This window comes from Azospirillum sp. NS33, from assembly GCF_059703765.1.
Genome location: NZ_BAAKJB010000045.1, coordinates 1 through 48408, shown reverse-complemented (window position 1 = coordinate 48408; position 48408 = coordinate 1). Strand labels below are relative to the sequence as shown.

At 71.6% G+C, this 48408-nt stretch carries 44 protein-coding genes, 3 tRNA genes, 1 pseudogene and 1 riboswitch; of the genes and pseudogenes, 30 read left to right on the top strand and 18 right to left on the bottom strand.

Features of this window, described 5'->3' with window-relative positions:
* From AC6H2I_RS27270 to kduI, 4 genes and pseudogenes are all read right to left on the bottom strand, one after another.
* Window positions 1-297: pseudogene (locus AC6H2I_RS27270) on the bottom strand (formate acetyltransferase); the annotation flags it as partial.
* 95 nt (window positions 298-392) lie between these two features.
* Window positions 393-1889, bottom strand: coding sequence for a pyruvate kinase (pyk, locus tag AC6H2I_RS27265; RefSeq protein WP_497503925.1), 1497 nt, complete (start codon window positions 1887-1889; stop codon window positions 393-395).
* A 131-nt stretch (window positions 1890-2020) separates the two neighbouring features.
* Window positions 2021-2779: a 2-dehydro-3-deoxy-D-gluconate 5-dehydrogenase KduD gene (gene kduD / locus AC6H2I_RS27260; protein WP_497503924.1), complete on the bottom strand. Its 759-nt coding sequence runs from the start codon at window positions 2777-2779 to the stop codon at window positions 2021-2023.
* Window positions 2780-2793: 14 nt separating this feature from the next.
* Window positions 2794-3630 carry a 5-dehydro-4-deoxy-D-glucuronate isomerase gene (kduI, locus tag AC6H2I_RS27255; protein WP_497503923.1) on the bottom strand — a complete coding sequence of 279 codons (837 nt, stop codon included), beginning with the start codon at window positions 3628-3630 and terminating at the stop codon, window positions 2794-2796.
* Between the two features lie 200 nt (window positions 3631-3830).
* On the opposite strand from kduI, the gene AC6H2I_RS27250 reads away from it, so the two are divergent.
* Window positions 3831-4622, top strand: a complete 792-nt coding sequence (locus tag AC6H2I_RS27250; protein WP_497503922.1) for a DNA polymerase — start codon at window positions 3831-3833, stop codon at window positions 4620-4622.
* Window positions 4623-4701: 79 nt separating this feature from the next.
* Entirely contained in the window at window positions 4702-5139 is a 438-nt protein-coding gene (locus AC6H2I_RS27245) for a hypothetical protein (RefSeq protein WP_497503921.1), read from the top strand.
* Between the two features lie 48 nt (window positions 5140-5187).
* On the opposite strand, the gene AC6H2I_RS27240 is transcribed toward AC6H2I_RS27245, so the two are convergent.
* The 3 genes from AC6H2I_RS27240 to AC6H2I_RS27230 form a co-directional block, all read right to left on the bottom strand.
* Window positions 5188-5261, bottom strand: a tRNA-Gln gene (locus AC6H2I_RS27240).
* Between the two features lie 5 nt (window positions 5262-5266).
* A tRNA-Gly gene (locus AC6H2I_RS27235) sits at window positions 5267-5341 on the bottom strand.
* Between the two features lie 4 nt (window positions 5342-5345).
* Window positions 5346-5422, bottom strand: a tRNA-Asp gene (locus tag AC6H2I_RS27230).
* Between the two features lie 90 nt (window positions 5423-5512).
* On the opposite strand from AC6H2I_RS27230, the gene AC6H2I_RS27225 reads away from it, so the two are divergent.
* On the top strand, window positions 5513-6247 hold the full coding sequence (locus AC6H2I_RS27225) for a class I SAM-dependent methyltransferase (protein ID WP_497503920.1): 735 nt from the start codon (window positions 5513-5515) through the stop codon (window positions 6245-6247).
* Here the strand turns inward: AC6H2I_RS27225 and AC6H2I_RS27220 are convergent.
* Together AC6H2I_RS27220 and AC6H2I_RS27215 are read right to left on the bottom strand one after the other, a co-directional pair.
* Window positions 6208-6738: a gamma carbonic anhydrase family protein gene (locus AC6H2I_RS27220; RefSeq protein WP_497503919.1), complete on the bottom strand. Its 531-nt coding sequence runs from the start codon at window positions 6736-6738 to the stop codon at window positions 6208-6210. The genes AC6H2I_RS27225 and AC6H2I_RS27220 overlap by 40 nt on opposite strands.
* Before the next feature lie 416 nt (window positions 6739-7154).
* On the bottom strand, window positions 7155-7571 hold the full coding sequence (locus AC6H2I_RS27215) for a universal stress protein (RefSeq protein WP_497503918.1): 417 nt from the start codon (window positions 7569-7571) through the stop codon (window positions 7155-7157).
* Between the two features lie 343 nt (window positions 7572-7914).
* Between AC6H2I_RS27215 and AC6H2I_RS27210 the strand changes: the two genes are divergently transcribed.
* From AC6H2I_RS27210 to AC6H2I_RS27135, 16 genes are all read left to right on the top strand, one after another.
* Window positions 7915-8940, top strand: a complete 1026-nt coding sequence (locus AC6H2I_RS27210) for a Bug family tripartite tricarboxylate transporter substrate binding protein (RefSeq protein WP_497503917.1) — start codon at window positions 7915-7917, stop codon at window positions 8938-8940.
* 112 nt (window positions 8941-9052) lie between these two features.
* Window positions 9053-9514, top strand: a complete 462-nt coding sequence (locus tag AC6H2I_RS27205; RefSeq protein WP_497503916.1) for a tripartite tricarboxylate transporter TctB family protein — start codon at window positions 9053-9055, stop codon at window positions 9512-9514.
* A 108-nt stretch (window positions 9515-9622) separates the two neighbouring features.
* Window positions 9623-11146, top strand: a complete 1524-nt coding sequence (locus AC6H2I_RS27200; protein ID WP_497503915.1) for a tripartite tricarboxylate transporter permease — start codon at window positions 9623-9625, stop codon at window positions 11144-11146.
* Window positions 11147-11404: 258 nt separating this feature from the next.
* Entirely contained in the window at window positions 11405-12097 is a 693-nt protein-coding gene (locus tag AC6H2I_RS27195) for a CBS domain-containing protein (protein WP_497503914.1), read from the top strand.
* Between the two features lie 86 nt (window positions 12098-12183).
* On the top strand, window positions 12184-12945 hold the full coding sequence (locus AC6H2I_RS27190) for a GntR family transcriptional regulator (protein WP_497503913.1): 762 nt from the start codon (window positions 12184-12186) through the stop codon (window positions 12943-12945).
* A gap of 125 nt (window positions 12946-13070) precedes the next feature.
* On the top strand, window positions 13071-13538 hold the full coding sequence (locus AC6H2I_RS27185) for a CBS domain-containing protein (protein ID WP_497503912.1): 468 nt from the start codon (window positions 13071-13073) through the stop codon (window positions 13536-13538).
* A gap of 223 nt (window positions 13539-13761) precedes the next feature.
* Entirely contained in the window at window positions 13762-14691 is a 930-nt protein-coding gene (locus tag AC6H2I_RS27180) for a histone deacetylase family protein (RefSeq protein ID WP_497503911.1), read from the top strand.
* A gap of 28 nt (window positions 14692-14719) precedes the next feature.
* Window positions 14720-15094: a cyclophilin-like fold protein gene (locus AC6H2I_RS27175; protein WP_497503910.1), complete on the top strand. Its 375-nt coding sequence runs from the start codon at window positions 14720-14722 to the stop codon at window positions 15092-15094.
* A gap of 682 nt (window positions 15095-15776) precedes the next feature.
* Window positions 15777-16466: a GntR family transcriptional regulator gene (locus AC6H2I_RS27170; protein WP_497503909.1), complete on the top strand. Its 690-nt coding sequence runs from the start codon at window positions 15777-15779 to the stop codon at window positions 16464-16466.
* Window positions 16467-16528: 62 nt separating this feature from the next.
* On the top strand, window positions 16529-18271 hold the full coding sequence (gene oxc, locus AC6H2I_RS27165) for an oxalyl-CoA decarboxylase (protein ID WP_497503908.1): 1743 nt from the start codon (window positions 16529-16531) through the stop codon (window positions 18269-18271).
* Window positions 18272-18365: 94 nt separating this feature from the next.
* A complete protein-coding gene (gene frc / locus AC6H2I_RS27160) occupies window positions 18366-19640 on the top strand; it encodes a formyl-CoA transferase (RefSeq protein ID WP_497503907.1) in 1275 nt (424 codons plus the stop codon).
* A gap of 183 nt (window positions 19641-19823) precedes the next feature.
* A complete protein-coding gene (locus tag AC6H2I_RS27155; RefSeq protein WP_497503906.1) occupies window positions 19824-21554 on the top strand; it encodes an NAD(P)H-dependent oxidoreductase subunit E in 1731 nt (576 codons plus the stop codon).
* Complete coding sequence (gene fdhF, locus AC6H2I_RS27150; RefSeq protein WP_497503905.1) at window positions 21554-24301, top strand: formate dehydrogenase subunit alpha; 2748 nt, start codon at window positions 21554-21556, stop codon at window positions 24299-24301. The genes AC6H2I_RS27155 and fdhF overlap by 1 nt, the downstream gene beginning before the upstream one ends.
* A 93-nt stretch (window positions 24302-24394) precedes the next feature.
* A complete protein-coding gene (locus tag AC6H2I_RS27145; protein WP_497503904.1) occupies window positions 24395-25219 on the top strand; it encodes an IclR family transcriptional regulator in 825 nt (274 codons plus the stop codon).
* Window positions 25216-25713 carry a pantetheine-phosphate adenylyltransferase gene (gene coaD / locus AC6H2I_RS27140; RefSeq protein ID WP_497503903.1) on the top strand — a complete coding sequence of 166 codons (498 nt, stop codon included), beginning with the start codon at window positions 25216-25218 and terminating at the stop codon, window positions 25711-25713. Before AC6H2I_RS27145 ends, coaD begins: the two co-directional genes overlap by 4 nt.
* Window positions 25714-26213: 500 nt before the next feature.
* The gene (locus tag AC6H2I_RS27135; RefSeq protein WP_497503902.1) at window positions 26214-27737 is read left to right on the top strand and encodes a methyl-accepting chemotaxis protein; all 1524 of its coding nucleotides are present in this window, start codon (window positions 26214-26216) and stop codon (window positions 27735-27737) included.
* A gap of 13 nt (window positions 27738-27750) precedes the next feature.
* Here AC6H2I_RS27135 and AC6H2I_RS27130 read toward each other — a convergent pair whose 3' ends face one another.
* On the bottom strand, window positions 27751-30000 hold the full coding sequence (locus AC6H2I_RS27130) for a S8 family peptidase (RefSeq protein WP_497503901.1): 2250 nt from the start codon (window positions 29998-30000) through the stop codon (window positions 27751-27753).
* A gap of 222 nt (window positions 30001-30222) precedes the next feature.
* Here AC6H2I_RS27130 and AC6H2I_RS27125 point away from each other — a divergent pair, with 222 nt between their 5' ends.
* The 9 genes from AC6H2I_RS27125 to AC6H2I_RS27085 all read left to right on the top strand — a co-directional run bounded on the left by AC6H2I_RS27125 (window position 30223) and on the right by AC6H2I_RS27085 (window position 40643).
* Window positions 30223-30465: a FitA-like ribbon-helix-helix domain-containing protein gene (locus tag AC6H2I_RS27125; RefSeq protein WP_497503900.1), complete on the top strand. Its 243-nt coding sequence runs from the start codon at window positions 30223-30225 to the stop codon at window positions 30463-30465.
* A 9-nt stretch (window positions 30466-30474) separates the two neighbouring features.
* Window positions 30475-30906, top strand: a complete 432-nt coding sequence (locus AC6H2I_RS27120; protein WP_497503899.1) for a type II toxin-antitoxin system VapC family toxin — start codon at window positions 30475-30477, stop codon at window positions 30904-30906.
* A 111-nt stretch (window positions 30907-31017) separates the two neighbouring features.
* Window positions 31018-31641: a DedA family protein gene (locus tag AC6H2I_RS27115; protein WP_497503898.1), complete on the top strand. Its 624-nt coding sequence runs from the start codon at window positions 31018-31020 to the stop codon at window positions 31639-31641.
* A 189-nt stretch (window positions 31642-31830) separates the two neighbouring features.
* Window positions 31831-32154, top strand: a complete 324-nt coding sequence (locus tag AC6H2I_RS27110; RefSeq protein WP_497503897.1) for a CU044_2847 family protein — start codon at window positions 31831-31833, stop codon at window positions 32152-32154.
* Window positions 32072-36235, top strand: a complete 4164-nt coding sequence (locus tag AC6H2I_RS27105; RefSeq protein WP_497503896.1) for an nSTAND1 domain-containing NTPase — start codon at window positions 32072-32074, stop codon at window positions 36233-36235. The genes AC6H2I_RS27110 and AC6H2I_RS27105 overlap by 83 nt, the downstream gene beginning before the upstream one ends.
* A gap of 142 nt (window positions 36236-36377) precedes the next feature.
* Window positions 36378-36490: riboswitch (TPP riboswitch) on the top strand.
* A gap of 102 nt (window positions 36491-36592) precedes the next feature.
* The gene (gene thiC / locus AC6H2I_RS27100) at window positions 36593-38443 is read left to right on the top strand and encodes a phosphomethylpyrimidine synthase ThiC (RefSeq protein WP_497503895.1); all 1851 of its coding nucleotides are present in this window, start codon (window positions 36593-36595) and stop codon (window positions 38441-38443) included.
* Between the two features lie 12 nt (window positions 38444-38455).
* Window positions 38456-39646 (top strand): glycine oxidase ThiO, encoded by a 1191-nt coding sequence (gene thiO, locus AC6H2I_RS27095; RefSeq protein ID WP_497503894.1) that lies wholly within the window; start codon window positions 38456-38458, stop codon window positions 39644-39646.
* Window positions 39643-39858, top strand: a complete 216-nt coding sequence (gene thiS / locus AC6H2I_RS27090; protein ID WP_497503893.1) for a sulfur carrier protein ThiS — start codon at window positions 39643-39645, stop codon at window positions 39856-39858. Before thiO ends, thiS begins: the two co-directional genes overlap by 4 nt.
* 11 nt (window positions 39859-39869) lie before the next feature.
* Entirely contained in the window at window positions 39870-40643 is a 774-nt protein-coding gene (locus AC6H2I_RS27085; RefSeq protein WP_497503892.1) for a thiazole synthase, read from the top strand.
* 75 nt (window positions 40644-40718) lie between these two features.
* On the opposite strand, the gene AC6H2I_RS27080 is transcribed toward AC6H2I_RS27085, so the two are convergent.
* Window positions 40719-40925, bottom strand: coding sequence for a hypothetical protein (locus AC6H2I_RS27080; protein WP_497503891.1), 207 nt, complete (start codon window positions 40923-40925; stop codon window positions 40719-40721).
* 120 nt (window positions 40926-41045) lie between these two features.
* Entirely contained in the window at window positions 41046-41486 is a 441-nt protein-coding gene (locus AC6H2I_RS27075; RefSeq protein ID WP_497503890.1) for a hypothetical protein, read from the bottom strand.
* 182 nt (window positions 41487-41668) lie between these two features.
* Between AC6H2I_RS27075 and AC6H2I_RS27070 the strand changes: the two genes are divergently transcribed.
* The gene (locus AC6H2I_RS27070; RefSeq protein WP_497503889.1) at window positions 41669-42361 is read left to right on the top strand and encodes a thiamine phosphate synthase; all 693 of its coding nucleotides are present in this window, start codon (window positions 41669-41671) and stop codon (window positions 42359-42361) included.
* A 64-nt stretch (window positions 42362-42425) separates the two neighbouring features.
* Here the strand turns inward: AC6H2I_RS27070 and AC6H2I_RS27065 are convergent, their stop codons facing one another.
* Window positions 42426-42566: a hypothetical protein gene (locus AC6H2I_RS27065; RefSeq protein ID WP_497503888.1), complete on the bottom strand. Its 141-nt coding sequence runs from the start codon at window positions 42564-42566 to the stop codon at window positions 42426-42428.
* A gap of 207 nt (window positions 42567-42773) precedes the next feature.
* Here AC6H2I_RS27065 and pyk (AC6H2I_RS27060) point away from each other — a divergent pair, with 207 nt between their 5' ends.
* Window positions 42774-44243, top strand: coding sequence for a pyruvate kinase (gene pyk / locus AC6H2I_RS27060; protein WP_497503887.1), 1470 nt, complete (start codon window positions 42774-42776; stop codon window positions 44241-44243).
* A 70-nt stretch (window positions 44244-44313) separates the two neighbouring features.
* On the opposite strand, the gene AC6H2I_RS27055 is transcribed toward pyk (AC6H2I_RS27060), so the two are convergent.
* The 5 genes from AC6H2I_RS27055 to AC6H2I_RS27035 all read right to left on the bottom strand — a co-directional run.
* Window positions 44314-45000: a GntR family transcriptional regulator gene (locus AC6H2I_RS27055; RefSeq protein ID WP_497503886.1), complete on the bottom strand. Its 687-nt coding sequence runs from the start codon at window positions 44998-45000 to the stop codon at window positions 44314-44316.
* A gap of 223 nt (window positions 45001-45223) precedes the next feature.
* Window positions 45224-46597 (bottom strand): PepSY-associated TM helix domain-containing protein, encoded by a 1374-nt coding sequence (locus tag AC6H2I_RS27050; protein WP_497503885.1) that lies wholly within the window; start codon window positions 46595-46597, stop codon window positions 45224-45226.
* Window positions 46598-46701: 104 nt separating this feature from the next.
* Window positions 46702-47106, bottom strand: a complete 405-nt coding sequence (locus AC6H2I_RS27045; protein ID WP_497503884.1) for a hypothetical protein — start codon at window positions 47104-47106, stop codon at window positions 46702-46704.
* Window positions 47107-47193: 87 nt separating this feature from the next.
* Window positions 47194-48192, bottom strand: coding sequence for an NAD(P)H-quinone oxidoreductase (locus AC6H2I_RS27040; protein WP_497503883.1), 999 nt, complete (start codon window positions 48190-48192; stop codon window positions 47194-47196).
* Between the two features lie 105 nt (window positions 48193-48297).
* A partial coding sequence (locus AC6H2I_RS27035; protein ID WP_497503291.1) for an NAD(P)(+) transhydrogenase (Re/Si-specific) subunit beta occupies window positions 48298-48408 on the bottom strand: 111 nt, incomplete at its 5' end.

Here is a 48408-nt window from a genome sequence, read left to right as displayed (position 1 = left end):
GAAGCCGGGGGCGTGGGCGGTGATGGAGGAGATGGTCTCGGTGTCGGCGTCCAGCACGCCGCCCTTGGCGGCGCGCTCGCGCTTCAGCAGCTCGGCCACCGTGTCCCACAGCGCCTTGGTGCGTCCGGTGGCGCCCGCCAGGAAGGCGGCGTCGCCGTCGTAGGGCGTGACGTTGCGGACGATGAAGTCGCGCACGTCGACCTCGTGCTGCCACTGACCCGGGGCGAAGCCGCGCCAGGGCTGGGCGTCGGCCGCGGTGTCGCTGCCCGGAAGCGGTTCTCTCAACAACGTGTCCATGATGACCTCGTGTTCGAAGGCGTGCCCCTCGGCACGCCGTGTTCGAGGGCGTGCCCCTCGGCACGCCGTGTTCGAGGGCGTGCCCCTCGGCACGCTCAGTCGTCGCCCGCCGGGACCAGGTCGGCGTCCGCGTGGGCGGCGACCGGCGTCTGGGTGGGGCGTTCGACCCAGGCGATGCGCAGGATGTTGGTGTTGCCGGGCATGCCGAAGGGCACGCCGGCGGTGATGACGACGCGTTCGCCCTCGCGGGCCAGCCGGTGGGCGCTGGCGAGGCGGACCGCCTTGTGGACCATCTCGGAGAAGGTGCCGACGTCCTCGGTGTGGACGCTGTGGACGCCGTAGACCATCTGCAGGCGGCGCGCCGTCTCGATGTTGGCGGTCAGGCCGAGGATCGGCACGCCCGGCCGCTCCCGCGCGGCGCGCAGGGTGGTCGAGCCGGAGGTGGTGTAGGTGATGATCGCCGCGGCGTGGATGGTGCGCGCCGCCTGGCTGGCGGCCGCGGTGATGGCGTCGGCCGAGGTCTCCTGCAGGTCGGGATGCTGGGCGTCCATCACGGTGCGGTAGAGCGGGTCGCACTCGACCCGCCGGGCGATGCGGTCCATGATCGACACCGCCTCCAGGGGGTAGGCGCCCGACGCCGTCTCCGCCGACAGCATGACCGCGTCGACCCCGTCGTAGACCGCGGTGGCGACGTCCGAGGCCTCGGCCCGGGTCGGTGCCGGCGCCGAGATCATCGACTCCAGCATCTGGGTGGCGACGATGACCGGCTTGCCGGCCTGGCGCGCCTGGCGGACGATGCGCTTCTGGATGGCCGGCACGTCCTCGGGCGGCATCTCGACGCCGAGGTCGCCGCGCGCCACCATGACGCCGTCGGACAGCTCGACGATCCGCTCGAGGTGCTCGATCGCCTGCGGCTTCTCCAGCTTGGACAGCAGGGACGCCCGCCCGGCGATCAGCCGGCGCGCCTCGGCCACGTCCTCGGGGCGCTGCACGAAGGAGAGCGCCACCCAGTCGACCCCCTGGTCCAGGGCGAAGACGAGGTCGGCGCGGTCCTTGGTCGTGAGGGGGGACAGCGGGAGGACGACGCCCGGCACGTTGACGCCCTTGCGGTCGGACAGGCGCCCGGCCGTCACCACCTCGGTGTCGGCGAAGTCGGCACCGCAGTCGATGACCCGCAGGCGCACCTTGCCGTCGTCGAGCAGCAGCTCGGCGCCGGGCTCCAGGGCGGCGAAGATCTCGGGGTGGGGCATGCCGGCGCGGCTGGCGTCGCCGGGCGCCTCGGACAGGTCGAGGCGGAAGCGCTGGCCGGCGGCGAGCAGGGCGGCGCCGTCGGCGAAGCGGCCGAGGCGCAGCTTGGGGCCCTGCAGGTCGGCCATGATGGCGATCGGGCGGCCGGTGTCGCGCTCGGCGGCGCGGATGGCGCGCACCCGCGCGCCGTGGTCGTCGTGGCTGCCGTGGCTGAAGTTGAGGCGGAAGACGTCCACCCCCGTCTCCAGCAGGGTGCGGATCATCTCGGGGGAGGAGGAGGAGGGACCAAGGGTCGCGACGATCCTGGTCTGCCGGAACCGGCGGATCGGGGTGCCTGTGCTCATGGGACTGCGAACTCCGCTCGGGAAGGAAGAGAAAGGCGGCGCCGGCGGCCGGGTGGGGCGTGGCCGGCGCCGCAGGTGCCCCGACGGGCCCGGACGGGAGAGAGGGTGGCCGGACCCGGAGCCGGGAGGGGTCAGCGCGCCAGCCAGCCGCCGTCGACGGGCAGGATGGTGCCGTGGATGTAGTCGGACGCCTCGGAGGCGAGGAACACCGCCGGGCCGCCGAGGTCGGCGGGCTCGCTCCACCGCCCGGCGGGGATGCGGCCGAGGATCTCGGCGCTGCGCTGCTCGTCGGCGCGCAGGGCGGCGGTGTTGTTGGTGGCGACGTAGCCCGGGGCGATGGCGTTGACGTTGATGCCCTTGCCCGCCCACTCGCAGGCCAGCAGCTTGGTGATGCCGGCCACGCCGCTCTTGGAGGCGGTGTAGGAGGGGACGCGGATGCCGCCCTGGAAGGACAGCATGGAGGCGATGTTGATGATCTTGCCCTTGCGGCCCTGGCCGATGGCGGTGCGGCCGAAGGCCTGGCAGAGGAAGAACAGGGTCTTGAGGTTGATGTTCATCACCAGGTCCCAGTCGGCTTCCGAGAAGTCGACGGAATCGGCGCGCCGGATCATCCCGGCGTTGTTGACCAGGATGTCCACCTGGGCGAACTGGGCGAGCGCGCCCTCGACCAGCCCGGCGACCGGGGCGATGGAGGTGAGGTCGGCCTTCATCGGGTGGAAGCGGCGGCCGGTGGCCTTCACCAGGGCCTCGGTCTCGTCGAGCGGGGCGATGTCGACGGCGGCGATGTCGGCGCCGGCGGTGGCCAGGGCCACGGCGATGGCCTGGCCGATGCCGGTGTTGGCGCCGGTGACCAGAGCCACCTTGCCGGACAGATCGAAGGACGCGTTCATGTCGATGTCTCCCGTCAGCGCAGGGTCGCCGGGGGCACGGCGTCCATGTCGTCGAAATCCTGGTTGTCGCCGCCCATGCCCCAGATGAAGGTGTAGTTGTGGGTGCCGACGCCGCAGTGGAGCGACCAGCTCGGGCTGATCACCGCCTGCTCGTTGGCCATGACGATGTGACGGGTCTCGGTCGGCTGACCCATGAAGTGGAAGACCCGGGCGCTCTCCGGCAGGTCGAAGTAGAAATAGACCTCGCAGCGCCGCTCATGGGTGTGGCAGGGCATGCTGTTCCACATGTTGTTGGGCTTCAGCATGGTCAGGCCCATGACCAGCTGGGCGGTGCGGCAGACGTCGGGGTGGATCATCTGGAAGATGGTCCGCTCGTTCGACGTCGCGGGGTCGCCCAGGTGGCGCTGCTTGGCGTCGGCGATGGAGATCTTGCGGGTCTCGAAGCGGGCGTGGGCCGGTGTGCTGTTCAGGTAGAACTTGGCCGGGGTGCGGCGGTCGAGGCTCTCGAAGCGCACCGTCTCCGTGCCCTGCGCCACGTAGAGGCCGTCGCGGGTGTCCAGCTCGAGGACCGCGCCGTCGACCGTCACGCGGCCCGGGCCGCCGACGTTGATGACGCCGAGCTCGCGGCGCGCCAGGAAGGTCTTGGTGCCGATCTCCTTGCAGCCCTCCAGCTCCAGCGCGCCGGCCACCGGCATGGCGCCGCCGACCACGTAGCGGTCGACATGGCTGTAGGTAAGCGCGATCTCGTCGGCCTGGAACAGCGACGGGACCAGGAAATGGTCGCGCAGGGTCTGCGTGTCGAAGCCGCGCACGGCGTCCGGATGGGACGCGTACCGCGTGGTGATCTTCATGGCGTTGGGCCTTTCCTTGCGGGGCTGTCGGCACCCGGACCGGACGGGGCAGCCCGGCGGGCCGCGTCGGCCCGGCGGTCTGCGGCGTTCCCGTCCACGGGCTCGTCGGCTCTGATTTGAATATACTAGTATATTAGATCAAAGCAAGGACGATCTGGCCGGTGGCCGGCGCGGGGGCATGGTCACGATGTCGCAGCCCGATGGAGGTGCTGCACTGCCTGTCGGCACCGGCCTCCATCGAGCAGCGGTCGAAGCTCCACATCGAACCCTACCTGATGCTGTGCGACCCGGAGACGGGTCGCGTCTGCCCGACCATCTCGTCGACGCTGGCGACCCGCCGCATGGCGATGGAGACCCCGAACGGGCAGCAGCTCGCCAAGCGCGGCGACTCGGTGTTCGTCCGCGGCTTCTTCCTTGCCGACAGCGACGAGGAGGTCCAGGTGTCGAGCGACTGGTCGAGCATCGAGCTGGTCACCATCGGCGAGATGCCCCAGGACCCGGAGTTCAAGCGGGTCTTCGGCCAGGTCCCGTACGAGGACCTGCACCTGGGTGCTGCCGCCGACGCCCTGGCCGTGGTCATTCCCGCGATGACCGAGGAGCTGCTGATGGCGCTCGACGCCATGTCGCAGGAGCAGATCCAGGCGATCAACCCGCGCATCCTCATGAACCGGGCCGGCGAGGTGATGGAGCCCGGCAAGGCCAAGACGTACTGGCGGATCGAGGTGGGGAAGGGGAGCAACGTCAACTGCTGGCACTCGGGCGCCCTGTCGACGGTGGGCGAGCGTCTGGGCTGGTCGCCGGACCCGATGTGGGAGGCGACCGACCGCTGCCGCACCCGGTTCCAGACGGCGGAGGCATGGCGCACCGACCTCATCGACGTCGCCCGGCGCCACGGCTACGTTGAGCTTCCGGACGGCCACCGCCGGGTGCGCTTCGAGCCGACGGGCTTCTGGACGACGGCCATGCGGCAGACGTTCGCTCAATACCTGTGATGCGGCGCGGCCCGAACGAGGTCTTCGCCAAGGCCCTGTCTGCGGTCCAGCGCCGGCCTGGAACCAGAGCGTCCACGCCATGATCCAGGGCACCTGCGCGGCCATGATGAAGCGCACCCTGGTCCGCCTCCACAAGGGGGCGCGGGCGACCGGCTGGTACCGCCTGATCGCCCCCATCCACGACGAGGTGGTGGCGTCGGTGACGGTGAAGCACCTCCACCGGCACCAAGCCGGTCAACGCCGCCATCGTCCGGGTCGTGGGCTACGACCACACCGTCTTCTGCATGGCGAACCTCTGCGCCCAAGGCCAGATCGAGGCTCTGGGGGCGATGAAGCCGGCCGAACGGAAGCGGGCGGTGGATCAGACCATCGACTCTCGGGGCTCGACGAGATCACCAGGTGGTGCGGGGATCAGGCCCTGGGCTTCACCCGCTCGGCCATGGCCAAGCTGGAGGAAATGTACAGCGAACGCGGGGCTGTAAAACCCGGCTCCGAAAACTGCAAAACGAACGGATAGGGAGCGCCCGAAGGCGCCCGTAACCGCTTGATCTGATTGGAAAAAAGATGGTTGGGGGACTAGGATTCGAACCTAGGCTGGCGGAGTCAGAGTCCGCTGTCCTACCGCTAGACGATCCCCCAAAACATGGAGCGGGCGAAGGGATTCGAACCCTCGACCCCAACCTTGGCAAGGTTGTGCTCTACCCCTGAGCTACGCCCGCAACATGGCGCGAGTGACGGGACTTGAACCCGCGGCCTCCGGCGTGACAGGCCGGCGCTCTAACCAACTGAGCTACACCCGCAAAGGGATGCGCTATGTACGAAAACCGGGGCCCCCGCGCAAGCACTTTTTTGCGGTCGCCCGGACCGGCCGACGCTGCCATGCTGCCCCGATGCCCGAGCCGTTCCAGACGCCGCCGTGCCCCCCGTGCCCCCTGTGCGCCGCCGCGGCCACCGTCCCCTTCGGTGCCACCGCCGGCCGGGCTTACCGGCGCTGTCCGGCTTGCCTGCTCACCTTCCTGGAGCCGGCCCAGCGGCCCGACGCGGCCGCCGAGCGGGCCGAGTACGCCCTCCACCGCAACGACCCGGCCGATCCCGCCTACCGGCGCTTTCTGGCCCAGGCCGTCGACCCGCTGGCGGTGCGCCTGGCGGCCGGCGCGCACGGGCTGGACTTCGGGTGCGGCCCCGGCCCGGCGGTGCCGGCCATGCTGGGCGAACGCGGCTGGGCCGTGCGCGCGTACGACCCCTTCTTCGCCGCGGACGCCGGAGCCCTGGAGCGCACCTACGATTTCATCGTCTGCACCGAGGTGGCCGAGCATTTCCACCGGCCCGGGGTCGAGTTCGCCCTTCTCGACCGGCTGCTGCGGCCGGGCGGCTGGCTCGCCCTGATGACCGGCGTGCTGCGCGACGACGGCGCCTTCGCCGGCTGGGGCTACCGGCAAGAGGCCAGCCACGTCGTGTTCTACCGGCCGGAGACCCTGGCCTGGATCGCCGACCGCTTCGCCTGGACCCTGGAGCCCGAAGGGCGGAACGTCGTGCTCTTCCAGAAGGCGGGGCCGCCCACGCCCAGCCGCGGCGCCCCCACCGATCAGGCCGGGTCGGGCACCGGCACCAGCCGCGTCGCGTAGATCCGGGCGCGCTCGCGGTACACCGCCGCCGGCTGGCGCAGCCGTTCCAGCTCGCCGTCGGCGACCGCGCGCACGACGCGGCCCGGCGCGCCCATCACCACCGAGCGGTCGGGGATCTCCTTGCCCTCGGCGATCAGCGCGTGGGCGCCGATCAGGCAGTCGCGGCCGATCCGTGCGCCGTTGAGGACGGTGGCCCCGATCCCCACCAGCGTGCCATCGCCCACCGTGCAGCCGTGCAGCATCGCCAGGTGCCCGACCGTCACCCCGGCGCCCAGGGTCAGCGGCCAGCCGGGGTCGACGTGCAGCACCGCGTTGTCCTGGACGTTGCTGCCGACACCGATGTGGATGCGGTCGAGTTCGGCGCGCAGCACCGCCCCCCACCACACGGACACCTCGTCCTCCAGCACCACGTCGCCCACCACCGTCGCCGTCGGGGCGGCCCAGGCGGTGGCGGCGAGCCGCGGCGTCTTGTCGGCGATGGCGTAGATCACGGGCGGGTCCTCCGGTGGTGGCGGGGTGCGCGGTTGGGGTTCGGGATTCAAACGCCATGGCACGGCACGACGCCAGTCCTTTTCCCGGTGCGGACCGCCGATTGACTGTGGATTTCAGATTTTGGATCTGGTATACCAAAACCCATCGACCGTCCGCCCGTTGCTCCGCGTTTTGCTGGAGCCGGGCATGCGCGCCGGGCATGGATGCCCCCGCCCCCGAACCCCGCCATCCGGCGGCGGTTCCAAAACCCTTTTCCGTCATATGAAAAGGGTCGGTGGCGCACCGGAGAGGATGGCCGCCGCCACCGCAGGGCCGACGGGACCGGGACCCGGGCCGGGGATGCCCGCCGGAGGGGCGGTGCCGGGCGGCAGCCGGCCCGCGGACCGAACCACCCCCGGCGACGCGCCAAAATCCCTTACTTCACAACGGTGACCGGCATCTCCGCCAGGTGCAGGACGCGCGTCGTGGTGGACCCCAGAAGAAGGTTCGGCAGCGGGCTCAGGCCGCGGCTGCCGATCACGATCTGGTCGGCCCCGACATCCTTGGCGTGCTGCACGATGGTCTCGGCGACGCCGCCCACGGCGACGTAGTCGCGGTGGCCGACGCCCGCGTCGGTCAGCAGCTTGCGCGGCTCCACCAGCGCCTTGCGGCCCTCCTCCTCATGATAGCCCTGGCGGTCCTTCTCGTTGACGAAGTCGCTGACCGCGCTCGGCAGCGGTGGCTGCACGTTCAGAAGATGAACCTCGACACTGGTGCCGGCAAAGGTCTTCACGATGTAGCGGACGGCGTGGGCCGAGGCCTCCGAGCCGTCGACGGGAACGAGGATTTTCATTGGTCGTCTCCTTGGGTTTGTTTGACTTCCCCTTGCGGGGGCATGCAGTGCCGGGCAGCCCCCGAGGTCCTAGATGGTGACGTTCCGCCCGTAAGCAACATCAATGCCAAAGGTTGCCGTTGCCGGGGCGCGCCGTTTCGGGACGTCGGAGAAAGCTGTTGCATCCAACACTGCATGCCAGATACCGTATCCCAAGCGGTCAATCAGTGTCACCAACCATCCGCGCCAAGCGCGATCCAGTGGCATCCCAGCCGCAGGGAGGTGCAGGATGGCGACCGTGAGGCACAACGAAATGCCCGGGAGGAAGATTGGTACCCCGGCCAGTGAGGGAAGGAAACAGCACATGACAAACGTGAAGACCCCGCGTGTTGCGCAGATCGCCGCCATCGGGGCGGCTGTTCTGGGAGCGACGGCTCTTTCCACGCTTCCGACCACTGCGTACGCTTGGGAGCCGACGAAGTCGGTCGAGTTCATCGTGCCGGCCGGCACCGGCGGCGGCGCCGACCAGATGGCCCGCATGATCCAGGGCGTGATCCAGAAGAACAATCTGATGTCGCAGCCCATCGTCGTCATCAACAAGTCCGGCGGCGCCGGCGCCGAGGGTTTCCTCGACGTCAAGGGCCACAAGGGTGAAGAGCACAAGATCATCATCACCCTGTCGAACCTGTTCACCACGCCGCTGGCGACCGGCGTGCCGTTCTCCTACGAGGACCTGACGCCGGTGGCGATGCTGGCGCTGGACAATTTCGTCCTGTGGGTGAATTCCGATGCGCCGCAGAAGACGGCCAAGGACTACATCGAGGCGGTGAAGGCGGCCGGCGCCAACAAGTTCAAGATGGGCGGCACCGGCTCCAAGCAGGAAGACCAGATCATCACCGTCGGCATCGATTCCGCGGCGGGAACGAAGTTCACCTACATCCCCTACAAGGGCGGCGGGGACGTGGCGGCGCAGCTCGTCGGCGGCCACATCAACTCGTCGGTGAACAACCCGATCGAGGCCGTGTCGCAGTGGCGCGCCGGCGCCCTGACACCGCTGTGCGTCTTCGGCACCCAACGCATCGACATCACCGAGCCGGTCGCCGAGGGCAAGGCCTGGAGCGACATCCCGACCTGCACCGAAGCCGGCATTCCCGTCCAGTACCAGATGCTGCGCGGCATCATGATGGGGCCGGACGTCGAGCAGGAGGTGGTCGACTTCTACGTCGAGCTGTTCAAGAAGGTCCGCGAGACCTCGGAATGGAAGGACTTCATGCAGAAGGGAGCCTTCGACACCTCGTTCAAGGTCGGTGACGAGTTCAAGTCCTGGCTGGCCGCCGCCGACAAGCAGCACCGCCAGCTGATGTCTGAAGCCGGCCTCGCCAAGAAATAACCGAACGACCGCGCACCCTGGCCCCGGAGCAACGCCTCTGGGGCCTCTCGTGGGGAGTTGAACTGTGGAACACGAAACCGAAAGCAGCGCCCCGGTCGTCTCGAACCGGGTCATGGAAATCGTCACTGCCGGGCTGTTTGCCCTGATTGCCGCCGTCGTCATGCTCGACAGCTCCCGCGTCGGTGCCGGCTGGGCCTCGGATGGCCCGGAGGCAGGCTATTTCCCATTCTACGTCGGGTTGATCATGATGGTGAGCGCGCTCGCCATCATGGGCACGGCGATCTTCAAGCAGACCAACGCGGACAGCGGCACCTTCGTCGAGCGCGACCAGCTCTCCCTGGTCCTCAAGGTGCTGGTGCCGAGCGCCGTCTACGTCGGACTCATCAGCGTCGTCGGCATCTACGTCGCGGCCGCGATCTTCATCGCCTTCTTCATGTACTGGGTGGGCAAGTACCCGGTCCAGAAGATCGTGCCGGTCGCCATCGGCGTTCCGCTGGCGCTCTTCGTCGCCTTCGAAATCTGGTTCCTCGTGCCGCTGCCGAAGGGGCCCTTGGAAGCGATGCTCGGGTACTAGGGCCGCGACCCGCGGCCCCGACCACCCACACCATCTTCGTGCCGCGTTCGGCCGCCTCGGGCGGCCGGTGCCAACGCGGCTCCACCGGGCAGCATCAGGGAGGGTACTTTGGAAGCGCTCACGTCACTTATCGGTGGCTTCGGCGTCCTCGCCGATCCGATGAACATCGTCTACATGTTCATCGGCATCACGCTGGGCGTCCTCATCGGCGTGCTGCCGGGTCTTGGCGGGGCGAATGGCGTGGCCATTCTTCTGCCGCTGACCTTTGGCATGTCGCCGACCTCGGCCATCATCATGTTGTCCTGCATCTACTGGGGCGCGCTGTTCGGCGGCGCCATCACCAGCGTCCTGTTCAACATCCCCGGCGAACCGTGGTCGGTGGCGACCACCTTCGACGGCCACCCAATGGCGCAGAAGGGCCACGCCGGCGAGGCGCTGACCGCGGCCTTCACCTCGTCCTTCTTCGGTGCCTTCGTCGCCGTCATCGTCATCACCTTCCTCGCTCCGATCATCGCCGCCTTCGCGTTGCAGTTCGGCCCAGCCGAGTTCTTCGCGGTGCAGATGCTCACCTTCTGCAGTTTCGTCGGTATGGGCAGTGAATCGCCCTTCAAGGTGCTGTGCGCCATGATGCTGGGCTTCGCCCTGGCCGCCGTCGGCATCGACACCGTGACCGGCGAGCTGCGCATGACCTTCGGCTCGATCGAGCTGCTGCGCGGCTTCGACTTCCTGATCGCGGTCATCGGCCTGTTCGGCATCGGCGAGATCCTGCTGACCATGGAGGAGGGCCTGGCCTTCCGCGGCAAGTCGGCCAAGATCAACGCGTCGGTCGTGTGGCGCACCTGGAAGAAGCTGCCGAAGTACTGGGTGACCGCGGTCCGCGGCTCCATCGTCGGCTGCTGGATGGGCATCACCCCCGGCGGCGCCACCCCGGCCTCCTTCATGAGCTACGGCCTGGCCAAGCGCTTCTCGCGCAACGGCTCGAAGTTCGGCACGGGCGAGATGGAGGGCGTGGTTGCCCCGGAGACCGCGGCGCACGCCGCCGGCACCAGCGCGCTGCTGCCGATGCTCACCCTGGGCATCCCCGGCTCGCCCACCGCGGCGGTGCTGCTGGGCGGCCTGCTGATCTGGGGCCTGCAGCCGGGACCGCTGCTGTTCGTCGAGCAGGCGGACTTCGTGTGGGGCCTGATCGCCTCCATGTACCTCGGCAACATCGCCGGCCTCATCGTGGTGCTGACGACGGTGCCGCTGTTCGCCGCGATCCTGCGCATCCCGTTCTCGATCATCGCACCGGTCATCGTGGTGATCTGCGCGGTCGGCGCCTACACCGTGCACAACGCCTTCTTCGACGTGGTGCTGATGCTGGTGTTCGGCGTCCTCGGCTACGTCTTCAAGAAGTTGTCCTACCCGCTGGCGCCGCTGGTGCTGGCCCTGGTGCTGGGCGACATGGCGGAGGGCTCCTTCCGTCAGGCCATGCTGATCTCGCAGGGCGATATGTCGATCTTCTGGTCCAACTACCTGGTCGGCGGCATCATCACGCTGGCGCTGCTGATGCTGGTGTGGCCGGTGGTCTCCGCGCTGCTGAAGAAGCGCGGCGGCGGCTCCGACGATGCGGCCGTGATCGCCGCGAAGTGACGCAGAGGGGGGTGACCCCCGGATGATGCCCGGATGCAGGGGGCGGTCTCCCGCCGCCCCCTGCGCTCCGGCCGTTCAGCGGGCAGGGTGGCGACGTCATTCGTTAGGCACTTTTCACGGCCCCGGGGGCGCACCGCCGCGCCACCCGGGATCGAGCACCCCAAGCGGCCCCGCCGCCGCCCCGGGCGGGCGGCGGCGGCGGCGGGCGGACAAGAAACGGGTTGGGTTGGAGACTTTGGGTCGCAAAGGAGACGCAGAATGCAAGCCAAGGACGTCATGACGGCACCGGTCATCTCGGTGACACCGGACACCTCCGTTCCCGAGATCGCGGCGTTGCTGCTGGAGCGCCGCATCAGCGGCGTGCCGGTGTGCGACGCGGCCGGCCAGCTCGTCGGCATCCTGACGGAGGGCGACCTGCTCCACCGCGCCGAGACCGGCACCGAGCGCCGCCGGTCGCGCTGGCTGGAGCTGTTCACCGGGGGCCGCGACCGTGCGGCGGAATACGTGAAGTCGCACGGCTCGCGGGCCGCCGACGTGATGACCCGCACGGTGGTCACCGTGTCCCCCGACACCGAACTGGCGGAGATCGCCAGCCTGATGGAGCGCGAGCGGGTCAAGCGCGTTCCGGTGTGCGCCGACGGCCGGCTGGTCGGCATCGTCAGCCGCGCCAACCTGCTGCACGGCCTGGTGGCGTACCGCCAGGGCAAGCCGGCGGCCGCCGCCGGGGCCGGGGACGACGCCACCATCCGCCAGCGGCTGCTCGCCCAGCTCGCCGACGAGTCCTGGATCAACCTGAACCAGGTCAACATCGTGGTCAGCGATGGCATCGTCCACCTCTGGGGGGTGGTCGACACCGACGACCAGCGGCACGCCCTGCGGGTCGCGGCCGAGGGCGTCGCCGGGGTCAAGGGCATCGAGGAGCACCTGCACCGCAACCGTTTCGTCGAGTGAGGGCGGCCTGGCACCGGGGCGGCGGGTGCGGCCGCCGTCCCGGCCGCCGGCCGGCCCTTGGGTCCACCTCATAGGAGCGACACCGGATGCCTCCCCCCGCGATCAACGTCCAGCCCCTGGACGTCGGCACCACGTTCCGGAGCCAAGTGTACCGGACGCTGAAGCACGCCATCGTCGAGATGGACATCTACGACCATCCCGGCGAGGTGCGTCTCGATGAGCGCCAGCTCAGCGAGCAGCTCGGTGTCAGCCGCACCCCGATCCGCGAGGCGCTCACCCTCCTCGAGCAGGAGGGTTTCGTCCGCCTCGAACCCCGCCGCGGCATCTTCGTCGTCCGCAAGACGAAGCAGGACATCATCGAGATGATCGTCGCCTGGGCGGCGCTGGAGAGCATGGCCGCGCGCCTTGCCGCCCAGCGCGCGACCGACGACGACATCCGCTCGCTCTGGGACCTCTTCGGGGCCTTCGAGGAGCGCAGCCTGACCGAGCACATGAAGGAGTACTCGGACGCCAACATCGCCTTCCACAAGGCGATCATCCGCCTCAGCGGGGCCCGGCTGCTGCAGGACATGACCGACAACCTGTTCATCCACATCCGGGCGATCCGCAAGCTGACCATCGCCCAGGACAACCGGGTGGAGCGTTCCATCCAGGACCACCGGGAGATCATCACCGCCCTGGAGGCCCGGGACGCCGAACAGGCCGAGCGCCTGTCGCGCGACCACACCCTGGGCCTCGCCGACCACGTCGCCCGCCACGGCGATTTCCTCGACTGGCTCGACCAGCTGTCGGAATCCCGCGCGCGCGGCGATGCGTTCACCATGAACCTGGGCCCGACGCGCCGCTGACCCATATAGTTCAAAACAAAAACTATCCGCACGCCCCACGAACGCGTTGACATTTGGTATGTGGTATACCAGGATAAGCCCGTCCGGCGCTGTCGGACTCAACATGAGGCGAGGAGGCAAGGGTCATGAAGGTCGAAGACATTCTCCGCACGAAGGGAACGCGGATCAACATGGTCCGCATCAACGAGACCGTGGAGACGGCGCTGACCCTGATGCGCCGCGAGAACGTCGGCGCGCTGGTGGTCAAGGACGTGTGCCGGACCGAGGGCAACACGGTGGTGGGCGTCATCTCCGAACGCGACGTGGTGCGTGGGCTGGTCGACCGCGGCCCGGCGGTGCTGGTCCTGCCGGTGTCGGAACTGATGAGCCGCAACCCGGTGATCTGCCAGTCGTCCGACACGCTGCACCACGTGCTGACCCTGATGGACGAGCACGCCATCCGCCATGTTCCCGTCCTCGACGACGGCAACCTGGTCGGGGTGATCAGCGTCCGCGACCTCATCAAGAACCGGCTTCTGTCGTCCGCCGCCACCGCCGAGCTGACCGGCGCCGGCAAGCCCGGCTGGGACGGCGCGGTCGCGGTGAGCCATTGAGGAGCGGGGCGCCGGACCGCCACCGCGCGCGCCCCCGTCCACCCGGCGCCACCCGGCCTTCCCCCCGTCGCAGGGGAGGGTCCGGGGGCCCTCCCCGGCGAGGCGGGGAGGGGACGTGGCGGACCGGCGCGCGCACCCGCCAGCACCGCCCTGCCAGCGGCGCGCCGCACCCCCGCGAGGGGGGCGGGCGCCGCTGCCGCGCGTGGGAAGCGAAAGGACAACCGTGAGCACGATCATCGTCACCCATGAGGAGTGCCTGGCCCACGACACGGGCCCCGGCCATCCCGAACGCCCGGACCGCCTCACCGCGGTCTGGAAGGCCCTGGAGCGGGAGCCGTTCGCCCGGCTGCCGCGGCGCGAGGCGCCGCTGGCCACGCCCGAGCAGCTCAAGGCCGTCCATGACCACGACTATGTCGACTTGGTGCTGGAGGCATTCCCGCAGCAGGGCATGGTCCGGCTCGACGCCGACACCGTGCTGTCGCCGGGGTCGCGCGGCGGTGTGCTGCGCGCCGCCGGATCGGTCTGCGCCGCGGTCGACGCGGTGGTGGCGGGGGAGGCGTCCAACGCGTTCTGCGCGGTGCGCCCCTGCGGCCACCACGCCGAGCAGGCGCGCCCCATGGGATTCTGCGTCTTCAACAACGTCGCCGTCGGCATGGCCCATGCCCGCAACCGCCATGGCATCCGCCGCATCGCCTGCGTCGACTTCGACGTCCATCACGGCAACGGCACCCAGGCGATGTTCCAGGACGACGCCGACTGCCTGTTCTGTTCGACCCACCAGTCGCCGCTGTATCCCGGCACCGGCGCGGCCAGCGAACGCGGCCGCTACGGCACGGTGGTCAACGCGCCGCTGCCGCCGGGATCGGGTGGCGAGGCCTTCGCCTCGGCGGTGGAGCGGCGCATCCTGCCGGCGCTGGAGGCGTTCAAGCCGGAGCTGCTGTTCATCTCCGCCGGCTTCGACGCCCATGTCGACGACCCGCTGGCCGGCCTCGAGTTCGAGGCGGAGGACTTCGCCTGGGTGACCCGGGTCCTGGTCGACGTGGCCCGGCGCCATTGCGGCGGGCGCATCGTCTCGGTCCTCGAGGGTGGCTACGACCTGGCGGGGCTGGGCGAGGGCTGCGCCGCCCATGTGGCGGAGCTGGTGGCCGCCTGACGGCCGGGGGAGAGGGGGAGACACGCACGTGAAAACGGTGAAGATGACGATCGGCGGCGTGGTGATCCGCGCCGAGCTGCTGGAGACCGCGACCGCCCGGGCGATCGCCGGGGCGGTGCCGTTCACGGCGCGCGCCAACACCTGGGGCGACGAGGTCTATTTCGAGACGCCGGTGTCCCAGGGGCCGGAGCCGGGCGCGCGGGCCGTGATGGAGCCCGGCGAGCTCGCCTTCTGGCCGCCGGGCAACGCCATTGCGATCGGATACGGGCCGACCCCGGTGTCGGTGGGCGACGAGATCCGCCTGGCCAGCCCCAGCAACGTGTGGGGGCGGGCGCTGGACGATGTGGCGGCGCTGCGCACCGTGCGGGCCGGCGCGGCGATCACCGTGGAGGCGGAGGACTGACCCCGGCCGGGGCCCGCCGGGGCGGCCCCGGCCGCACGCACGGCCCGCCACGAGCGCCGGTCGCCGGACACCCGGCGCCGGCGCTTTTCGTCGTGGGGCGGGCAAAAAAATCCCCCGGACGCGAGCGCGTGCCGGGGGAGTGCAGGGAGAATCTACCGGGAGGAAGCCATGTAGATCCGGCCTTCTTTGTACCCTGTACGGATGATTGGCCACCACTTCGGATTCGGCATGCCAGGTATGCGATACCAAATACTGTATACCAGAACGGCGACCGCCGGCCGCCACGGGGTTTTGGCGCGGCCCGGTCCGGGCAGGCGCCGTCACAAATCCGCCATCGGCCTCCGCACCGCGCCGCGCCGCGAGTGTCGGTGCGTCCGGGTGGCAGGGCGCCGGTGTTCCGGAACTCATGGTCGGCCGACTCTATTCTATGGGGATGGCGCGCGAAATGTCCGGGCCGGAGGGCGCCAGCGCGCGACTGTTCGTGCGCTGTCCGCCGCGACTTGCCGTGGAACCCGCCGCGGCGCGGGATGTCGGCCACAAATACAATTCGCACGTCCCACAAAAGCCCCTTGCAGGCATTCGGCATCTGGTATACCGTATCACTAATCCAAGCCCGCGGCGACGGGAGGGGCGGTCCGGGCGCGTCCGGGATGCCCGAAGAGCACACAGGGTCAGGGACGCCATGGAACGGCTGAGCTTCGCGGTCAAGCGCCTGGATCAGGGCACCAGCTTCAAGGCGAAGGCGTACATGGCGCTGCGTCAGGCGATCACGCAGATGGACATCTACGGGCACGAGGGCGAGATCCGGCTGGACGAGCGCCAGCTCTGCGAGGCGCTGGGCGTCAGCCGCACCCCCGTGCGCGAGGCCATGGCGCTGCTCGAGCAGGAGGGATTCATCCGCTCCCAGCCCCGCCGCGGCATCTTCGTGGTCCGGAAGACCCGGGCGGAGATCATCGAGATGGTCACCGTCTGCGCGGCCCTGGAGGGGATGGCGGCCCGTCTCGTGGTGGAGCACGCCGACGACGACGAGCTCGCCAAGCTGGCGGCACCGATCCGGGCGTTCCCGTCCAAGCCGGTGGACGGCCAGGTCGGGGAGTATTCCGACGCCAACGTCTCGTTCCACCAGCGCCTCGTCCAGGCGTCGGGCTGCGCGCTGATCGGCGAGATCACGGAGCGGTTCTTCATCCATATGCGCGCCATCCGCAAAGTGACGATGCGGACCGGCGGGCGTGCGGACCGCTCCATCGCCGAACACCATGAAATCATCAAAGCCCTTGAACAGCGCGACGCCGACCTGGCGGAGCGTCTGGTGCGCGAGCACACGCTCGGCTTGGCGCGCTACGTCGAACAGCACTGCGATTTTCTCGACTGACCGATCGTGAACCTTTAGGAGCTCGGGGAGGAGTTACCGTTATGTCAAGTGCGGCTGCAACAATGGTCAAGAACCAAGCCACGGACGTCTCTGAAAACACCGCACAGCAGGCGCTCACGGACGGCTTCCAGCTCGTCATCGATGCCCTGAAGCTCAACGGCATCGAGAACCTCTACTCGGTGCCCGGCATTCCGATCTCGGATCTGCTGCGCCTGGCCCAGGCGGAGGGGCTGCGGGTGATCTCGTTCCGGCACGAGGCCAACGCCGGCAACGCCGCGGCGATCGCCGGCTATCTCACCAAGAAGCCGGGCATCTGCCTCACCGTGTCGGCGCCGGGCTTCCTGAACGGCCTGACGGCGCTGGCCGCCGCCACCACCAACTGCTTCCCGATGATCCTGATCAGCGGGTCGTCCGAGCGCGAGATCGTCGATCTTCAGCAGGGCGACTACGAGGAGATGGACCAGCTCGCCATCGCCAAGCCCCTGTGCAAGGCCGCCTTCCGCATCCTGCACGCGCAGGACATCGGCATCGGCGTGGCCCGCGCCATCCGCGCGGCCGTGTCGGGCCGTCCGGGCGGCGTCTACCTCGACCTGCCGGCCAAGCTGTTCTCCCAGGTCATGGACGCCGCCGAGGGCGCGCGATCGCTGGTCAAGGTGATCGACCCGGCCCCCGCCCAGCTGCCGGCCCCGTCGGCGGTGACGCGCGCGCTGGACCTGCTGAAGGGCGCCGAGCGGCCGCTGATCATCCTCGGCAAGGGCGCCGCCTACGCCCAGGCCGACGACGAGATCCGCCGGCTGGTCGAGGCGTCGGGCATCCCCTTCCTGCAGATGAGCATGGCCAAGGGGCTGCTGCCCGACACCCACCCGCAGTCCGCCGGCGCCGCCCGCTCCCTGGCGCTCAAGGACTCCGACGTGGTGATGCTGGTGGGCGCCCGCCTCAACTGGCTGCTCTCCCACGGCAAGGGCAAGCAGTGGGGCGCCCCGGGGTCGAAGAAGTTCATCCAGATCGACATCGAGCCCCGGGAGATGGACAGCAACGTCGAGATCGTCGCCCCGGTGGTGGGTGACATCGGGTCGTGCGTGTCCGCCCTGCTCCAGGGCATCGACGGCGACTGGAAGGCCCCCTCGGCCGAGTGGACCGGCGCCATCAGCGCCCGCCGCGACGCGAACATCGCGAAGATGGCGCCGAAGCTGATGAAGAACACGGCGCCGATGGACTTCCACGGGGCGCTGGGCGCGCTGCGCCGCATCGTCAACGAGCGGCCGGACGCCATGCTGGTCAACGAGGGTGCCAACACCCTGGACCTGGCGCGCGGCATCATCGACATGCACCAGCCGCGCAAGCGCCTCGACGTCGGCACCTGGGGCGTCATGGGCGTCGGCATGGGCTACGCCGTGGCCGCCGCCGTGGAGACCGGCAAGCCGGTCCTGGCGGTCGAGGGCGACAGCGCCTTCGGATTCTCCGGGATGGAGGTGGAGACGGTCTGCCGGTACAACCTGCCGGTCTGCATCGTGATCTTCAACAACAACGGCATCTACCGCGGCACCGACGTCAACCCGACCGGCGGCGCCGACTGCTCCCCCATGGTCTTCGTCAAGGACTCGCGCTACGACAAGATGATGGAGGCCTTCGGCGGCGTCGGCGTCCACGTGACGACCCCCGACGAGCTCTACCGGGCGGTCAGCGAGGCGATGGCGTCGGGCAAGCCGACCCTGGTCAACGCGGTGATCGACCCGGCGGCCGGCACCGAGAGCGGCAACATCGGCAGCCTCAACCCGACCAGCTCCGTTCGCAAGACGTCCTAACCGGAACCCGCTTTCCGGTCAAAAAACGGTGGCCCGTCGCCGCGGCGGCGGGCCACGCCAACCAAAACTCCACATGTCATCGAGGGGAGAGAAGATGGGCAAGGCTCTCGAAGGTGTGCGTATCCTCGACTTCACACACGTTCAGTCGGGACCCACCTGCACGCAGCTTCTGGCGTGGTTCGGCGCCGACGTCATCAAGGTGGAGCGGCCGGGAGTCGGCGACATCACGCGCACGCAGCTGCAGGACGTGCCGGATGCCGACAGCCTGTACTTCACCATGCTGAACCACAACAAGCGGTCCATCACCCTCGATACGAAGAACGCCACCGGCAAGAAGGTCCTGGAGGCGCTGATCAAGAGCTGCGACGTGCTGGTGGAGAACTTCGCCCCCGGCGTGCTCGACCGCATGGGCTTCACCTGGGAGCGCATCCAGGAGCTGAACCCGCGGATGATCGTCGCCTCGATCAAGGGCTTCGGCCCGGGACCCTACCAGGACTGCAAGGTCTACGAGAACGTGGCGCAATGCGCCGGCGGCTCGGCCTCGACCACCGGCTTTGAGGACGGCCCGCCGATGGTCACCGGCGCCCAGATCGGCGACAGCGGCAGCGGCCTGCACCTGGCGCTGGGCATCGTCACCGCGCTGTTCCAGCGCACCCACACCGGCGTCGGCCAGAAGGTGTCGGTGGCCATGCAGGACGGCGTGCTGAACCTCTGCCGCGTGAAGCTGCGCGACCAGCAGCGCATGGCCCGCGGGCCGATGAAGGAGTACCCCCAGTACCCCAACGGCGAGTTCGGCGACACCGTGCCGCGCGCCGGCAACGCCTCGGGCGGCGGCCAGCCCGGCTGGATCCTCAAGTGCAAGGGTTGGGAAACCGACGCCAACGCCTACATCTACTTCATCGCCCAGGCGCCGGTGTGGTCCAAGATCTGCCAGGTCGTGGGCAAGCCGGAGTGGATCGAGGACCCCCGCTACGCCACCCCGCAGGCGCGCCTGCCGCACCTGATGGACATCTTCGCCGACATTGAGCAGTGGACCATGACCAAGACCAAGTTCGAGGTCATGGACATCCTCAACAAGTACGACATCCCCTGCGGTCCCATCCTGTCGATGAAGGAGATCGCCGAGGACGAGTCCCTGCGCAAGACCGGCACGGTGGTCGAGGTCGACCACCCGACCCGCGGCGCCTACCTGACGGTCGGCAACCCGATCAAGCTGTCGGCCAGCGAGACCGAGGTGCTGCGCTCGCCGCTGCTGGGCGAGCACACCGACGAGATCCTGCGCCACGTGCTGGGTTTCGACGAGACGACCATGGACGAGGTCCGCGCCTCGGGCGCGGTGGGCGAACAGCGGCTGATGGCCGCCGAGTGATGTGATGCGGTCCCCGTCCCCCCGCGAGGGGGGAGGGCGATGGCCAACGACAATGGTTCCGACCACCGTCACCGCTGCGCCACCAAGGCGCGATGGTCCCTTGCAGGACCCCGGGACGGGGGCATCATCAAGAAGGGCGGCGCTTGCCGTCACGCAGAACGATAAGGAGAGGGGGAAGGCGCCATGGACACGGCCATCCCGGACAAGACGCGCGCCATCCATCCCGGATCGGGACGGCGCAACACCCGCATCCAGCCCAAGGGCCGGCAGGTGGATCCTGCCGCCCTGGACGAGGTGCAGGGCCTGCTGGGCGACCGCCCGCGTCAGGCGGATCTGCTGATCGAGCACCTGCATCGGCTGCAGGACCATTTCGGCTGCCTCCACGCCCGCCATCTGGCGGCGCTGGCCGCCGACATGCGCCTGGCGTTGGTGGAGGTCTACGAGGTCGCCTCCTTCTACGCCCACTTCGACATCGTCATGGACGGCGAGGCGGCGCCCGCCCCCCTCACCGTGCGCGTCTGCGACAGCCTGTCCTGCTGCATGGCCGGCGGCGAGGCGCTGCTGGCGGCGCTCCCCGAGGCCCTCGGCCCCGGCGTGCGGGTGGTGCGCGCCCCCTGCATGGGCGCCTGCCACAACGCCCCGGCGGTGGCCATCGGCCACGCCCTGCACGAGCACGCCAGCGTGGAATCGGTGGCCGCCGCCGTGGCGGCCGACGACCACCACCCCCACGTCCCCGATTATGTCGGGATGGAGGCCTACCGCGCCGGCGGCGGCTACGCCCTGCTGGAGGCCTGCCTGGCCGGCACGCGCACGGTCGAGGAGGTGATCGGCCGGCTGGAGGATTCCAACCTGCGCGGCCTGGGCGGCGCCGGCTTCCCCACGGGCCGCAAATGGAAGTTCGTGCGGGCCGAGCCGGGACCCCGCCTGATGGCGGTCAACGGTGACGAGGGCGAGCCCGGCACCTTCAAGGACCGCCACTACCTGGAGACCGACCCGCACCGCTTCCTGGAGGGCATGCTGATCGGTGCCTGGGCGGTGGAGGCGGCGGACGTCTACATCTACCTGCGGGACGAGTACCCGCAATGCCACGAGATCCTGCGCCGCGAGATCGCCGCGGTGACCGCGGCGGGGCTGGCCCCGCACACCACCATCCACCTGCGCCGCGGCGCCGGCGCGTACATCTGCGGCGAGGAATCGGCGATGCTCGAGAGCATCGAGGGCAAGCGCGGCCTGCCGCGCCACAAGCCGCCGTTCCCGTCGGTGGTCGGCCTGTTCGGCCGGCCGACCCTGATCAACAACGTCGAGACCCTGTTCTGGGTGCGCGACATCGTCGAGAAGGGCGGGGAGTGGTGGGGCGGCCACGGCCGCAACGGCCGCAAGGGGCTGCGCAGCTACTCCGTCTCCGGCCACGTCAAGGAGCCCGGGGTCAAGCTGGCGCCGGCCGGTGTCACCATCCGCGAGCTGATCGACGAGTTCTGCGGCGGCATGGCCGACGGCCACGCCTTCAAGGGCTATCTGCCGGGCGGCGCGTCGGGCGGCATCCTGCCGGCCAGCATGGACGACATCCCGCTGGATTTCGGCACGCTCGAGCAGCATGGCTGCTTCATCGGATCCGCCGCCGTCGTGGTGCTGTCGGACCGCGACGACATGCGGGCCGTGGTCCGCAACCTCGTGGCGTTCTTCGAGGATGAGAGCTGCGGCCAGTGCACGCCGTGCCGCGCCGGCACGGAGAAGACGCTGAAGCTGCTGGACCAGCCGGCGTGGAACGAGCCGCTGCTGGTGGACCTGGCCAAGCTGATGGGCAGCGCGTCCATCTGCGGCCTCGGCCAGGCCGCCATGAATCCGCTGAAGAGCGCGTTGAAGCATTTCCGCGACGACCTGGTCGTCAGCGGCCCGGGCGGGGAGGTCCAGTGATGAGCGAGACCGTTTCCTTCGAACTGGACGGCAAGACCGTCGAAGCGCAGCCGGGCGAATCCATCTGGCAGGTGGCGACGCGCCTGGGCACCGAGATCCCGCATCTCTGCTACTCCACCGCCCCCGACTACCGGGCCGATGGCAACTGCCGCGCCTGCATGGTGGAGGTCGAGGGCGAGCGCGTGCTGGCCGCGTCGTGCATCCGCAAGCCGACCCCGGGCATGAAGGTGAAGACCGCCAGCGAGAGCGCCAAGTCGGCGCGCAAGATGGTGTTCGAGCTGCTGGTCGGCGACCAGCCCGATCGTGCGGTGGCCCACGACCCCAACTCCAAGTTCTGGAGCTGGGCCGACAAGGTCGGCGTCGCCGGGAGCCGCTTCCCGGGCCGCGACGCCCCGGCGCCGGACGTCAGCCACCCGGCCATGGCGGTTCAGCTCGACGCCTGCATCCAGTGCAACCTGTGCGTCCGGGCGTGCCGCGAGGTGCAGGTCAACGACGTCATCGGCATGGCGCTGCGCGGGCACCACGAGAAGATCGTCTTCGACTTCGACGATCCCATGGGCGACAGCACCTGCGTCGCCTGCGGCGAGTGCGTCCAGGCCTGCCCCACCGGCGCCCTGATGCCCAAGACGATGGTCGACGAGGCCGGCGTCTACAAGGGCGAGCCCGACCGCACGGTGGACAGCGTGTGCCCCTATTGCGGGGTGGGGTGCCAGCTCACCTACAACATCAAGGACGACCAGCTGGTCTCGGTGACCGGCCGCGACGGCCCGGCCAACCACGCGCGGCTGTGCGTCAAGGGCCGCTTCGGGTTCGACTACATCCACCACAAGCACCGGCTGACCAAGCCGCTGATCCGCCGCGACGGGGTGTCCAAGCACGACGTCGACATCGACCCGATCAACCCCTTCCGTCATTTCCGCGAGGCGACGTGGGAGGAGGCGCTCGACCGGGCGGCCGGCGGTCTGGCGCGCATCCGCGACCAGCACGGCGGGCGGGCGCTGGCCGGCTTCGGCTCGGCCAAGGGCTCCAACGAGGAGGCCTACCTGTTCCAGAAGCTGGTGCGCACCGGCTTCGGCTCCAACAACGTCGACCATTGCACCCGTCTGTGCCACGCCTCCTCGGTGGCGGCGCTGATCGAGGGCATCGGGTCGGGCGCCGTGACCGCGCCGTTCAACGCCGCGCTCGACGCCGAGGTGATCATCGTCATCGGCTCCAACCCCACCGAGAACCACCCGGTCGCGGCCACCTTCTTCAAGAACGCCGTGGAGCGCGGCGCCCAGCTCATCGTCATGGACCCGCGCGGCACCGCGCTGAAGCGCTTCGCCACGCACATGATGCAGTTCAAGCCGGGCCGCGACGTGGCCATGCTGAACGCCATCCTCAACGTGATCATCACCGACGGCCTGTACGACCGCCAGTACGTCGAGGCGAACACCGAGGACTTCGAGCGGCTGAAGGACCACATCGGGGACTACACCCCGGAGGCCATGGCGGACCTGTGCGGCATCCCCGCCGCCCAGCTCCGCGAGGTCGCCCGGCTGTACGCCCGGTCCCGCGCGTCGATCATCTTCTGGGGCATGGGCGTGTCCCAGCACGTCCATGGCACCGACAACGTGCGGTGCCTGATCGCCATGGCCCTGACCACCGGCCAGGTCGGGCGGCCCGGCACCGGGCTGCACCCGCTGCGCGGCCAGAACAACGTGCAGGGCGCCAGCGACGCCGGGCTGATCCCGATGATGTACCCGGACTACCGGCCGGTCGACGACCCGAAGATCCACGCCTTCTACGAGGATTACTGGCAGACCAAGCTGGACAGCCAGCGCGGCCTGACGGTGGTGGAGGTGATGAACGCCATCCACGCCGGCACGGTGAAGGGGATGTTCGTCGAGGGCGAGAATCCGGCGATGTCCGATCCCGACGTGCAGCACGCCCGCGAGGCCCTGGCCTCGCTGGAGCACCTGGTGGTGCAGGACATCTTCCTGACCGAGACCGCCAAATACGCCGACGTGGTGCTGCCGGCCTCGGCCTGGCCGGAGAAGGACGGCACGGTCACCAACACCAACCGCCAGGTCCAGCTCGGCCGCGCCGCGGTGCCGATGGCCGGCGACTCCCGCCAGGATTGGTGGATCCTGCAGGAGATCGCCCGGCGCATGGGGCTGGCCTGGAACTACAGCCACCCCAGGGACGTGTTCGCCGAGATGAAGGGCGCCATGCCGTCGCTCGACGGCATCACCTGGGCCCGGCTGGAGCGCGAGGAATCGGTGACGTACCCGTGCGCCGACGAGGAGTCGCCGGGCCAGGAGATCGTCTTCGGCGACGGCTTCCCGACCGCCAGCGGCCGCGGCCGCCTGGTCCCGGCCGCCATCGTGCCGCCGGCCGAGGAGCCCGACGCCGAGTACCCGATGGTCATGACCACCGGTCGCCAGCTTGAACATTGGCACACCGGGTCGATGACCCGGCGCGCCCAGGTGCTGGACGACCTCGAGCCGGAGGCGGTGGCTTACCTGTCGCCGGCCGATCTGCGCCGCGCCGGGGTCGAGGCGGGGGCCTCCATCCGCGTCCTCACCCGGCGCGGTGGGATCGAGCTCAAGGCACGCCCGGACGCCGCCGTGCCCGCGGGTCTGATCTTCGTGCCGTTCTGCTACGCCGAGGCCGCGGCCAATGTCTTGACCAACCCGCAGCTCGATCCCTTCGGCAAGATTCCGGAGTTCAAGTTCTGCGCCGCCCGCATCGAGCGTGCGGCATGACGATGGCTTAGCGACACCAGAGAAAACACCCGAGGGCGCCGCGAGAAGACGCCCCGGGTACGAACAAGGGTCAGGGACATGGAAACGCTGACGATGAGCAAGGCCGCGAAGCGGCAGGGTCCCCCCGACGCGCCGGCCGAACGGTCGACCAAGGGGCAGGTCGTGCAATCGCTGACGCGGGCGCTCAACCTGATGACCATCCTCGGCCGCTCGGAGCGGGCGATGACGCTGTCGGAGCTGGCGGTGGAGGCGGCGCTGTCGCCCTCCACCACCCACCGCCTGCTCACCACCTTGCAGCAGGAGCGCTACGTCCGCTTCGACCAGGCGGCGCGGGCGTGGTCGATCGGCGTGCAGGCCTATGTCACCGGGACCAACTTCGTGAAGACCCGCAACCTGGTGGATCTGGCGCGCCCGCGCATGCGCCGCCTGATGGAGGAGAGCTGCGAACTGGTGAACCTCGCCGTCGAGGACAACGGTGAGGCCCTCTACCTGGCCCGCATCGGCGGGCCGCGGGTGGTCAACCCCCCCGCACCCCAGGGCGACCGGGCCCTGCTGCATTGCACGGCCGTCGGCAAGGTGCTGCTGGCCGGCATGACCGAGGGGCGGGTGCAGTCGATCCTGACCCAGCGCGGGATGCGCCAGTTCACCCGCACCACCCTGTCCTCGCTGCCGGCGCTGCACGCCGACCTGGCGCAGACCCGGGTGCGCGGCTTCGCCGTCGACCAGGAGGAGCGGGTGGCCGGCGTGCGCTGCGTCGCCGCCGCGGTGTACGACGAGAACGCCTGCATCATCGGCGCCCTCTCGGTGTCCGGTTCCAACCGCCGCATCGGCGACGGGCGGGTCGACCAGCTGGGCGAGATGGCGCGGCGCACGGCGGCCGCCGTGACCCTGGAGCTGGGCGGCCGGCTCCCCGTATGACCCGCCCCGCCGGTGCGGTGTACGCCGGGACCTTCGACCCGGTGACCTTCGGCCACCTCGACATCGTGACGCGCGCCGCGCGCCTCGTCGACCGTCTGGTGGTGGCGGTGCACCGCAACGCCGGCAAGGGGCCCCTGTTTCCCCTGGACGAACGGGTGGAGATGCTGCGCCACGAGGTGACCGCGCTCGACCTCGGCGGCACCGTGGTGGAGGTGCGTCCCTTCGAGGGGCTGCTGGTGGATTTCGCCCGATCCCAGGGGGTGTCGGCCATCGTCCGTGGCCTGCGGGCGGTGTCCGACTTCGAGGTCGAGTTCCAGATGGCCGGCATGAACGGCCATCTCGACCGGACCATCGAGACGATGTTCCTGATGACCTCCGACGGCCACCAGTTCATCGCCTCGCGGCTGGTCAAGGAGGTGGCGGCGATGGGCGGCGACATCAGCCGTTTCGTGCCGCCTGCCGTGGCGCACCGTCTGCGCGACCGCTATGTGTGACGAGTACGCGCCGCGCGCCGGAGACGGCGCCGGACGACCGCGACCCGCGCCGCCCACCGGCACGGGTCGCTTTTGTGTGTCGTCCGGGTCACAGGACATTCCGTATGGCGGAAAGTTCGTCTGGTATACTTGCGACCGAATACGAAATGCGCGATGCTTCCCGGGCATCGGAGATCGTTTGCTCCTGGGTCTGACTGGGCAATCGAGTGGTCGCTGATGCGCGTCCTCCCACTTCGAGCCGCGCTGCTTCGCAGCGCGGCTCTTTTTTTGCGCGGCGCGCGGCGCCGTCCCGGTTCTGCGATGCGTTTTGCGGATCCCCTCCGCCGTCGCGCCCCGTCCGCACCCCGTCCCCTCCACCCTTCGGCTGGAATCGGCCGCGGGGCTGGCGTTCCGGCGCCCCCGCCCGGTTGGCAGGTCTTTTGCGTACGGCGGTCTCTCCAGGCGGTGCGCGGCCGCGAGCCGGGCGCCGGAGGCTCCGCAACGGCAAGGGGAACAGGGGAATGCTTTTCGGTCTGATCGGCAGGCGCAGCATCGACGACACCGGCAGCGGCGAGGAGATGGCGTTGCTGGGCCGCCACGCCGGGGTGGGGCTGTGGGACGCGGTGTTGCACGCGGGCGATCCCCTGCACCCGCAAAGCCGCTGGCGGTGGTCGGAGGAGTTCCGGCGCCTGGTCGGCTTCGAGCACGGCGACCGGCAGGGGTTCCCGGACGACGTCCACTCCTGGGCGGACCGTCTGCACCCCGAGGACGCCGCGGCGACCTTCGCCGCCTTCGGCGCCTGCCTCAACGACCGCTCCGGACGCACCGGCTACGATGTCCGCTACCGGCTGAAGATGCGCGACGGCAGCTACCGCTGGTTCCGCGCCATCGGCGGCGTGGCGCGCGACGGCTCGGGCAACCCGCTGCGGGCGTGCGGCGCGCTGATCGACGTCCACGAGGGGCGGGTGGAGGCCGAGCGCGGCGCGCTGCTCGACCGCTACGCCGGTGTCGGGCTGTGGGACGCCCAGCTGTTCGAGGGCGACGCCGCCCACCCGCGGAGCCGCTGGCGCTGGTCGGCGGAGTTCCGGCGCCTGATCGGGTTCGAGCACGAGACGGATTTCCCCGACGTGATGGCGTCCTGGTCGGACCGCCTGCATCCCGAGGACGCGCAACCCACCTTCGATGCGTTCGGCGCCTGCCTCGGCGACGCCACAGGGCGGACGGGCTACGACGTGAGCTACCGTCTGAAGGTGCGCGACGGCAGCTACCGCTGGTTCCGCGCCATCGGCGGCGTCTCGCGCGACGCCGCCGGGCGGCCGCTGCGGGCCTGCGGCTCGCTCATCGACGTGCACGCCGAGCGGATGGCCGAGCAGCGCCAGCAGAAGGCCGAGGCCGACCGCAACCAGACGCTCGTCGACCTCGCCGACGCGCTCGACGCCAACGTGGTGACGACCGCGGAGCGGGCCACCGGGAGCGCCCAGACGGTCGCCGCCGCCGCCGAGGAGCTGTCGGCCACCATCAGCGAGATCAGCGGCCGCGCCGCGAAGGCGGCCTCCGCCTCCTCCGACGCCGCCGACGAGGCGACCCGGACCGACGCGGTGGTGCAGGAGCTGTCCAGCGCGGCCGAGCGCATCGGCGCCGTGGTCAAGCTGATCAACGACATCGCGTCGCAAACCAACCTGCTGGCGCTCAACGCCACCATCGAGGCGGCGCGCGCCGGCGAGGCCGGCAAGGGCTTCGCCGTGGTGGCCCACGAGGTGAAATCCCTGGCCAGCCAGACCGCCAAGGCGACCGAGGACATCAGCGCCCAGATCGCCGCGGTCCAGCAGGAGGCGGCCAAGGCGGTGGCGGCGATCCGCGGCATCGGCGCGATCATCGTGGACGTCCAGGCGATCTCGACCAGCATCGCCGCGTCGGTGGCCGAGCAGGACTCCGCCACCCGCGAGATCTCCGCCAGCATCGGCATGGTGGTCGGCGACATGGAGACGGTGACCGGCAGCATCCGCTCGGCCACCACCGACCTGAAGCAGATGCACGGCGGCTGAGGCCGGGACGGCCTCAGAACGCCATGCGCCAGCGGGCCAGCGCCACCCCGTCCGGGGCGGCGCCGGCGACGTTGTCGGGGGAGAACCGCACCAGCGCCGACAGGGTCACCGACGCCCGGTCCAGCACCGGCACCGTGTAGCCGGCCTGCAGGTCGATCTCCCGGCCGTCGGCCGCGGCATCGCCGGTGGTGGCGAGGCGCACCACCGTGCCCTCGTCCGTGCGGCCGACGGGCACGGAGAGCGCCAGAGTGCCGGAGGCGATCCGCAGCGGCTGGCTGACGGTGAGGACGGCGCGGTCGCCGTCCGCCAGCAGCCCGTCGCGGGCGACACCCAGGCGGTACGCGGTGGTCAGCAGCGGCCCGACATCGCTGACCAGGCTGCCGCTGGCCGCGCGGGCCCGGGTGCGGCCCGCCTCGGCGCCGGCGAACAGCGTCCAGCCAGCGCCCAGCGCCACGTCGGCGGACAGGCCGACGAAGCCGGTGTCGGCGCCGTCCGCCAGCCGCAGCGCGCCGTCGGAGGCGGCGCCCAGCAGCGTTCCGGTCTCCCGCACCATGCCGGCGTCGAGGGCCAGCCGCCGCGCCGGCCCGCCCAGCGCGAGGCGGGCGACGGCGCCCGCCGTCGTGCTCTGCGAGGTGCTGGTGGTGAGGCCGGCGTGCGACCATTCCCCGGGACGGTCGGCGACGGCGGTGCCGAAGCCGGCCACGGTGAGCCCCACCGGGGCGCCGTGCGCGGTGCCCAGCGCCGTGGTGTACGCCGCACCCCAGGCGTCGCGGGTCGTCGGGTCGAGGCCGAAGCCCAGGGACAGGAAGGGCGACTGCACGGTGCGCGGGTCGGCCAGCATGGCCTGGGCCGTGGTGTCGCTGGCGGTGCCCGGCATCAGCAGGGCGCTGCTGACGCCGCGGGTGAGGGCCACCGTCTCGGTCCCGGCGCGGTCCAGCGCGAGCCGCGCGACGAAGCGGCCGGACCCGCCGGCCGCGGTCTCCCTGGACGGGGCGACGGCCATGGTGACCGGCCCGGCGGTGACGGTGGTGAAGGGCCGGCCGAAGCCCTGGACGGCGTGGAAGGCGTCGTAGCCCTGGCCGGCGGTCGCCACGAAGGCGGCGCCGTCGGTGTAGAAGTCGCGGTCGTAGGCATCCAGCACCATCACCCGGGTGCCGCCCAGCAGCCGCGCCAGCGACCGCCCGTACGCGCCGGAGCTGGCCAGCACCGAGGTCGCGGCGGTGGTCCGCGTCCCCGATACGGTGGCGCCGGTGGCCAGCCCCGTGGTGCCGACCGGGCGGGTCGCCGCCTCCAGGTCGAGCAGCCCCTGGCCGTAGGTGGCGGTGTCGGCATAGATCCCGCTCTTCTCCGCCGTGGTGAACATGATCGCCAGCACCTGGGCGTTGGAGAGGTGGGGCCACATCTGCTGCAGCACCGCCGCCGCCGCCGACACCACCGGCGCGGCGAAGCTGGTGCCCGACGCGGTGGCGACGCCGTCGGCGTAGACCGACACCACGTCCTCGCCGGGGGCGGCGATGCACCAGGCGGCGGCCGAGCCGCAGCGGTTGGAGAAGGACGAGAGCACGCCCGCGGAATCCACCGACACGGCGACCACCCAGCCGTCGGCCAGGTCGGCCCAGTAGGTGGGCAGGGCGCCCAGCACCCCCGGCTCGGCGTTGCCCTCGTTGCCGGCCGCCCACACCACGATGGTGCCGGCCACCACCGCGCTGCGCCAGGCGGCGATGGAGGCGCCGAGGCTGGCCGCCAGTGCGGCGGCGCTGGTGTCGGCGACGGTCGCCGTGGTGTTCCAGGAGTTGTTGAAGACGCTGGCCCGCCCGGTGGCGTAGCGGATGCCGGCGGCGAGCTGGCGGTCGGTCAGGGTGATGGAGCCGTCGGCGTTGCCGATGCGGATCGGCAGCAGGCTGGCGTCGTAGGCGATGCCCTCGATCCCGCTGCCGTCGCGCGCCGCGGCGATCAGCCCGGCGACGAAGGTGCCGTGCCAGCCCACGTCGTAGCTCTGGCGCATCAGCCGCCCGGTGACCGCGTCGTAGCCGGTGACCAGGCTGCCGCGCAGCTCCGACGACCAGCCGGAGATGCCGGTGTCGAACACCGCCACCGTCACCCCCGCCCCGGTCCAGCCCCGGGCATGGGCGGCCCCCGCCCCGACCAGCTCGGCCGCCGCCGACCGCCGGTACTCCGCGTCCTCGGCGAAGGAGACCGATGCCGCCCTCTCCTGTGCGCCGGCCGGGAGCGCCGCCGTCACCGACGCAAGCAGCGCCGTCATCAGCGTGCCGATCCGCATCCGTTCCCCCCAGACAGCCGGTGTCCCGGCCGTGGTACGGACGGCGCGGGGATGGTCCTGCGCTGCCTGCGTTGAAAAAGGGAAGGCTCCCGCCCAGCCGCGCCCGGCGGTGGGCCGGCCCACGGCGGCAATGGCGCGACCAATGTGGATTCCGTGGCCTTCGACGCCTACACTGGGCGGTGCGCGGGCAGGGAGGCAGAGGCCATGGCCAGCATCACCATTCGCAATGTCGACGAGGGGATGGCGCGGCGTCTGCGCCAGCGCGCGGCCGAGCGCGGCCGGACGCTGGAGGATGAGGCCCGCGACATCCTGGTCAGTGCGGTCGGCATGTCTGCACCGCCGCGCGACTTGGCCGCCGCCATCCGGTCCCGGATCGGGCCGCTCGGCGGCGTCGATCTGGATCTGCCGGTCCGGGAGCCCATGCGAGAGCCTCCGTCTCCCGATTGAGACCAGCGCGTGCTCATCCTGGACACCAATGTGGTTTCGGAACTGCTGCGCCCGGCGCCCGAGCCGATCGTGGAGCGCTGGCTGTCCCGGCAAGACGGGGCGGACGTCTTCCTTACCTCGATCACCGAAGCGGAACTGCGCTGCGGAGTGGCCTTCCTGCCACCTGGCCGACGGCGCTCACGGCTGGCCGAAGCGATGGACTTGATCCTCCAGGTGGACTTCCAGGGCCGGATACTGCCCTTTGACAGTTCCGCCGCGATCGCCTTCGCGGCGATTGCCGCCGGGCGGCCCATCAGCCAATTTGACGCTCAGATCGCGGCCATCGCCCGCGCTCGCGGCGGTACGGTTGTCACCCGCAACCTGCCGGATTTCACGGGATGCTCCATCCAGGTCGTCGATCCCTGGTCCGCTGCGGTCGGTGAGAAACCGCCGGGAGTGTAGGACGCTCGAGGACGCGTCGTCGACACGCCGCGATATCGCGTCTCGCCCGGCACCAACCGGCTCCCCATGTGTTTCCCTGTCACCGGAAACCATGCGAAGGCGGCCCGCCCCATGTTCGATTGGATCACCCAGATGGTGGAGCAGACCGGCTACGTCGGCATCGCTCTGCTGATGCTGGCGGAGAACGTGTTCCCGCCGATCCCGTCGGAGCTGATCATGCCGCTGGCCGGGTTTTCCGCCGCCCAGGGCGAGCTGAACATCGCGCTGGTCATCCTCTCCGGCACCATCGGGTCGCTGGCCGGGGCGTGGCTGTGGTACTGGGCGGGGCGCCGGCTCGGGCCCGACCGGGTGCGCCGGCTGGCCGCCCGGCACGGGCGCTGGCTGACCCTGGCCCCCCAGGACGTCGACCAGGCCCGCGCGTGGTTCCAGCGGCACAGCGGGCGCGCCGTCTTCTTCGGCCGGTTGGTGCCGGCGGTGCGCACCCTGATCTCCGTCCCGGCCGGGGTGGCGGGCATGGGCTTCGTGCCGTTCATGGCCTGGACGACGCTCGGCACCGCCCTGTGGACCGCCTTCCTGGCCGGCGCCGGCTATGCGCTGGAGGGCGGCTACGAGGCGGTGGAGAGCTGGGTCAACCCGGTCTCCAACGTGGTCGTGGCCGGCCTGGTCCTCTGGTACGTCTACCGCGTGGCGACCTTCCGGCCCGAACCGCAACCGGAACCGGCCGAAGGCGATTGACGCCATTCCCTGCGTGGTGGTGCCGTTTCCTGCTGGCGGCTCTCCCAATCATACAGGGCGCGCTGAAGGCTGGTCCCATTTTGACGTGCGGCAAGGCTGATGGTACGCTCAAATGGACCGGTCCCCGGGCGGACGCGACCGTCGCGGGATTCTGTTTCGAGGGGCCGGCGGTGAGAGGGGAGCCCTTCCATGTCCGGTGTCGCGCTGGTGCAGTTCCCGTCGGGAAACGGGTCCGTGGTGGTGGAGATCCAGGCGGACGGCGCCGACTATCTGCCGGCGTCGTCCGGCAATCCGGAGGTCCGCGTGGCGGGCGAAACGTTCCACGAGGCGCTGGCCGGGCTCGACCCCATCGTGGACTCGGTGGTGGAGCGGATCGAGCGGTTTTCCGTCAGCACGGCGACCGTGGAATTCGGCATCAAGTTGACCGCCAATGCCGGCGTGGTGCTGGCCTCCGCCGGGACCGAGGGGCATTTCAAACTCACGCTCACCTGGACGCGCACCGTCGATGCATGACCGCGCGGTGGTCCGTGTCTGGCGGGACACGGCGGTGGTGGGCGGTGGCTTCCTGGCGGCGCGAGGCATCGTTCTGACGTGCGCGCATGTGGTGGCCAAGGCCCTGGCCATCGGCGAAGGGCCGCCGCCGGACGGCGCCGTGGTTCAGATCGATTTTCCCCTGGCGGCACCCGGCGGCAGACTGCCGGCGCATATCCGGCGGTGGCGGCCGTCCGGTCATGACGTGGCGGTGCTTGCCCTCGCGGCGGAGAGCCTGCCGGACGTTGCCCCCGCATCACTGGTCGCCATGCCTGCGGCGTCTGGCACCCTCTTTGCCGCTCTCGGCTTTCCCAGAGGGTTCGGCGCTGGCCGGCGTGAGCGGGGGGAGGTGATCGGTCCGAACGCCGATGGGCTGCTGGAAATCCGGCCCGAACGGGCCGACTCGCACGTCTACTTCGTGGAGCAGGGGTTTTCCGGCACGCCGGCCTTCGGCGGCTTCGGGGTCGTCGGGATGGTGGTTGCCACGGGACCGGAACCGGAGCACCGCCTTGCGTATCTGATCCCGGTCCCAAGCCTGGAACAGGCGTGGCCGGCGCTGGCGCGCCCCTACCGGGGACTGGCACCCTTCGACGCGGCCTCGGCGCGCTGGTTCCGCGGCCGGGACGAGTTCGTGCGGCGCATCCTCGACCGTGTGGAGCGGGAGCCGGTTGTCGTGGTGGTCGGCTCCTCCGGCTCCGGCAAGTCGTCGGTGGTGCGGGCGGGCGTGGCGCCGGCCCTGACGGCGCGGGGATGGCGGGTCGCCACCTGCCGCATCGGCACGCACCCCTTCCGGTCGATGGCGCAGGCCCTGGTCGATCACCTGTACCTGTGCCGCTCCTCCGGCGACCGGACCGACCACGCCGCCACCCTGGCGCACCACCTTGCCCAGGCGGGGCCGCAGGGGTTGGAGCACATCGACGGGTTGCTGGAGACCGGTGTCCGCCTGCTCGTCGTCCTGGACCAGTTCGAGGAACTGGTGACGCGCACCGACGAGGCCGAACGGGCGGCGTTCGATGCCTTCCTGTGCCATCTCATCGGGCGCGGTGCGGGCAGTGGCCTGCGGGTGGTCGTCACCTTGCGGTCCGACTATGCGGAAGCGGTCGAGCCGCTGACCTGCGCCCGCCATCTGCTGAACGACGCGCAGGTGCGCCTGACGCCCATGAGCCGGCAGGAACTCGTGCAGGCGGTGCGGGGACCGGCCGACGACCTGGGCGTCCGTTTCGCCGACGGCATCGATGGGGACCTGATCGGCCAGGTCACCCGGACGCCGGCCCTGCTGCCGCTGCTGCAATACACCTTGCAGGAACTGTGGCGGACGCTGGACGACGCGACCATCACGGACGCCGCGTTGCAGGATCTCGGCGGGCTGGACGGTGTGCTGGGGCGGCGCGCCGACGCGGTGTTGCAGGCGCTGGGCGAGGCCCAGCGCGCGGCGGCGCGGCGCCTCTTCACCCGTCACCTCGTCAACCTCACCGAGGGCGGGGTGGGTCACGACACCAAGCGCACGGCAACGCGCACGGAGGTGGGCGAGGCGTTGTGGACGGTGGCCGGGGCCTTCGCCGCCGAGGGGGTCTGGCTGCTGGAAATCCACGACACCGCGAGCGGCGCCGGTGCCACGGTTGAGATCGTCCACGAGGCGCTGATCCGCAATTGGGACACCCTTCGCCACTGGCTCGACGAGGTGCGGGAGTTGCGCCTGTGGGAGGCGACGGTGGCCCGCCACAGGACGGCGGTTGGCGCCGACACCGATCTGGAGATCTGGACCCCCCGGCAGGTCGAGGAGGCCACGCGCATGCTGGCGTTCGCAGAGGTCGATCCGGCCGTTCGGACGCATGCGGAACGCCTTCTCGCGAACACCGAGGCCATGGACATCTGGGCCCGCTTGCGGTCGTTCGACCGCCATGAGGACGCCCTTAACCAGCTGCCGGCACTTCCGAACCGGGTGCGGGACGTCATGATCGGGCAATTGATGGCGAGTCCCGACTGCGCCGAGGTGTTTCTGCATTCCCCTGCCGGTACGGGGTTCGGCTTGTTGGGTGTGGACCCGGCGCGGCGCCGGCGGTTGGCGTTCTGGGTGGCCCGGTCGCCGGAAGCGGACGAGCCGTCGCCGACGCTGCGTGCCCGCTGTCTGGCGGGCATCCTGTTTGAGCTGCCCCAGAACGCGGGTGCCATTGTGGCCGCCCTGCCGGGGACGCGGGACCCCAGGCAGTGCGAGGTGCTGGGGTCAGCGCTGTCGGCCCTGGCGGGGCAGGTGCCGGACGCGGGCGGTCTGGCGGCGGACCTGCGCGCAGCCCTGCGGGAGACGGAGGACCCCTACCAATGCCGGGCGCTGGGGTTGGCGCTGTCGGACCTGGCGGGGCGGGCGTCGGACGCGGACGGTCTGGCGGCGGACCTGCGCGATGCTCTACGGGGGACAGGGGTCTCCGGGCAGTGCCGGGCGCTGGGGTCGGCGCTGTCGGCCCTGGTGGGGCGGGTGTCGGACGCGGACGGTCTGGCGGCGGCCCTGCGCGCGGATCTGCGGAGGGCGGAGGACCCCGGCCAGTGCGGGGCGCTGGGGTCGGCGCTGTCGGCCCTGGCGGGACGGGTGTCGGACGCGGACGGTCTGGCGGCGGCCCTGCGCGCGGATCTGCGGGGGACGGAGGATCCCGACCAGTGCGGAGCGCTGGGGTCGGCGCTGTCGGCCCTGGTGGGGCGGGTGTCGGACGCGGACGGTCTGGCGGCGGACCTGCGCAATGCTCTGCGGGTGACGGAGGACCCCGACCAGTGTTGGGCGCTGGGGGTGGGTCTGGCGGCTCTGGCGGGGCGGGTGTCGGACGCGGACGGTCTGGCGGCGGCCCTGCGCGATGCCCTGCGGGGGACGCGGGACCCCGACCAGTGCGGGGCGCTGGGGGCGGGTCTGGCGGCTCTGGCGGGTCGGGTGTCGGACCCGGACGCGCTGGCGGCGGCCCTGCGCGCGGATCTGCGGGGAACGGAGGACCGCAGGCAGTGCGGGGCGGTGGGGGCGGGTCTGGCGGCTCTGGCGGGGCGGGTGTCGGACGCGAACGGTCTGGCGGCGGCCCTGCGCGCCGATCTGCGGGGGGCGCGGGACCCCGGGCAGTGCGGGGCGCTGGGGGTGGGTCTGGCGGCTCTGGCGGGGCGGGTGCCGGACGGGGGCGGTCTGGCGGCGGCCCTGCTCGCGGATCTGCGGGGGACGCGGGACTCCGGGCAGTGCGAGGCGCTGGGGTCGGCGCTGTTGGCCCTGGCGGGGCGGGTGTCGGACGCGAACGGTCTGGCGGCGGCCCTGCGCGCGGATCTGCGGGAGATGCGGGACCCCGACCAGTGCCGGGCGTTGGGGGCGGGTCTGGCGGCCCTGGCGGGTCGGGTGCCGGATGCGGACGGTCTGGCTGCGGACCTGCGCGCGGATCTGCGCGGGACGGTGGACCCCGTCCGGTGCGGGGCGCTGGGGGCGGGTCTTGCGGCCCTGGCGGATCGGGTGTCGGACGCGGACGGTCTGGCTGCGGACCTGCGCGCGGTGCTGCGGGGGGAGTGGGTCACCGACCAGTGCGAGGCACTGGGGGCGGGTCTTGCGGGTCTTGCGGGTCGGGTGTCGGATGCAGACGGTCTGGCGGCGGCCCTGCGCGCGGATCTGCGGGGGGCAGAGTACCCCGACCAGTGCCGGGCGCTGGGGTCGGGTCTGGCGGCCCTGGCGGGGCGGGCGGCGGACTCGGACGCGCTGGCGGCGGCCCTGTGCGCGGATCTGCGGGGGACGCGGGACCCCGGGCGGTGCGGGGCGCTGGGGTCGGCGCTGTTGGCCCTGGCGGGGCGGGTGTCCGAACATGCCGCGGTCCGGGCCTACGCGGGTGCACTCGGTGTTCTGCGTCAGCCACGACTGCGCGGCGAGGGGGGTGGTCATTTCTGGATGAGCACAACATTGCCCGTTGATTTCGAGGAGAGTGCCCTGGTCGGCGCGATGAAGGGTATCTTCGGGAGCGACACCATATGGGACGCGGCGGACGCGCTACGGAAAGCTTGCCCGGACATCGATCTGTCGCGTCCATGGCCGGAGCCATTGCTGGACCGCTGAAGTCGGCTCCAAGGGTCGCGGTCGAACCGTTGCTTCACCTTCTTCACCCCGCCCCCAGATGCGTTTCGCGTCGTGGCCACCGGAGCCACGCCCCCCAGCGCCACAACGCGATTGACTTCCGCATTCCGTATGCCAAACTGACCGCGCTTCCAAGGGGAGCCCCGGCAAGGGGCTGAGATAACGCTGTACGCGCGCGTGAACCCTTCGAACCTGATCCGGGTCGTACCGGCGTAGGGAACGGAAAGCGGGGACCGTCATGCGCGCGGGCGACAGCCCGAAGGCCGGCCGTCCACCACACTCCCCACCCCCGTCACAGCACCCGGATCTCCTCGTCTCGACCGATGGAGATCCCTCGCTATGCCTGACAGCCTCACCCCCGACCGCTTCGCCGTCACCACCGGCCCGCTGCCGTCCTCCCGCAAGGTCCACGTCGCCGGCAGCCGCTTCCCCGAGCTGCGCGTCGCCATGCGCGCGATCGACCTGGAGCCGGACTGCGGCGAGCCGCCGGTGCGCGTCTACGACACCTCCGGCCCCTACAGCGACCCCGCCCACAGCGTCGACATCCGCACGGGCCTGCCCGAGCTGCGCCGCGCCTGGATCGAAGCGCGCGGCGACACCGAGGCGTACGACGGCCGCTCCGTGCGTCCCGAGGACAACGGGCTGAAGGCCGGGGAGGAAAGCCCGGTGCCGCTGTTCGACCGGGCCGGCCGCCGGCCCCAGCGGGCCCGGGCGGGGGGCAACGTCACCCAGCTCCACTACGCCCGCGCCGGCATCGTCACGCCGGAGATGGAGTACGTGGCGATCCGCGAGAACCTCGGCCGCGCCCGCGCCGCGGAGGCCGCGGCCCGCGACGGCGAGAGCTTCGGCGCCAGCATCCCCGACTACGTCACGCCGGAGTTCGTGCGCGACGAGGTGGCGCGCGGCCGCGCCATCATCCCCTGCAACGTCAACCACCCCGAATCCGAGCCGATGATCATCGGCCGCAACTTCCTCACCAAGATCAACGCCAACATCGGCAACTCCGCGGTGCTGTCCTCGGTCGCCGACGAGGTCGACAAGCTGGTCTGGGGCATCCGCTGGGGCGCCGACACGGTGATGGACCTGTCCACCGGGCGCAACATCCACACCATCCGCGAATGGATCGTGCGCAACGCCCCCGTGCCCATCGGCACGGTGCCGATCTACCAGGCGCTGGAGAAGGTGAACGGCAAGGCCGAGGACCTGAGCTGGGAGATCGTCCGCGACACCCTGATCGAGCAGGCCGAGCAGGGGGTGGACTACTTCACCATCCACGCCGGCGTCCGCCTCGCCCACATCCCGCTGACGGCGCGCCGCGTCACCGGCATCGTCTCGCGCGGCGGCTCGATCCTCGCGAAGTGGTGCCTGGCCCACCACCAGGAGAATTTCCTCTACACCCACTTCGAGGAGATCTGCGCGATCATGAAGGCGTACGACGTCGCCTTCTCGCTGGGCGACGGGCTGCGCCCGGGCTCGATCGCCGACGCCAACGACGCCGCCCAGTTCGCCGAGCTGGAGACCCTGGGCGAGCTGACCCGGATCGCCTGGGCCCACGACGTCCAGGTGATGATCGAGGGGCCGGGCCACGTCCCCATGCACAAGATCAAGGCCAACATGGACAAGCAGCTGGCCGTGTGCGGCGAGGCGCCGTTCTACACCCTGGGGCCGCTGACCACCGACATAGCACCCGGCTACGACCACATCACCAGCGGCATCGGCGCGGCGATGATCGGCTGGTTCGGCACCGCCATGCTCTGCTACGTCACGCCCAAGGAGCATCTCGGCCTGCCCGACCGCAACGACGTGAAGGTCGGCGTGGTCACCTACAAGATCGCCGCCCACGCCGCCGACCTGGCCAAGGGCCTGCCGGCCGCCCAGGAGCGCGACGACGCCCTGTCGCGGGCCCGCTTCGAGTTCCGCTGGCGCGACCAGTTCAACCTGGCGCTGGACCCCGAGACGGCGCGCGACTACCACGACCAGACCCTGCCGGCGGAGGGCGCCAAGATCGCGCATTTCTGCTCCATGTGCGGGCCCAAGTTCTGCTCCATGAAGATCTCCCAGGAGGTGCGCGACGCCGCCGCCCGCGACGCCGCGGCCGCGGGCATGGCCGGCATGTCCGAGGCGTTCCGGGCGCGAGGTGGCGAGATCTACCTGCCCGCCGCCGAGACGACTGCCGACACGGCCGGCTGAGGGAGGCGCACCATGGAGCGATGGTTGGACGGACGCGGCCTGCCCGCGTCCGAACGGCCCGCCGTGGCGGTGATCGGGGCCGGCATCGTCGGCCTCGGCATCGCCTGGCGGCTTGCCGGGGCCGGCTGCCGGGTCGACGTGTTCGACGCCGGGGCGGCCGGGCAGGGGGCGACCCGGGCGGCGGCCGGCATGCTCGCCGCCAACGTCGAGGCCGAGCCGGGGGAGCAGGCGCTGCTGCCGCTCAGCCGCCTCAGCCAGTCCCTGTGGCCGGGCTTCGCCGCGGCGCTGGAGGCCGCCTCGGGCCAGGAGGTCGGGCTGCGGCGGGAGGGCACCCTGGTGGTCGCCCAGACCGCCGACGACCTCGCGCGCCTGCGCCACCACGCTGCCTACGGCCGCACCCTCGGCCTGGCGGTGGAGTGGCTGAACGGCGCCGAGGCGCTGCGGCGCGAGCCGCACCTGCGCCCCGGCATCGGCGGCGCCCTGTTCGGCCCGGAGGACGGGCAGGTCGACAACCGGGCGGTGGCCGCTGCCCTGGTCACCGCGCTGCGCCGCGCCGGCGGCACCCTGCACGAGGGGCGCCGGGTGGCCGAGGTGCTGGTGGAGCGCGGCCGCGCCGCCGGCGTCGCCGTGGAGGACGGGGCCGGCGGCCGGGTGCGCCACGCCGCCGACCGGGTGGTGCTGGCGGCCGGGGCGTGGTCGCGCGCCGTGCCCGGCGTGCCGGCCGAGGCGCTGCCGCCGGTGCGCCCGGTCAAGGGGCAGATGCTGTCGCTGGCCATGGACCCGGCGGCACCCCTGCTGAGCCACGTGGTGTGGACGCCCGACACCTATCTGGTGCCGCGCCGCGACGGCACCCTGATCGTCGGCGCCACGGTGGAGGAGCGCGGCTTCGACGACCGGCTCACCGCCGGTGGCGTGTATTCCCTGCTGGAGGGGGCGTGGCGCGCCGTGCCGGGGGTCGAGGAGCTGCCGATCCGCGAGATGTGGGTCGGCTTCCGCCCGGGCAGCCGCGACGACATGCCGGTGCTGGGCCCCACCCCGGTGCCCGGGCTGGTGCTGGCCACCGGCCACCACCGCAACGGCATCCTGCTGGCCCCGGTCACCGCCGACACGATGGCCCGCCACGTGCTGACCGGCGCGGTGGACGCGGCGATCCGGCCGTTCGGCCTCGACCGCTTCGCCGCATCGGCGGGGGGTGCGGCATGACCGGCGCCACCTTGCGGGTCAACGGCACGGCCCGGCCGCTGCCGGCCGACGCCACCCTGGCCGGGGTCGCCCGCGCCCAGGGACTGGAGCCGGGGCGGCGCGGGGTCGCCGCCGCCCTCAACGCCCGCGTCGTTCCCGCCCGCCTGTGGGCGGAGACCCCGGTCACGGCCGGCGACGACGTGGAATTCGTGCACGCCCTCCAGGGCGGCTGAGGAGGTCCGACATGGACGACACCCTGACCATCGCCGGACGCGCCCTGCGCTCCCGCCTCTTCCTCGGCACCGCCGGGTATCCCAACCAGAAGACCATGCTCGACGCCCTGAGCGCCGGCGGCGCCGAGCTGGTCACCGTCTCGATCCGCCGCATCAGCCTCGACGGCTACGCCGAGAGCCTGGTCGACGTGCTGGCCGGGCGCGGCGTGCGGCTGCTGCCCAACACCGCGGGCTGCGCCACCGCCCGCGACGCGGTGCTGACCGCCCGGCTGGCCCGCGAGGCGCTGGGCACGGACTGGGTCAAGCTGGAGATCATCGGCGACCGCGAGACCCTCTACCCCGACGTCGAGCAGCTGCTGCGCGCCACCGCGGAGCTGGTGGACGACGGCTTCATCGTCCTGCCCTACTGCAACGACGATCCCGTGACCTGCCGCAAGCTGGCCGACGCCGGGGCGGCGGCGGTGATGCCGCTGGGCGCCCCCATCGGCACGGGGCTGGGGATTTGCAACCCCCACGCCATCGAGACGATCTGCGCCCGCAGCCCGGTGCCGGTGGTGCTGGACGCCGGCATCGGCACCGCGTCGGACGCCGCCCTGGCCATGGAGCTGGGTTGTTCGGCGGTGCTGCTGAACACGGCGGTCGCCAAGGCCTGGGACCCCGCCGCCATGGCCGGGGCCATGCGCGACGCGGTGGCGGCCGGCCGGGCCGCGCGGCGGGCCGGGCGCATTCCCAGGCGCACCCAGGCCGAGGCGTCGAGCCCGCAACTGGGGCTCATCGGCGGCTGACGGGCGCTCCGGCGGACGGGTGACCGGAGCCGCGGCCGGTCGGACCGTGTACCGGACCCGGACCGCGTGCCGGGCTCAGAACGCGTACCAGACGAGGCCGTGCAGCGGCCCCTCGCCCAGCGCGCCGGTGGTCATCAGCAGCGCCTGGCCGACGGCGGCGGCCAGCGCCCAGGCCAGCAGCCGCGGCAGCGCGCCGTCGGGGCGGTCGGCGGCCGCCTCCCGGCGGCCATGGCGCCGCCCCTGTGGGATGGCCGGACGCGCCGGCCGATGCATGGGCTCCATGGGGCTCCTCCCTCGCCGGGTCGGTCGCCGGATCCGCCGCCCGGACCCGTGCGAACACGGCCAAGTGTGGACCCCCGGCAAATCGTTTGCAACACCGACCATCGGCGCCGCGGAGCGATGTCAGGCGACCATCGCCGCCGGAGGGTCGGGGGGCGCGGAGTCCCGCGCCGGCGCGCCGGCGAACAGGGCGAGATCGCCGGCCACGTGCTCGCCGATCCAGTCGCGCAGCAGGATCACGGCCTGGCGGCGGTCGCCCTCGTTGCGCAGGCAGGCCTCGACCGCCTCGGCGATGCGGCGGAAGGCGCGGCGGGCGAGCGACCGCTGCGGCGGCGCGGCCAGGCCGCGGTGGGCGATCAGCCGGTCCTCGCGGGCGAGATGGCTGCGGATGTGCGAGGCGAGCGTGTCGAACGCGCCGCCGGCGCAGGCCGCCGAGACTCGCGATTCCATCGCCCGGGAAAAGTCGTTGTAGAGCATGAACATCACCTGATGCTCGCCGTCGCAGATGGCCTCGCCCGTCGCGCACCGGCCGTCCCAGACCAATCGTGACGTCGGGTGTCCCATGGCTTCCCCTCCAGCCGGTGCGGGCGACACCGTCGTTCCGCCGGTGCGCGAGTATTGCCGTGCGCACCGGCGTGTACTTGATGCTGGCACCCGGTTGTTGGCAACGTCAACAGTTTCCAACGCCAGGTATCAATGTATACGGTATAACCGCCCCTGGCCGCGTATACGGAATCCGCAACACCATGACCTCGCCGGCCCCGCTGCTCGTCATCACCGACCGCCACCAGGCCTGCCTGCCCCTGCCGGAGCTGGCGGAGCGCCTGTTCGCCGCCGGGCTGCGCTGGCTGTCGGTGCGCGACAAGGACCTGCCGGCGGCCGAACGCCTGGCGCTGGCGGGGGCGCTGGCGGTGCGGGCGCGGCGGTGGGGGGCGGTGCTGACCCTGCACGGCGACATCGAGCTGGCCCTGGCGGCCGGCGCCGGCGGGGTGCACCTGCCGGATGGGGCCCCGGCGGCGCCGGCAGCAGGGGCGGCAGCAGGGGCGGCAGCAGGGGCGGCGGGCCGGCCGGGCGACGGGGTGGCACGGGCGCGGGCCCTGCTGGGGCCGGACGCGCTGGTCGGCGTGTCGGCGCACGACGCCGCCGGGCTGGCCGCGGCGGCGCGGGCGGGCGCCGACTACGCCACCCTGTCGCCGGTGTTCCCGACGCCCAGCAAGCCGGGATACGGGCCGCCGCTGGGCCTGGGCGGTCTGCGCGCCCTGGCGTCCCCGGCCCCGCTGCCGGTGGTCGCGCTGGGCGGCATCGACGCCGGCAACGCCCCGGCGGTGCTGGGTTCGGGCGCCGCCGGGGTGGCCGTGATGGGGGAGGCGATGCGCGGGCCCGACCCCGCGGCGGCGGTGGCGCGGCTGCTGGCGGCGGTCGGCCGCGCCGCACCGTGAGCGGCGGCCCGCGCGGCGACGCGGGCGCACGGCCGGCGGGGCCGCGCTTAAGCCGGGGCCGCGATCAAAAGGTGTACCAGAAGGAGCTCCACAGCGGCGCGGCGTCGATCACGCCGGTGGCCGCCAGCACCGCCTGACCGACCGCGGCGAGGGCGCCGAACGCCAGCAGCCGCAGCACGACCCGGGTGGTGCGGTGGGGGGTCATCGGCGGTCCTCCGTGCGGCAGCGGGCCCGTCGCGGGCGCGGTTCCGCCATGGGACGCCCCGGGGGGCGGGGCGGTCAACGCGCCCCGTCGGACGGTTGCGTGATATTCCGGTGGACGGAATTTTGCGGGTGCGGGGTTGTCGCCCCGGGGTGCGGGGATCACCATGCCAGCCGAACGACAGACACCCGACAGGATGGAGGCGAGGCGATGCCCCGCGGACGCAGCACGAAGATCGTGGCCACGCTGGGCCCGGCCAGTTCGACCTACGACCGCATCCACGCCCTCGCCGAGGCCGGGGTGGATGTCTTCCGCCTGAACGCCAGCCACGGCACCCAGGCCGAGCACGCCCAGCGCTACCGCACCATCCGCGAGGTCGAGACCGCCGTCGGCCGCCCGATCGGCGTCCTGCTGGACCTCCAGGGGCCCAAGCTGCGGGTCGGCACCTTCGCCAACGGTCCGGTGGAGCTGGTCAAGGGCCACCGCTTCCGCCTCGACCTCGACCCGACGCCGGGCGGCAAGGGGCGCGTCTGCCTGCCCCATCCGGAGATCTTCGCGGCGCTGGCCGCCGGGGTCGACCTGCTGCTCAACGATGGCCGTATCCGCCTGCGGGTCGACAGCTTCGGGCCGGATTTCGCGGAAACCGAGGTCATGGTCGGCGGCGTGCTGTCCGACCGCAAGGGCGTCAACGTGCCGGGCGTGGCGCTGGCGCTCAGCGCGCTGTCGGAGAAGGACCGCAGCGATCTCGCCTTCGGGCTGACCCTGGGGGTCGACTGGATCGGCCTCAGCTTCGTGCAGCGCCCGGAGGACATCCTGGAGGCGCGCGAGCTGATCGGCGACAAGGCGCAGATCATCACCAAGATCGAGAAGCCGGCCGCGCTGCCGCACCTGACCGAGATCATCCGCCAGTCCGACGCCGTCATGGTGGCGCGCGGCGATCTCGGCGTGGAGCTGCCGCCGGAGGACGTGCCGGGCCTGCAGAAGCGGATGATCCGCATCAGCCGCTCGCTGGGCCGCCCGGTGATCGTCGCCACCCAGATGCTGGAATCGATGATCTCGGAGCCGACGCCGACCCGCGCCGAGGCCTCCGACGTCGCGACCGCCGTCTACGACGGCGCCGACGCGGTGATGCTGTCGGCGGAGAGCGCGTCGGGCCAGTTCCCGATCGAGACGGTGGCGATGATGAACCGCATCGTCAGCCGGGTCGAGCGCGACCCGCTGTACCGCACCATCATGGACGCCGAGCACCCGGCGCCCGAGCCGACCACCGCCGACGCCATGTCCGCGGCGGCCCGCCAGGTGGCGGAGACCATCTCCGCGGCCGCCATCGTGACCTTCACCAGCACCGGCTCCACCGCGCTGCGCGCGGCGCGCGAGCGACCGACGGTGCCGATCCTCGGCCTCTCCGCCAACCCGGAGACGGCGCGGCGCCTGTCGCTCGCCTGGGGCGTGCACGCGGTGCGGACCGATGAGGTCCACAATTTCGGGCAGATGGTGGAGCGCGCCGTCCAGGTCGCCTTCGCCGAGGGCATCGGCCTGCCCGGCGAATCCGTGGTGATCACCGCCGGCTACCCGTTCGCCACGCCGGGCACCACCAACAGCATGCGGGTTGTCGCCATCCGCGAGCCCGACGCGGCGGCGGCGGCAACCGGAGCCGCCGAGCCCGTCGCCTCGGCCTGACGCCGCGCCGCCCTGCGTCCCGCCGCCCCCTCCCCGCCGGAGAGGGGGCGGCGGGACGCAGGGCGGCCGCTCAGAGGAAGTCGCAGTGGGTGGCGACGTGCTCGGCGAGGCCCAGGGTGTGGTCGCGCACCAGCCGCTCCGCCTCGTCGGGGTCGCGGGCCTCCAGCGCCTTGATGATCGCCTTGTGCTCCTGGATCGAGCGTTCGGCCCGGTTCTCCTGGCCGATGGTCATCTTGCGGATGGCCCGGACGTGGATGAACAGGTTGTCCGTCATCTCCTGCAGCAGGACCGAGCCGCTGAGGCGGATGATGTTCTTGTGGAAGGCGATGTTGGCGTCGGAGTACTCGGTCACGTGCTCCATCGGGCTGCTGCCCTCGAAGTCGCGGAACAGCTCCCACAGGGCGTGGATGTCGTCGTCCGACGCGCGCTGCGCGGCCAGCCGCGCCGCCATGCTCTCCAGCGCCGCCCAGGCCTGGATCATCTCGACGATCTCGACCTTGGTCTTGCGCACCACGAACACGCCGCGGCGCGGCAGCAGGCGGATGAAGCCCTCCTGCTCCAGGAGCGTCAAAGCCTCGCGGATCGGCGTCCGGCTGACGCCGAGCAGATCGCTGAGTTGCCGCTCCTCCAGCCGGATCTCCTCGGCGTGGTCGTAGATGTCCATCTCCATGATCGCCTGCTTCAGCGCGTGATAGACTTGGCTGCGGAACGTGGTTCCGGTGTCGAGCGGCTGGACCTTCAGAGACAGCGCGTTCATCGGCGTCCGTTTCCTTGTACGGCCGGACCCCTGTCCGGCGAATCTTGAATTCAATACACCAGATGCACAATCTGGGCCAAAAAGTCCAGGGAAGTTTGCCCGGCGCGGCACCGAATCGCGGCGGCGGCCGTGGCCGTACGCCCGATGGATGGCGGCCGGACGGCGGAGGAGGGCGCGTACGCCGCCCGCGGGTGACGCGTACGCTCCCTCCCCCCCGGGCTCGTCAGCCCGTGGCCGTCGCGCGCCGTCCCGCCCGGCGGCCCCGCCGCCCGGTAAACAGCCGGTCGAGACCGGCCATCACGACCAGCGACGCGCCGACCAGGGGAAACAGCACGCCGCCGATCGCCAGGATGGCCAGCACGCCGGCCATGGCGCGGCCGTCGTGCGGCGCCGGCGGCACGCCGAGGCGGCCGGCCGGCCGCCGCTTCCACCACATCACGCCGGCCGACACCGCCAGCAGGACGATGGCCAGGCAGGCCGCCAGCAGGGCGAGCTGGTTGGCCAGCCCGAACTGCTGGCCGAGGTGGACGTTGATGCCCCATTCCAGCGCCCGGCCGAGCGGGCCGTAGTCGGCGTACCCCATGTCGATGAGCGGCCGCCCGGTGTACTGGTCGAGGTGGACGACCCGCTGCCGCGCCAGGTCGTCGGGGTAGACGGAGGCGCTGTAGACGCCGCTGGGCCCCGACGGCGGCACCAGGGTGTAGCCCTTGGCCAGGCCCAGCCCCTCCACCACGGCCACCGCCTGGTCGAGGCCGATGGGAGCGGCGGCGACGTCCACCGACCGCGGCACCCGCGCCTGCTCCAGCGACCAGGTGGTCGGGCCGGCGTGGGCGAGGTGCTCGTCCGACATGGGGACGGCGACCCGCACGCCGGCGGGGTAGCCGAAGTTGGAGCCGTTGGCCCACTGGTTGACGGCGGAGCCCCAGACCACCGACCACGGCATGCCGGTCACCGCCAGGAACAGGATGACGCCGCCGACGAACAGGCCGGTGACGGCGTGGAGGTCGCGCCAGAAGACGCGCCGCGCCGGCCCGCCGCGCACGGTGACCACGCCGCCGTCGCGGCCGCGCGGCCACCACAGGTAGATGCCGGTGGCCACCAGCAGGATCGACCAGCCGCCGACGATCTCGATCACCCCGTTGGCGACGGGACCGGCGATGGCCAGGCTGTGCAGGCGCCGGATCACCCAGGCGACCGTCCCCCGGTCGTCCAGGGTGCCGAGCACCCGGCCGTCGTAGGGATCGACGTAGACCGCCCGGCGCGCGCCGTCGGCGGCCGTGACGGTGACCTCGGCCGACGCGGTGGGCGTGGCCGGCGGCGTGTACTTGGCCAGCGTGCCGGGCTGGGCGGCCAGGGCGGCGGCGACCAGGGCGGAGGGTGCCTGGGGGGCCGCCTCGCGCGCCACCACGGCCTTGACGTCGCGGTGGACCACGGCGTCGATCTCGTCGCGGAACAGGTAGAGGGCGCCGGTGACGGCGAGCAGGACGAGGAAGGGCAGGGCGATCAGCCCGGCGTAGAAGTGCCAGCGCCAGACGGCGCGGTAGAGGTCGGTCGAACGCGCGGCGGCGTCGCCGGCCGGTGTGGACATGGCGGTCATGGTGCGGTCCCGTGCGGGCGCGCCGCGTCGCCGGCAGCCGGTGCCGGCGTGGCGGGCGCCACGGCCTGAAGGTGAACGATCGTCGGGTGGCGGGGATCGTCGGATCAGGCCGGGGGGCCGCGGGCGCCGACCGGCAGGGGGGAGCCGGCCGCGGCGACGACGGCGGTGACGGGCCAGGACGCGCGGCGGCCGGGGAGGACGGCCGGTCCGGGCAGCCCCGGCGGCACCGGCAGGGCGGCGGCGTCCGCCGCAACCCCGCGGGTGGCGCACGCCAGCAGGCACAGCGCGTCGTGGGCGGGCGTGCCGGCCGGCGCCGGGACCGCCCCGCCGGGGTCGGCGAGGCAGAGCGAGGCGGTGGAGACGAACGAGGCGGCGGCCGGTGCGGCGTGGTGGAGCGCGGCGCGCGGCGCCACCACGCCGACGAGGGCGGCCTGGAGCAGCACGAGGTACGCGCACAGGACGGCGATCCGCCCTTGCCATGCTCCCCGTCCGGGTCGGATGCCCGTCATGCCGGTCCCGTATCAAAGCCGCCGCGTCGGCACCCTTGGTAGCAGATCGTCCGCCGCCGCGCACCGCTCATGACGACCGGCGCCCGGTCAGGGGAGGGTCAGCACGATCTTGCCGATGTGCTGGTTGCTCTCCATCAACCGGTGCGCCTCGGCGGCCTCGGCCAGCGGGAAGGTGGTGTGCACCACCGGCTTGACGGCGCCCGCGGCGATCAGCGGCCAGACCCGGGCGCGCAGCTGCCCGGCCACCGCCTGCTTGTAGGCCACCGGGCGGGCGCGCAGGGTCGAGCCGGTCAGGGTCAGGCGCTTCAGCATGATCGGGAAGAAGTCGAGCTGGGCCTTGGGGCTGCGCACGAAGCCGATGCAGACGTAGCGCCCCTCGGGCGCCATGGCCTGGACGCTGCGCTGGACGTAGTCGCCACCGACGATGTCCAGCACCACGTTCACCCCGGCCCCGCCGGTCGCCTCCTTGAGGACCTCGACGAAATCCTCGGTCTCGTAGTCGATGGCCCGCTCGGCGCCGAGGTCGACGCAGGCCCGGCACTTGTCGGCGCCGCGCGCCGTGGCGTACACCGTGGCGCCGAGCGCCCGGCCGAGCTGGATCGCCGTGGTGCCGATGCCCGAGGTGCCGCCGTGCACCAGCAGCCGCTCGCCGGGCTGCAGGGCGCCGCGCTCGAACACGTTGGACCACACGGTGAAGAAGGTTTCGGGGATCGCCGCGGCCTCGGCCATGGCCATCCCGTCGGGCACGGGCAGGCACTGGGCGGCCGGGGCGGTGCAGTACTCGGCGTAGCCGCCGCCGGCGAGCAGGGCGCACACCGGGTCGCCGACCGCCCACTCCGTCACCTCCGGGCCGACGGCGGCGATCACGCCCGCGACCTCCAGGCCCGGCACGTCGCTCGCCCCCGGCGGCGGGTTGTAGCGGCCCAGGCGCTGCAGAACGTCGGGGCGGTTGACGCCGGCGGCGGCGACCTTGATCAGGACCTCGCCGGGGCCGGGCTCGGGAACCGGGCGCCGGCCGGGCACCAGCACCTCCGGCCCGCCGGGCTGGCTCACCTCGATCACGGTCATGCTGTCCGGCCGGGTCATCGCGTCATCCCTCAGTGTCCATGGTCGGGGTGGGGACAGTCCGTCGCCGGCGGTCCGGCGGGCAACCGCCCCGCCGGACCTTTTCCACGATGCGGAAAGCGCCCCTTACGCGTCCATCGACTTGACGACCTCCTCGGTGACCTTTTTGGCGTCGCCGAAGAGCATCATGGTGTTGGGGCGGAAGAACAGCTCGTTTTCGACGCCGGCGTATCCGGC

Coding starts and splice junctions, on each gene's coding strand:
- AC6H2I_RS27075 (WP_497503890.1), bottom strand. CDS start 41,486: ATGGGACACCCGACGTCACGATTGGTCTGGGACGGCCGGTGCGCGACG.
- fdhF (WP_497503905.1), top strand. CDS start 21,554: ATGAGCGAGACCGTTTCCTTCGAACTGGACGGCAAGACCGTCGAAGCG.
- AC6H2I_RS27190 (WP_497503913.1), top strand. CDS start 12,184: ATGCCTCCCCCCGCGATCAACGTCCAGCCCCTGGACGTCGGCACCACG.
- AC6H2I_RS27045 (WP_497503884.1), bottom strand. CDS start 47,106: ATGACGGGCATCCGACCCGGACGGGGAGCATGGCAAGGGCGGATCGCC.
- thiO (WP_497503894.1), top strand. CDS start 38,456: ATGGAGCGATGGTTGGACGGACGCGGCCTGCCCGCGTCCGAACGGCCC.
- AC6H2I_RS27155 (WP_497503906.1), top strand. CDS start 19,824: ATGGACACGGCCATCCCGGACAAGACGCGCGCCATCCATCCCGGATCG.
- AC6H2I_RS27080 (WP_497503891.1), bottom strand. CDS start 40,925: ATGGAGCCCATGCATCGGCCGGCGCGTCCGGCCATCCCACAGGGGCGG.
- AC6H2I_RS27050 (WP_497503885.1), bottom strand. CDS start 46,597: ATGACCGCCATGTCCACACCGGCCGGCGACGCCGCCGCGCGTTCGACC.
- AC6H2I_RS27195 (WP_497503914.1), top strand. CDS start 11,405: ATGCAAGCCAAGGACGTCATGACGGCACCGGTCATCTCGGTGACACCG.
- frc (WP_497503907.1), top strand. CDS start 18,366: ATGGGCAAGGCTCTCGAAGGTGTGCGTATCCTCGACTTCACACACGTT.
- pyk (WP_497503925.1), bottom strand. CDS start 1,889: ATGAGCACAGGCACCCCGATCCGCCGGTTCCGGCAGACCAGGATCGTC.
- AC6H2I_RS27245 (WP_497503921.1), top strand. CDS start 4,702: ATGATCCAGGGCACCTGCGCGGCCATGATGAAGCGCACCCTGGTCCGC.
- thiC (WP_497503895.1), top strand. CDS start 36,593: ATGCCTGACAGCCTCACCCCCGACCGCTTCGCCGTCACCACCGGCCCG.
- AC6H2I_RS27250 (WP_497503922.1), top strand. CDS start 3,831: ATGGAGGTGCTGCACTGCCTGTCGGCACCGGCCTCCATCGAGCAGCGG.
- thiS (WP_497503893.1), top strand. CDS start 39,643: ATGACCGGCGCCACCTTGCGGGTCAACGGCACGGCCCGGCCGCTGCCG.
- AC6H2I_RS27210 (WP_497503917.1), top strand. CDS start 7,915: ATGACAAACGTGAAGACCCCGCGTGTTGCGCAGATCGCCGCCATCGGG.
- AC6H2I_RS27065 (WP_497503888.1), bottom strand. CDS start 42,566: ATGACCCCCCACCGCACCACCCGGGTCGTGCTGCGGCTGCTGGCGTTC.
- AC6H2I_RS27225 (WP_497503920.1), top strand. CDS start 5,513: ATGCCCGAGCCGTTCCAGACGCCGCCGTGCCCCCCGTGCCCCCTGTGC.
- AC6H2I_RS27130 (WP_497503901.1), bottom strand. CDS start 30,000: ATGACGGCGCTGCTTGCGTCGGTGACGGCGGCGCTCCCGGCCGGCGCA.
- AC6H2I_RS27040 (WP_497503883.1), bottom strand. CDS start 48,192: ATGACCCGGCCGGACAGCATGACCGTGATCGAGGTGAGCCAGCCCGGC.
- AC6H2I_RS27185 (WP_497503912.1), top strand. CDS start 13,071: ATGAAGGTCGAAGACATTCTCCGCACGAAGGGAACGCGGATCAACATG.
- AC6H2I_RS27145 (WP_497503904.1), top strand. CDS start 24,395: ATGAGCAAGGCCGCGAAGCGGCAGGGTCCCCCCGACGCGCCGGCCGAA.
- AC6H2I_RS27105 (WP_497503896.1), top strand. CDS start 32,072: ATGCCGGCGTGGTGCTGGCCTCCGCCGGGACCGAGGGGCATTTCAAAC.
- AC6H2I_RS27055 (WP_497503886.1), bottom strand. CDS start 45,000: ATGAACGCGCTGTCTCTGAAGGTCCAGCCGCTCGACACCGGAACCACG.
- AC6H2I_RS27125 (WP_497503900.1), top strand. CDS start 30,223: ATGGCCAGCATCACCATTCGCAATGTCGACGAGGGGATGGCGCGGCGT.
- AC6H2I_RS27170 (WP_497503909.1), top strand. CDS start 15,777: ATGGAACGGCTGAGCTTCGCGGTCAAGCGCCTGGATCAGGGCACCAGC.
- AC6H2I_RS27135 (WP_497503902.1), top strand. CDS start 26,214: ATGCTTTTCGGTCTGATCGGCAGGCGCAGCATCGACGACACCGGCAGC.
- AC6H2I_RS27115 (WP_497503898.1), top strand. CDS start 31,018: ATGTTCGATTGGATCACCCAGATGGTGGAGCAGACCGGCTACGTCGGC.
- pyk (WP_497503887.1), top strand. CDS start 42,774: ATGCCCCGCGGACGCAGCACGAAGATCGTGGCCACGCTGGGCCCGGCC.
- AC6H2I_RS27085 (WP_497503892.1), top strand. CDS start 39,870: ATGGACGACACCCTGACCATCGCCGGACGCGCCCTGCGCTCCCGCCTC.
- AC6H2I_RS27070 (WP_497503889.1), top strand. CDS start 41,669: ATGACCTCGCCGGCCCCGCTGCTCGTCATCACCGACCGCCACCAGGCC.
- kduI (WP_497503923.1), bottom strand. CDS start 3,630: ATGAAGATCACCACGCGGTACGCGTCCCATCCGGACGCCGTGCGCGGC.
- oxc (WP_497503908.1), top strand. CDS start 16,529: ATGGTCAAGAACCAAGCCACGGACGTCTCTGAAAACACCGCACAGCAG.
- kduD (WP_497503924.1), bottom strand. CDS start 2,779: ATGAACGCGTCCTTCGATCTGTCCGGCAAGGTGGCTCTGGTCACCGGC.
- AC6H2I_RS27215 (WP_497503918.1), bottom strand. CDS start 7,571: ATGAAAATCCTCGTTCCCGTCGACGGCTCGGAGGCCTCGGCCCACGCC.
- coaD (WP_497503903.1), top strand. CDS start 25,216: ATGACCCGCCCCGCCGGTGCGGTGTACGCCGGGACCTTCGACCCGGTG.
- AC6H2I_RS27110 (WP_497503897.1), top strand. CDS start 31,831: ATGTCCGGTGTCGCGCTGGTGCAGTTCCCGTCGGGAAACGGGTCCGTG.
- AC6H2I_RS27205 (WP_497503916.1), top strand. CDS start 9,053: ATGGAAATCGTCACTGCCGGGCTGTTTGCCCTGATTGCCGCCGTCGTC.